Raw genomic sequence first — 55,918 nt, forward strand, 5'->3', positions numbered from 1 at the left:
AAAAACTCAGAAGTAGAAGCTTTCTATTCTGAGTTTTTTTGTGAACTGTTTTAAACTTTTCGTGTGTTGATTGCTACATATGAGTTTATACAATTCAATAGAATAAGAGAACTTTGAGTAAACGCTTAATTGTCATTTATGATTTTCAAAAAAAATAAAAAAACCAAACTTTTATTACTAATTGGGATAGTGGGGCAACTTACTTATTCTCAAACAAAAATTACCGTTGATCCTTCTTGTCAACGTTTTCTTGGCGAGGTTTCTGCGCTAGACAGAACAAAATATTTTAGTGTACACGACAATGGTTTTGATGCAGAACAAACTCAGTTTAGAAACGATTATGGTGTAACCGGAGGAAGGCAGTTTTGGGGAGCTTTTGCCAGGGCTAAACAGTTAACAGGAAAGGTAGGTGTGTACCCAGGAGGTAAATGGGGAAACGATAATGTTAGGGCAGTTAGAAAAGGAGTGGTAGGAACTCATCATCCTAAAGATGCTTTTGTAGATGGTATGGATGTGGTAAAAGCAGCAGATTGGGCGGTAGAATATTACAAAGATTATGTAAACAATGGGGAGCTAGAAGAGTTTATTGAGGTAATGAACGAGCCTTTTGTACACGCTAAAGATTTTTACGAGGGTAGTTGGAGTAACGATGAGAACAATAGAATAAAAAAACAAATGGCATTGTTTTACAACGAAGTGGGTAAAAGAATTCATAATACACCTGCTTTAAAAAACACAAAAGTTATTGGGTATTCTAGTGCTTGGCCATCTATGGAATTAAACGATTTTGGGCATTGGGAAGAAAATCTTAAAATGTTTATGGACACGGCAGGTGACAATATGTTTGCCTTTTCTACACATTTGTACGATGGTGTAAATGTAACAGGTCAAGATAATAGGAGGTCTGGTAGTAACTCTGAAGCTATTTTAGACTTAATAGAAAATTATAGTTACATTAAATGGAACACTATCAAGCCTCATGCTATTACGGAATATGGTGCCATAGAAAAAGGATATGGAGATAATTTTAGTTTGATAGCAAGTGCGCAGACATTACGCTCCATCAATCATATTCTATTCAATCTTTTTGAGAGAGAAGATAGGTTGGTAAATTCTATCCCTTTTATTACAGGTAAGGCAACTTGGCATATTACAGCGGCTAATAATTATCAACCTTATCAAGCAACTTTGTGGATTCCATCTAACATAGGAGAACCAAACCCTACAGGGTGGGTGTATTCTCCTAGAATTAAATTTTACGATTTATGGAAAGGGGTTAAAGGAGATAGAGTACTGGTAGAAAGCGACAATCCAGATATACAAACACATGCCTTTTTAGATGGAAATAAATTATATGTAGCAATTAACAACTTATCAGATTCTTTAGAAGAAGTAAGTATACCAACAACTTTTAAAGGCAAAACCATTCAAACGATTCGTAAAAGGTTTTTAAAGGTTTATAAAAACAAAGAGTTAGACTATAAAGAAGAGGTTTTAGCAACGGCTCCCTCTTCATTAGCATTGATAGGTGGAGAAACCGTTGTAATGATGTATACTTTACAAGGAGATTTAAATTATACCAACGCTATTAGAACAAAGAAATATTATACAACCGATTATTTACAGAAAATAGAAGCGAATAAAGAGATTAGTTACACATTTAACAATCTAGAGAATTTAGGAGATGGTAGAGCGGTGTTGAGAATGAGTATTTCTAGGAAGCATGATAAATCTAAAACCCCCGTTGTTAAAATAAATGGAAAGCAAGTAACAGTGCCGTCTAATTGGAAAGGCTACGACCAAACCAACAGAGATGACTTTTTTGGAATGATTGAAATTCCTTTTTCTACTTCTTTGTTAAAAGAAAACAATACGGTTACTATTAAATATGCAGATACAGGAGGAAGAGTAAGTTCGGTAATTTTAGATGTGCAAACTTTTGACATACCAACAGAGCCTGTTTCGTTAAAAGTAACTTCTGTTTCTTGTCCGGGTGCTGCCAATGGAAAAATAGAAATAACATCCAGTCTTTTAGAGCATGTCAACCTAAAGCTAGAAAATGATGTTGTAAACAAAGAATATAATTTTGCTAAAAACCTAACCGTAGACAATTTGTCTGCGGGTTTTTATTTGGTATCAATTAGTACCGATGATGAGGGTACTGTCTTGGGAAGTTATAATATAAATATTAGTGAGCCAGAAAATTTAAAAGTAGTGAGTGTTGTAGATGTAAAAAAGAAACAATTAGACTTACAACTTTCGGGAGGAGAAATGTATCAAATTCAATTGAACGGAGAAAATTTTACAACCCAACAAAGCAATCTTAGTTTTCCTTTAAATTCACAAAATAATGATTTAAGTGTGGTTACAAATAAGGATTGTCAAGGAAAATATACAGAGACAATTTCATTAGACACAAGTATGTTTTTAACAGCAACTGTTGTGAATGATGTTATAGAGGTTCAACTTTTAAATACAGCAGATTTAGAGAAAGTAGAAATAAGCCTTTACAATACCTTAGGAACTCAGTTGCTATATAAAACAGATATAGTAAAAAATGGAAAACTATTACTAACCAGTTCTCATTTGTCTGCGGGAATCTACTTGTTAAAAATCAAGAAAAAAGAAGAGACTTGGATGACAAAGTTTGTTAAAAGCTAGAGACTATTCTACTAAAGTGCCTGCTTTGGCCAATCTTTTTCTAAACGATCTTGCCAAATTCTGACCTCGTAATTTGGCTTCTTCGGCTTTATTGCCTTCAAACAAATCATCTACTGTTTTTAGAAACAAAGGAATCCATAAATCAAAGTGTTCATTTTTAATGGGGATTTTTAAATGTTTTTCAAAAGGATCTCCAAAATAAGTCCTATTACCTAAGAGTAAGGTTTCCCAAAAACGACTTAAAGTATCTAAATGCAAAAACCATAAGTTTCCAATTTCATCATTAAAAACAGGCCCTAATACTTCATGGGCTCTTATCCTTTTATAAAATTCATCTACAAAGTAGACAACATCTTCTTTTGTTGTAATTGTTTTTTTCATGGGTTAAAAGTAGTTTTTTAACAAACGAAAGAATATGAGAAAAATCAGATGAAACGAAAATAAAAGAAGAAATAAGTGTTGAATGGTTCTATAGTATGAAGCCTGTAAAAAATGAAATTGTTTATTTTATAATAAAAAAATGCGATGGATTTTTCTTTATGGCTATTTGTAATAATTATTACAGGAGTTATTGTTTACAATCTCTTTTTTACTGAAAAAGCAATTATCAAGCGAAAGTTGAAAAAAGCATCTACTAAACCCCTTTCTCAGTTTAAGAACGAGGACGTAGCAAAGATTGTAGGAAAAATTCATTTGGTAGATGCCCCTTTAATAGCACCACTTTCTAAAAGGGAGTGTGGTTACTATTTTGTGCATGTAGAAAAAAAAGTGTCTTCGGGAAAAAATTCAACATGGAAAACACTAATAAAGGAATACGACTTTAATACTTATTTGATAAACGATGGTGGGTATTATGCGTTAATTAATACGGGAAATATTAAAACGCATATAGTGGACGATAAAAATTATACCTCAGGACTTTGGGAAGGTTCAACTCAGAATTTAGAGACTTTTTTAAGTGCAAGAGGATACGAAAGTCAAGGTTTTTTAGGCTTTCATAAGACAATAAGGTATGCAGAAGGAATTTTAGAGAAAGAAGAACAGGTAGCTGTATATGGAAAAGGAGTATGGAAGAACGCAAAAGCTTTAGGTTTACCAGAAAAATATGGAAAAGTGTTAGAAATAACACCTCCAGAAAACGAAACTGTATTTTTAAGTGACGACCCTAGCACTACATTAAAAAAACATAGCAGATAATTGAATAATTTTTTTTAGGTAGGGAGATATGCAAGAAGGATGTTTTATAGGTACAAACAACAACTTAATAAAACATATATGAAAAACTTTAGAATTGTATCTTATCTACTATTGGCTCTTTTATTGCTAACTATTTCCTGCGGAAGCGATGGGAACAATACAGTATCAATAACAGAAGAAGAGGAGACAGACAACGACACGAATGATGATGGTGCTACTGCGACCACTTGTAATACATCTGGGGAAGTTACTCAGTCTAGTAATTCAGAGATAGAAGCCATGAGGCAAGCAATGCTAACCTTTAGGAATTCGTTATCATCTACTTTGCTATCACAAGCGGCAACGTGTTTAGATAATGAACGTGTTTATTTATGGCACAATACTCCTAATGGTGGAGGAACCCAAAGGGACGGAATTATTTATGGAGATTTATCGGATACTCAATTAGATTATTTTAAAGACTTATTACAATTGTTTTTAAGCGATGATGGTTATAAAAAAGTAGATGAGATTACTTTTTTAGCGGAAGGCTTATTAAACACACGAAATGCTGCTGTATGGAGCCCAGATTATTATTCTATAGATCTTTTTGGAGATCCAGATACTAGTGGTTCATGGGGATTTCAGTTAGATGGACATCATTTAGCCATCAATTTTTTAGTGCATGGTGATGAGGTGTCTATAGTACCTGCCTTTTTAGGAGGAGAACCAGCGGTTTCGTCATATAATGGAACTGATTTTGATATTTTTAAGGACGAAAGAGATTTAGGTTTGGTACTTTACAATGCTTTAACATCCGATGAGATTACAGATGCAGTGGTGTCTAATAGTCACGCTATGCAGGTAGGTCCGGCTTCTACACCAGGTAGTGTAGATCCTTATAGGGGAGATTATGATTATTCTGTTTTTGAAGGTGTAGGGATAAAGTATTCTGAAATGTCTGCAGCAACACAAGCAAATCTTGTATTACTAATGAAAGAGTATGTGTACAATATGACCACCAGTTTTGCTGATAAGTGGTGGGCGGATATAACAGCCAATTTAGAGGATACTTATTTTGTGTGGATTGATGAGGTAGAGAATCCAACTTCTACTTCGCCTTTTTATTATAGAATTTACAATCCGTATTTGTGGGTAGAATATAATTCTGAAAATGCCCTAGGAGGAGGTGGTGCAGATTATAATCATGTTCATACAATTACTCGTATTCCTAATAATCCAGTTACAGACAATGCAGGTGATTATGGAATTTTTGCTCAAATTATAAATGCAGGTAAAGTAAGAACTTTATACGAGCATTATACAAAAGCAAGTCACCATAGAGCAAGTAAGCTATTGTTCGATTATAAAGTAGCTATGAATCATAATACAGAGCATGTGCATGACCATGGTCATCATCACCATCATACACATTAAACTGTAGGTAATATATAAGACCATAGTTATATGCTAATATAGCTATGGTTTACATTAAACAAACTGTTTTAAGAAATAGGTTGTTCTTGTTGTTCTGTTTCTTTTTCTATTAAAAAAGATCCACCTTCATTTAGTCTTTCCTTAACTGTTTTAAAGTAATCTAAAGCTTTTAAGAGTCTTGCACCAAACCAAGAGAACATTTCTCCGTCAACAAAAACAGCACTAGATCTATTGGTATATTCACTTATTTCAAATGCGTGTTTGTCTTTAAAAGGGAAAGGTTCAGAAGAGAAGAATAACACTTCTGGGTCTCCTTCGTGTCTTATTCTTTTTGGGTTGATTTCTAAATAACCGTCTTCTTTACTATAGATGTTTTGGTAGTTATTTAGTTCTAAAATATGATTGATGTATGTACTATCACCAGCAGCCATCCATGGGTTGTGCCAAATAAAATAAGCTACTTTTTGATGCTTTGTATTCTTTATAAAAGCGTTAAACTCTATAAGTTTTAAGTCTATTTTACGATTTAACAAACCTGCTTCATTTCTACGATACAAAAGCCTACCAAGGTTATCTATCATACGTTTAGAATCGTCAATAGTTTTAATTTCTGTAACAAATACCTGAGTAAATTTGCGTAGTTCTTCTACTATTTCTGGGGTGTTTTCTTCTTTGTTACAAAAAACAATATCTGGTTCTAAAGCTTTTATTTTATCAATATTAACTTTTTTTGTACCTCCTACAATTTCTTTGGTATGTTTAAAGTGAGCGGGGTGCACACAGAATTTAGTAATACCTACTACATATTTCTCTACGTCTAAATGATATAGAGTTTCTGTTATAGAGGGTACTAAAGAAACAATTTTTGTTCTTTTATGCTGAAAGGAAAGGATGTGTCCTAAATCGTCAATAAATGTCATTACAAGAGGTTTTTGTGAGCCAAAATACCTGCCATTTGTTTTTGTAAAGTTGTCGCTTCTTTTTCTGCTGCTTGTGCAAAGTCTAGTTGATTACTTGCATAAATAATCCCTCTAGACGAATTGATTAATAAACCAATATTATTGCTTAATCCGTGTTCACATACACCTTCTAGGCTTCCTCCTTGTGCACCTACACCAGGTACTAATAAAAAGCTGCTAGGGGCAATTTCACGAATTCCTTTAAAGTATTCAGCTTTTGTAGCTCCAACTACAAACATTAAATTTTGAGCGTTTTTCCAAGTTAGTGCTGTTTTTAACACTTCTTTGTATAAAGGCTCTCCATTTGCTAAATCTTTTCCTTGAAAATCCAATCCACCTTTGTTAGACGTTAATCCTAACATAATAGTAAATTTATCTTCAAAAGCTAGGAAGGGTTCTACAGAATCACTTCCCATATACGGGGCAACAGTTACAGAATCGAAATTTAAATCTTCAAAAAAAGCTTTGGCATACATGGTAGATGTGTTTCCTATATCTCCACGTTTAGCATCTGCTATGGTAAAAATTTCGGGGTAATTTTCGTTAATATATCTGATTGTTTTATCTAAAGATTGCCATCCTTTAATACCATAAGCTTCGTAAAAAGCTGTATTAGGTTTATAGGCAACCGTTACATGATGGGTTGCATCAATAATTGCTTTATTAAATTCAAAAATAGGGTCTTCTGTTTCTAGTAAGTGAGGTGGGATTTTGTTTAAGTCAACATCCAAACCAACACACAAAAAAGATTGTTTTCTTTTTATCTCCGAAACTAATTGCTCTAAATTCATAATAAATCACTTGCATTAATGCTTTGCAAAAATACACAATCTAATGGAACTACAAATGGTTCTAAAGTATGTAATTTTTAGAAGCATCTAATTTAATAAAGATAAATAGCAATACGGTAAAGCCCCATAGCGATGAACCACCATAACTAAAAAACGGAAGAGGGATTCCAATAGTTGGGAAAATACCTATCACCATTCCTATATTAATTAAAACATGGAAAAAGAAAATACATGCAACACCATAACCAAATACTCTACTAAAAGTAGATTTTTGTTTCTCTGCCAAAGAGAGTACTCTTAAGATTAGAAATAAGAATAATAAGATAACAAATAAGCAACCTAAAAAACCCCATTCTTCTCCAATGGTACTAAAAATATAGTCAGTGTCTTGTTCTGGTACAAATTTCCCCTTGGTTCTATCTCCTTGCAGGTAACCTTTTCCCGAAAGTCCACCAGAAATAATGGTTTTTACTGCCTGATAGGTGTTGTATCCTATATCGCTAGTGTCTTCTGTTAAACCAAGCAGAACATTAAATCTATCTCTGTGTCTTTGTTTAAAAACATAGTTAAATAAAAAGTGAACACTATATATATAACCAAGAGCAATGCTAAATATACTAAGGATTTTTATCCATAGGAATCGTAAAGATTTTTTGGCAATAAAAACAATGTAGAGTACGGTAAGGGTCGTAAGTAGGGTTATTGCTAGTATCATTTTAAGATATCCAAAAACCAAAGTAGTTAGAAATAATAAAATAGAAACTCCACCAATAATCATAATTCTAGGATGCAACCCTTCGCGGTGAAATAATAATATCAACGAAACATAAACCAATGCAGAACCAGGATCTGGTTGTAGCGTTATTAAAATTACAGGAACTAAAATAATGGCAAAAGCTTTGGCTTTATCTTTAAACAAAGAAAAATTAAATTGCTTGTCGTTTAGTAGTCTACCAAGGGCTAAGAGTGTACCTGTTTTGGCAAATTCTGTGGGCTGTATACTAAAACCTCCTATGCTGTACCAAGAAGTAGCACCATTTATGTTTTTACCTATAGCAAATAGTCCTAACAGCGATAGCATGGTGGCCAGGTAAATAAAAGCAGCAAACTTTTCGTAGAAATAACTATCAATAAAGAGTAAGAAAACACAGATAACAATACCCAAACCAATCCATAGAATTTGTTTTCCGTAGCGCATACTAAAATCAAATATTTGTTGATGCTCTTCGGTATGAGATGCTGCGTATATATTCATCCATCCAAAAATAACGAGAGCGAAATAGAGTACGACCAATGTTAGGTCTACTTGTGCCAATATGTTTAATCTTTGACTTCTCACTTTTTAGCTTTTAGTTTTGCGTATTTTTGGTATTCTTTTTCTAAAGATTTATTGAGGATTCTTTTTTCCCACCAACCTAGAGTTTTGGTACCTAAAAGATATTTTTCAATCATTAAACTTGCAATTGGAGCAGCAATAGTAGAACCATAACCTCCATTCTCAACAAAAATTGCCATGGCTATTTTAGGGTTTTCTTTTGGAGCAAAGGCTACAAAAATAGAATGATCGGGCAATGCTGTTTTTTTTCCTTTACTGATGATGTAGTTTTGTACAGTTCCAGTTTTTCCACAAATTTCAATTTCTTTCAATCGAACGTGTTTGGCGGTTCCTTTTTTGTATACGTCGTGCATTCCTTCTATAACAGGAGGAAAGTATTTAGGTTCTACAGTGGTTTTCTTTACTTTTCTATATTGTTCTATTTGATGAGGTTCTCCACCAATCTCTTTAATAATATGTGGTGTGTAAAAATAACCTCGGTTGGCAATAGCAGCTGTTAAGTTGGCTAATTGAATAGGAGTTGTTTCTACTTCTCCCTGACCAATAGCATTGGATATAATAGTTGATGCTTGCCAACTGTGGGTTGGGTAATACTTGTCGTAGTAACTTGCTGTAGGAATACGTCCTTTTCTACCTGTAGGCAAGTCATAACCTAAAAATTGTCCCAAACCAAAGCTTCGTAAGTGTCTAGCCCAGCTATCTACTCCTTCTTGAGGTGTTTTCTTTTCGTCTACAATACGTTTAAATACATTGGAAAAATAACTGTTACAAGATTTTGCGATGGCTCTTTGTAATTGAATAGGATGTCCGTAAATACCACAGTGACAGCCCATAAATTCATGAGCTCTTCTACCGTATCTGTATCCACCATAGCAATAGAAGCGAGTGTATTCGTTTATGACTCCTTCTTGCATTCCTACCAGTCCTTGTACTAATTTAAATGGAGAACCTGGAGCATAAGAAGCCATTAATCCTCTATCAAACATTGGCAAGTTAATAGTGTCGTTAAATAACTTTACCGAATTTTTAGATTTTTGTCTCCCCACCATCATATTTGGATCGTAAGATGGAGCTGTAATTAAAGCTAAAATTTCGCCTGTTTCTGGTTCAATAGCCACAATTCCACCTCGCTTTCCTTTCATTAACAACTCTCCATATTGTTGCAGTTCTAAATCTAAAGTAAGTTTTAAGTCTTTACCGGGTTCTGGTAACGTATCGTAAATTCCTTCTTTATAAGGACCTAAAATTTTGTTTAAACGATTTCGTTGTTTGTAGGCCACCCCTTTTTTACCACGTAGTTCTTTTTCGTATTGTTTTTCAATTCCGGTAGTACCAATTAATTCTCCTTGTTCGTAATAACTACTCTTTCTGGCTCTTTCTTCATTTACCTCATTAATATACCCTAAAACATTAGCTGCAGATTGGTGAGGGTAGGTTCTCATGTTTTTTTTCTGAACACTAAACCCTTTAAACTTGTGAATTTTCTCTTGTAAAAAAGCGTAATCTTCTTTGGCTAGTTGACTTAAAAAAACAGAAGGCAGCCAAGGAGAGTATGTATAAGCTCTATTGTATTTTTTTATTAAATAATCTTTGTCAATTTTTAACAACCTACAAAACTCTAATGTATCAAAAGGTTTTACCTCGTTAGGAACAATTTTAACATCGTAGGTGTTTTCGTTGGCTACTAAAAGTTTCCCTTTTCTGTCAAAAACAAAACCTCTAGCAGGATAGGTATATACTTTTTTAATACTAGATCCTGTAAGTTTAGTCTCTGTTTTATCGTGTACAATAACTTGTAAATAGTAAAGTCTAGCTATAAAAATAACGCTCGTTATAATAACAAGAAAAGGAAAAAGCTGACTTTTTTTCATTATTGGTTGGGACTAAAAATAGATAAAACTACAACGCTTACAAAAGTAGTAAAAATACTGCTCACAAAAGCTTTCCATATAACAGTCCAGTAAGAAGAAATATTAAAATATTCTAATCCAAAAAGGGCCAAATGAAATAACAATGCTATAGAAAAAACTAAGAGTATTTTAGTATTGGTTCCATAGGTGTTGTATTCAAATTGTTTGCTAAAGAATTCTTTTTTATTTAAAATTCTTTTAAAAATAGAAAGTCTAACAAAGCCAATTAATGTAAAAGCAGCTGCGTAAATTCCGCCAGAGTTAGAAAAGAAGTCTAATGTTAGCCCAAAAAAGAAAGAAGTTATAAGTAACAATGCTTTTTCTGCTCTAATAGGAAACCACAAAACAAATAGAATACACCACTGTGGGTTTACAAAATCAAAAATTCGCATTTTATTTCCTATCAATACTTGGGTTAGTATCAAGAGAATTACTCGTAAAGTAACTTTTACAGAATTATTCATGCGATTGGTTTTCTAATGTAATAATTTCGTTTCTGTGCTTGTTCGCAATAATTTGAACTTGATTGATTTTTCTTAAATCATTAAAAAGAGCAATGTTTATTTTATGATATCTTTCATTGTGATACTCAATATCTTTAACCGATCCAATAAGGATATCTTTAGGGAAAATTGCAGAACGTCCCCCTGTAACAATGGTATCTCCAATACTTACGTTTGCTTGTCTTGGAATATCGTTTAACTGAACAATGTTTATGGTTTTTCCATCCCAAGAAATGGTCCCAAAATAATTGCTGTTTTTAAACTTAGCATTGGTTTTAAAATTCCTGTTTAGCACAGAAATTGCGACACTGTAGTTATTAGATGTTTTGGATGTAATTCCTACAATTCCTTTGCTATTTACCACAGCCATATCTGTTAATACACTATCTTTTTTACCAACGTTAAGCGTAAGAAAGTTGTTGTTTAAATGGTAGTCGTTGTTAATGATAGAAGCTGCTTTGTAGCTAAATTTTAAGACCTTATTAGGGAGTGTATCAGAAACACTCATTTTTAGAGTCTCTAATTCATTTCGTAAGTTTTGATTTTCTTCATTTAAGATTTTATTTTCGGATCTTAAATGAAAAAAACTCTCTAAGGAAATAAAATTGTCATAAACACTTCCTGTTACAAATCCAGAAGAACTGATAAACTTACTTCTTTGGTAAGAATGTAGCTGTATGGTCAGAAACATTGCAATTAGTTCTAATACAAGAAACAATAAAAAGTTCTTGTACCTTTCAATTAAATAGAGAATAAATTGCATTGAATCTTAAATGTATTAGCTTAATAATACAGACTTGTATTTTTCTAATTCTTTTAAGGCAGTACCAGTACCTCTTACTACTGCTCTTAATGGATCTTCTGCTATATAAACAGGTAAATCTGTTTTTCTAGACAAACGTTTGTCTAATCCTCTTAGCATAGAACCACCACCGGCTAAGTAAATACCTGTAGTATAAATATCTGCAGCTAATTCTGGAGGCGTAGAAGATAAACATTCCATTACAGCATCTTCTATTCTTAAAATAGATTTGTCCAATGCTTTGGCAATCTCTCTATAAGAAACTTGAACCTGTTTTGGTTTTCCACTTAATAAGTCACGACCTTGTACTAACATATCGTCTGGTGGAGTTTCTAAATCTTCTGTAGCAGCACCAATCTGAATTTTAATTCTTTCTGCAGTAGTTTCACCAACATGTAAGTTGTGTTGGGTTCTCATATAGTACATGATGTCGTTTGTGAATAAATCTCCGGCAACTTTAACCGATTTGTCACAAACAATTCCTGCCAATGCAATAACTGCAATTTCAGTTGTACCACCACCTATATCAATAATCATGTTACCACGAGGCTCCATAATGTCTATACCTACACCAATGGCCGCAGCCATTGGTTCGTAGATAAGATATATTTCTTTTGCGTTCATGTGAATGGCAGAGTCTCTTACGGCTCTTTTTTCTACTTCTGTAATTCCAGAAGGAATACAGATTACCATTCTTAATGAAGGAGCAAATACTTTCTTTTTAAAATTAGGAATACTTTTAACAAACTGCTTAATCATTTCCTCCGATGCTTGGAAATCGGCAATAACCCCGTCTTTTAACGGACGAATGGTTTTAATGTTTTCATGTGTTTTTCCTTGCATTAAGCTAGCCTCCTGACCGGTTGCAATAATTTTACCAGTAGTTCTATCTCTTGCAACAATGGAAGGTGAATCAATTACCACTTTTCCTTCGTGGATAATTAATGTATTTGCAGTTCCCAAGTCTACCGCAATATCTTCACTCCAAAAGTCAAAAAATCCCATGTTTTCAGTTTGTTTTTTTTAGTTGTATACTGTCCTAATACAAAAGTACTAAAATTAGTGCTTAAAGTGTCTAGTTCCTGTAAATACCATTCCAATTCCATTATCGTTACAGTAATCTATAGATAACTGGTCTTTAATAGAACCTCCAGGTTGAATTACAGCTTCAATTCCGGCTTTATGAGCAATTTCTACACAGTCAGGGAAAGGGAAAAATGCATCACTTGCCATTACCGCTCCTTGTAAGTCAAATTTAAAGTGATTTGCTTTTGCAATTGCTTGTTCTAAAGCATCTACTCTAGAAGTTTGACCTGTACCACCAGCACATAAAGTTTTGTTTTTAACTAAAATGATGGTGTTAGATTTAGTGTGCTTACAAATTTTAGAAGCAAATAATAAATCATCAATTTGAGCATCTGTAACTACTTTTTCTGTTACGTTTTTCAAATCTTCTTTTTTATCAGTAATCAAGTTCGCATCTTGGAACAATACTCCGTTTAAAGCAGTACGGTAAGATACTTTTGGTAATTCAATATCTTTTAATATTAAAATAACTCTGTTTTTCTTTCCTTTTAATACTTCTAACGCATCAGCATCATAAGCAGGAGCAATTACAACTTCACAGAATAATTTGTGAATTTCTTCGGCAGTAGCTACATCAATAGTTTTGTTAGCAATTAATACACCTCCAAAAGCAGAAGTAGGATCACCAGCTAAAGCATCAACATAAGCATCTTTTAAGTTGTCTCTTTGAGCAAAACCACAAGCATTGTTGTGCTTTAAGATAGCAAATGTAGGAGCTTCTCCCTTAAATTCGTTGATTAAGTTTACAGCAGCATCTACATCTAATAAGTTGTTAAAAGATAATTCTTTACCGTGTAATTTATCAAACATAGCATCTAAATCTCCGTAAAAAGCACCTTTTTGATGAGGGTTTTCTCCGTAACGTAAAGGAGTTGCTTTGTCAAAAGATTGACGGAAGTTAGTTTCCTCTTCGTTCATGTAGTTGTAAATAGCAGAATCGTAGTGGCTAGATACAGCAAATGCTTTTGCAGAAAAACGCTTTCTATCTTCTATAGAAGTAGCTCCGTTGTCTGCAGAAATAATTGTTAAAAACTCATCGTATTGCTCCATAGAAGAAACACAGATAACGTCTTTAAAGTTTTTAGCAGCAGCTCTAATTAAAGAAATACCACCAATATCAATTTTTTCAATAATATCTTGTTCAGGAGCTCCACTAGCTACTGTTTTCTCAAAAGGATATAAATCCACAATAACAATGTCCATTTCTGGAATTTCAAACTCAGCTAATTGAGCTTTATCCCCTTCATTATCTCTACGGCTTAAAATACCTCCAAATACTTTTGGGTGTAAAGTTTTAACACGACCTCCTAAGATAGATGGGTAAGAAGTAATATCTTCAACAGCAACACAATCTATTCCTAAGTCTCGAATAAACTTCTCAGTTCCTCCTGTAGTATAAATAGTAATTCCTAACTCATCAAACTTTCTTACAATTGGTTCTAAACCATCCTTGTGAAAAACAGAAATTAAAGCTGATTTAGCTTGTTTTGTAGCACTCATTATTTTGAATTTCAATTAAAAACGCAAAATTAGTAAAAAAGTATAGGATAGCTAAAATTTCTTTACATAAGAACAACATAAAAAGTACTTTTTCTGAATTCTATTAACCTACATTTACTATATGTGGGTTTATTACGGATTATTTGCTGCTTTTTTTTTGAGTTTGTACAATTTGTGCAAAAAATGGAGTGTTAGGGACAATGCTGTTTTGCCAGTTTTGATTGTAGCAAATGGTTTGAGTGCTTTTTTATTACTTCCTGTTTATTTGCTTTCTAGATTTTCTCCAGAAACGGTACTGAATACGGATTTTTTTATTCCAAAATTGGAATTGATGGATCATGTTTGGATTCTTATAAAAGCGTTGTTAATGACTTGTTCTTGGATTTTAGCTTATTCAGCCCTAAAACATTTACCCATTTCCATTGTAAGTCCCATTAGAGCATCGAGCCCTTTTTTTACCTTAATAGGAGCTATCTTTTTGTTTGGAGAAAATCCAATGCCCATACAGTGGGGAGGTTTTCTATTAATTTTACTCTCTATGGTTGCCTATTCTTACATTGGTAGAAAAGAAGGAATAAGTTTTAAAACCAATAAATGGTTCTTTGCGGTAGTTTTGGCTACTTTTTTTGGAGCCTGTAGTGGCTTATACGATAAGTTTTTATTGCAAATGCAAGATTACACAGCCATTACATTGCTATGGTGGTTTTTTGTGTACATTACCATTTTTATGTCTGTTTCTTTTGTGTTGATAAAACGATTTACCAATTTGTCCAAAGCAAAGTTCCAATGGAGGTGGTCCATTTTTGGAATTGCTTCTTTGTTACTTTTTGCTGATTACTTCTATTTTACCGGATTAAGAGATCCCGAAGCCTTAGTCATGTTAATGTCTGCAGTTAAAAGAAGTCAGTTACTATTTACAGTTGTTATAGGGGGAATTCTTTTTAAAGAACGAAATTTAGGATTAAAGTTATTGCCTTTGTTTGGTGTGTTGATAGGTGTTTTTTTGATTTTGTTTAGTTAGAATTTCATGACTAGTTAATCTATATAACTTTCTTTTACGATTTTTTTTAGGTTTTCAAAATCAATATCTTTTTCTAGAAACTCCATAGTTGAAATACCTTCTTTGAATAGGTAACTTGTCATTTTACGGAATAAAAAGTAGTTGAAAGCAGGAGTGTTATTAACTTCTTTTTTACGGAACATATCTAAACCACTTTTTTCGTCTAAAGAACTCTCATTAGCTATATAGTCGCAATATCCCTCATTTTTCCATTCAGGTAATAGGAGTACTTTTATCAAACCAATTTTATTTCTTAATAGAGAATGAATGGTTTCGTGAGTAATTACAGAACTTAAGCTTCTGACATTGTATTGATGATCGTCACGATATATTAAATCTTGAGAAATGGAAGTCTTTGATAAAAAAATGTTTTGAGTAAATGGATAATTGACTCCAAAAGCCTTTCTTCCGAATAAGGTAAAGAAAGTAAATTCATTGAAATCATTGCACAAGAAAATCTTTTGATGGGAAGTTGGGATATATAATTCAGAATTTTTTAATAATTCTATAGATGCATCTAGTATGGATTTAAGCTCCATAGAATCAATAGTTTTTGAATTGTGATAGTAGACAGTGAAGCTTTTATAAGTGAATTCTTTTTTGAAAAGAATTTTGGGGTAGATTGATATTGCTATATAGACTAGGCAAATTATTTTAATACCAAGTTTTAGTGTTTTAAAGGGTGTGTTTTTTTTCATTTTTTTCTTTTCAAAATATGAAGAATTTATTTTCTCCTAAATGAGAAATAACAGTTTTATTTTTTGATAAAATAGATTAGAGATTTATAATGCTTAACTCTTTGTCTTATTGTACTTTTGCAGCCGAAAATTTTTGGTTATGTGGATTTATTTAGGATTGTTGGCAGCGTTGTTTTTAAGCTTTAACGCTTTGTGTAGAAAGATGAGTGTAAGTGGGAATGCCGTGTTTCCTGTGCTTTTAGTATCTAATGCAACGAGTTTGCTCTTGTTGTTGCCAATTTTTATTGGTTCTGTATTTTTTGTTGATGAATTACAGAGCATAGGCTTGAGTATTTCTTCTATCAGCTTTGAGGATCATTTTTATATTGGAATTAAAGCCGTATTAATGACCATTTCTTGGGTGTTAAATTTCTATGCCTTAAAATATTTACCCATTACCATTGTAACACCAATTAGAGGTTCTGGACCTTTTTTTACATTTATAGGAGCCATTTTTATTTACAACGAAAGCCCAGTTTTATTACAGTGGATCGGTTTTTTTCTAATTGTGGTTTCCATGATTTTCTACTCAAGAATTGGAAAGAAAGAAGGAATTAATTTTAAAAAGAATAAATGGATATTGGCTATTATAGGGGCTACCTTTTTTGGTTCTTGTAGTGGTTTGTACGATAAATTCTTGTTTCAGTATAAAACCTATCCTGTACTAACAGTACAATGGTGGTTCTTTTTTTATGTAACGTTATTTATGTTCTTGTTGGTTTGGTTTTTTTACAGACCCAACAAAGCAAAAATGGGTAAGTTTCAGTTCCATTGGTCTATACCTGCCAGTGGAATACTAATTTTTTTAGCAGATTATTTCTATTTTAAAGCATTAAGCGAGCCAGAAGCATTGGTCATGATTTTAGCCGCTGTAAAAAGAAGTCAGATTCTATTTACTGTAATAATAGGAGGCTTTATTTTTAAAGAACAAAATAAGCGAATGAAAATGATTCCTCTCCTGGGGGTTTTAATAGGAGTGTTTTTAATTCTATTTAGTACCAAATTCTAGAAAAGTAAGGACTAAGTATAAATAGTACTACTACAGGCATAGATGCTACTGTTATCATTTTAAGATTAGAACTAACTTTGAAATGATAATAATGTGTTAAGTATTCTATCTATGTGTGTATCATGTAATAAAAGAAGTTATTTCTTAGTTTTTTTGTTTTTTACCTTACTAATTCAGGCCCAAAAACCTAACGGAGCAACTTCTAACAGTAAAGATGGTTGGGAGTTAATGCCTAGTTTTTCTGATGAATTTAATGGAACTAGCATAGATTGGTCAAAGTGGAGTAAAGCGAATAACCTACCAAATACTAGTGCTTGGAAATGGAATAATAATTCCAATGTGGTATTGCAAGATTATAAAGGAGCAAAAGCAGCAGTACTTACCGCAAGACAAAACGAAAACAATAAATCTGTTGCTGGAACATATTTTAATAGTGGTTGTTTGCAATCCGTTCAAGAACTGCCTATAGGCTTTGTAGGTTATGTAGAGGCTAAAATACACGGAGCAGAAATTAATGCAACTGCAGCCTCTGGTATTGATAAATTTAGAGGTGTATGTCCTGCTTTTTGGTTGTACAGTAGTTTTTATGATAACAAATCTATTGGTGAAGCTGTATATACAGAGATTGATGTAGTAGAGTTACAGCAATTTGATTATGATGGAAATGCACCAGCGGGGACTCCAAGACAAGACTTAATAGACGATGCCGAGTCTAATTTACATTTGGTGAGAAAGGCAAATTTTGGAAGAGATTGGTATAGACCTAAAGCTCCAAAAGCTAGAAACGAACAATTAAATAAATACCACCTAGGTTTCGATCCATCTAAAGCGTATCATACTTACGGATGTGAAATAACTCCTACCAAACTGTATTTTTATGTAGACGGTGTTAGAGTAGGGAAGGTGTTAAATAACACGTATTGGAGTACCAATCCAATGAAAGTAATTGCTTCTTTAGGAATGCGAGTTCCTTTTGTAACGTTTAGAGACAATCGTTTTTCTCCTGTAAATCCAGAGACAGACGAAAGGGCTCGTAAAAACTTACCAGAAATACCTGTTTCTATGTACGTAGATTATATAAGAGTATGGAAGAGAGTAGAAGGTACTAATCCTGTAGAAGAAAAAGAGGAGGAAGATGAAAAAGACGATGAAGAAAAGGTTGAAGTAGAAGAGGAAAAAGAGGTAGCTGTAACAGCCTTAAAAGTGTCGCTAACACAAAATCCGGCAGAAGAATTTACAGATGTAATAGCTCCTATGCATTCCCAAATAAGAGTGGTAAGATTAAGCGATGGAAAGATTATGCTAAAAGATAAAAAGATTGAAAGCTTAGAGAATAAATTACGAATAGATACTTCTTTATATGCTACAGGGGTCTATAACGTATCTGTTATAACCGACGAAAAAACAGAGCACATCAAGCTAATTAGAATCTAAACTATTGTTTTAATTCACTTTTCATTTTTTGGAGTTTTCCAATGTCTCCAAAAGAATATTCTTTGGAGTAATCAATATGATATTCTAAGATTTCTATAGCCTTTTTTAGGAATTGTTCTTTGCTACTTTTGTTTTCTTGGACCAAACTATCGTAGTACATTATTTTAGAGAGTAAGTTCAGTTTGTCCATTGCAATTTGTTCTTCACTCGATTCAAAAAAATCTAAGATATCGTCAATACTATTGTCTAAAAAGAACCTAACATTTTGACCCAACATTTCATAAGACTTATCAATCTTAAGTTTAGCCTCTTCTATATTTCCGCTTTGAATTCCTGCAATAATTTCTTTTAAAGCATCAATCAGCGTGTGAATCATTCTTAATATGTAATCTTTTCTATACATAAGCTTGTGTTGGGAATGAAAACACTACCAAATTATAAAATTTAATGCAGAAAAAGACTGCTATTTAACAGGAGAGAATTTGGTTTAAAGAGTCACTAAAATAACGGAAATTAAACCTAATATAATTCCAACTATTTTAATTGGTGTTAATTGTTCGCCAAGGAAAATTACACCCAGTCCTATGGTAATAAGCAAGGCTAAATTTCTAATAGGTACAACGGTACTTAGTTTTCCGTGTTTCATAGCCAAGAAAAAACATACCTGTGCCAAACCTCCTAAAAACCCACCCAAAGCAATGTACTTAAAGTGTTTGCCGTCGTATTTTGTTTTTTCTACCAAAGATAACACCCCTAATACAATCATGTGGCTTAAAATAAAAATGGTAGCACCAAGACCTGTAGAGAAAAATGGAGTTCCTTGTTTGTAAAAGAATACAGCCACTCCAAAAAAGAGCATGGCTAAAAGTGCGTATAGTATAGACATCTAATCAACTTATATAGGTAACATCATTTTAGCAATCATAAAGTAGATAAATATTCCAAAAATATCATTGCTAGTGGTAATAAAGGGGCCAGTTGCTAATGCAGGATCAATTCCTCGCTTGTCTAGAATAATAGGTACAAAAGTTCCTATTAACGCTGCTATAATAATTACAATAACTAAAGAAATAGAAATTGTTAAGGTTGTTAGTATTTGAAAATCTTGAATGAATCCGTAGGCAATTACTAGACAGCCTAAAACAATACCGTTAATTAAGCTTAATCCAATTTCTTTAAACAAACGATCCCATAAACTTCCTTTAATGTTGTCGTTGGCCAAACCTTGTACTATAATAGCAGAGGACTGTACACCAACGTTACCAGCCATAGCGGCAATTAACGGTGTAAAGAAGAATAATATAGGGAATTTGCTTAATGTTTCTTCAAAACCCCCCATAATGGCTGCAGCTCCTAAACCACCAAACAAACCTAAAATTAACCAAGGTAAACGTGCCTTTGTCAGTTCAATAATAGAGTCACTCGCTTCTACATCATCGGTAATACCTGCTGCAATTTGGTAATCTTCTTTGGCTTCGTCTATAATAATATCTACAACATCATCAATGGTAATTTGCCCCACCAAACGATTCATTTCGTCGACTACAGCTACTACCACCAAATCGTATTTTTGCATAATCTTAGCTACGTCTTCTGCTTTGTCGTCTACTTTTACAGAAGTAATAGAAGGAGAGTACACATCGTTTACCAAGCTTTTAGTAGAGGTAGTTAACAAGCTTTTTAAAGACAAACGTCCTTTTAAAACATCGTTTTCGTCTACCACATATACGGTGTATACTTTTTCTACATCTGTAGCTTGCAAACGCATTTCTTTAATGCTACGCATGTTGGTCCAGTGTTGTTTAACTTTTACCAACTCTTTTCCCATTAAACCTCCAGCAGTATCTTCGTCGTAGCGTAAAAGATCTACAATATCTTTTGCGTGTTCTACGTCTTCTATTTTAGAGATTACCTCTTTTTTCTGAGCTTCGGGAAGTTCTGCTATTACATCGGCAGCATCATCAGAGTCCAGCTCATCTAGTTCCTTTGCAATTTCATCAGATGATAAACCGCTTAATATTTCTTCACGATCATCCTCATCCAATTCAGCAATTGCATCAGATGTTTTTTCGGAGTCTAATATTTTAATAATGGAAATGGCAAGTTCAAAATCAACTTCTTCAATAAACTCGGCTAAATCGGCATAGTGTACCTCTTCAAAAACCTCTTTTATTTTATTTGATTCTTGCTTTTCTACAAGTTCAGAAACGTAAGAGAAAAAATCTTTATTGATTTGAAATTCCATCTTGTTCTATTAAAGCAGTTAGTTCAATAAATCCCTCTACAGAAACCTGTTCAGGACGCTTGTCAAAGATAGCTTTTGTTCTTAAATCATCCGATAGATTTAAACTTTTTAAACTATTTCTTAATGTTTTTCTTCTTTGACTAAAACCAGTTTTTACCACATGTTTAAATAACTTGTCTGGTACGCTTAAGTTTAACTCCTTTTTACGTTTCATTACCATTACACCAGAATCTACTTTTGGTGGTGGGTTAAATACCGTAGGAGGAACTGTAAATAGATATTCTGTTTCGTAATAGGCCTGAGTCAACACAGAAATAATTCCGTATGTTTTACTTCCAGGGCCTGCACAAATTCTCTGTGCTACTTCTTTTTGAAACATTCCTCCAAATTCAGGAATGAGTTCTCTGTTTTCAATAGCCTTAAAAACAATTTGGCTAGAAATGTTGTAAGGAAAGTTTCCTATAATGGCAAACTGTTCTCCTTTGAATAATTCTTTAAGATTGGTTTTTAGAAAGTCGGTTCCATAAATTCTTGGAGCAAGATGTAAATAATGAGCCTGTAGGTATTCTACCGACTCACTATCTATTTCTACAACGTGGGTTGTGTAATCTTTTTCTAAAAGGTATTTGGTCATTACTCCCATACCAGGACCAATTTCTAAGACATCTTTGTAACCTTCTTCAGATAAAATGTAAGCAATATCTCTAGCAATACTTTCATCGGTTAAAAAATGTTGACCCAAATGTTTTTTTGCTCTTACAGACATATTGTTTTATTTAAAGATTTATAGATTAAAAGATTCAAGAACTATTCTTTTGTTTTTTTATAATATTTCCAAAAAGCAAAAGCAACAATAGCTACTAGAATATAGGGAATTAGCATTAAAGTAACGATACCGTCGTTTAAGCCTTTTGCTAACCCAGAATCACCATTTTCTACCACAGCTTTACACATAGCACATTGTGCATTTCCAATTTGGAAGGATAGGAGTATAGTGATATATAGAATGTGTTTTTTCATGGATATTGGCTTTAGGCTTTATGCCTTTTTAGGTTTATAAAGTTTTAAGGTTAATTCTTAATTGTGGTTTTCAGAATTTAGATTTTTGCCTACTGCCTACTGCCTACTGCCTACTGCCTACTGCCTACTGCCTACTGCCTACTGCCTACTGCCTACTAATAATACGGGCTAATCATTACATACACTACTACTCCTGTTACAGCAACATATAGCCATAAAGGGAATGCAAACTTAGCAATCTTTCTATGCTTTTCGTCTTCTCTATTTAGTCCTCTTACAAATGTAGTTAATACCAAAGGGATAACACCAATAGACAATACGATGTGCGAGATTAATATAAAGTAATAGATTATTTTAATAAAACCTTCTCCTCCAAAAGCGGTAGAATTACTAGTCATATGGTACAATACATACATTACTAAAAATAATGCAGAGCATGCCAGTGCTAGTTTAATAAATAGTTCGTGAGCCTTAATGTTTCCTTTTTTAATAGATAAAATTGCAACAACTAATAACAAAGCTGTAATTCCGTTAATAGTTGCATAAACAGGAGGTAAGAAAACAGGAAGTTTAATATCTAATTTTATTCCAAATAGCAATGTTACTGCAGCCGGAATTGCAATAGATAGGATTGTAATTAATTGTTTGTAGTCTCTAGTTGTTTTTTGTTCGTTACTCATTTTCTAATAATAATTTAATATCCTCAATTAACAGAGCTACTTCTTTCTTATCTGTACCTTGGTAGAAAATTTTAGGATTCCCATAGGTATCCTTTCTAGAGCGTAAAAATCCTTTTTTGTCTACCAAAGCAAAAAAACCTTGGTGTTCAAAACCACCTGCTACTTCTGGGTTGATACCGGCAAAGATATTTAGTCCTTTATTAGCAAGATGATGAATTTTGTCTAAATCTCCTGTTAAGAAATGCCAGTTTAGGCTAGTCACTCCGTAATTTTCGGCATATTCTTTTAGTTTTATAGGAGTATCTACACTAGGATTGATAGTGAAGGAAGCAATTCCAAAATCATTTCGTTGTCCAAATTCTTTTTCAATACTTAACATATTTCTATTCATAATAGGACAGATGGATGGGCAAGTAGTAAAGAAAAACTCCGCTACATATACTTTTCCATTGTAATCCGTATTAGAAATAGTTTGATTGTTCTGATCGGTAAAAATAAAATCAGGCATTTTTCTAGTTTCACCACTTATCTCAAAGTAAGTTAAACCACTTGGGTTTATAGACTCTTCTTTGGCAGCTTGGGTAACTCTATTCCTGGGTTCTGTATGATGTTTAAAGTTTCTAACAACAAAAACACCAAATAGCAATACAATAAATGCAATTCCAACAAAAGAATATTTATTTTTCATCTTTACCTAATCTTTCTTTTCTAGAAGTAGTAGAAACTTCTTGTTCGTAAAAAACATTTTTAGCGTCTGTAAATAACTTGTTTTTTAGGTCATTTACAGAAAGCATACTATATGCAAAAACTTCTTCTCCAATTTTATCATCGTCTGTTCTACCTCTTTGTTGTAGTTTCTTATCAATTATAAATGCATGGTCACTTGCTAAATTAGAGTCTAAAGATGTTTTTGTTTTTAAAGAATTGTAAATAGTAGTTGTTTGTAGGCTATCTAAACAAACAAATTTCCATTTAAATAATTTATCATCTCCAGTTTGGTTTAACCTTTTCTGTATTGTTTTTATATCAGGATTGTTTGCTCCAACATAAAAAGAAATTAATTGGAACTTTTTATACTTTGATAGTTTTTTAAAAACAACTTCGTTGATATTGTACAGTTGAGTGTTTTTTGCCTCTGGATATTTTCCTAAAAAGTGAATTACATTAATGTGTTCTTTAAAAGTGATCGCGTCATTGTTTAAAGATGCAACATCTACAATGTCAGTTTTAAAAACCTCACAAGGTTTAAAGTTTACTTCGCCCAAAGAAAGAAATATAAAGAAGGCTAGAGGGCCAATGAATAGTAAGGAAAGAATAACTTTTTTCTTCATGATCTAAGGTCTAAAATTATTTTGGGTACTAAAAAAGGTGGATAAATCCACCTTTTGTATGATTAAATTCTAAAAAGAATTAGTATTTCCAGTTCACCCAAGGAGCTAAAGTTGTATGTAAATAGTCACCTTCAATTAATAATAACGTTACTAAGTAAGGAATTAATATAATTAATGGTACTATAATAGATCCTACAAAGTTTTTACGCTCGTGGTTCATGTGCATAAAGTACCACATAATTCCAGCTGCTTTCACAATTGTTAAAATAATGAAAACCCAGTTTAAGATAGAAGTTCCTAAAAAGTTAGAATAATGCATCCAGTGAGGTTTAACAATACCGAAAGCTACTTCTACAATAGTTACTAATGATAAGAATCCGAAAACTTGCCAGATTAACTTAGTGTTTGATTCGTGTTGTCCCATAATATAATTATGTTGTTTGTGTCTTTAATAATTGTTGATTAAACTAAGTAGAAGAATGTAAATACGAATACCCACACTAAATCTACAAAGTGCCAGTACAATCCAACTTTTTCTACCATTTCGTAGTGTCCTCTCTTTTCGTAAGTTCCCATTAATACGTTAACAAAAATGATAATGTTTAAAACAATACCAGAAGTTACGTGGAAACCGTGGAAACCTGTAATAAAGAAGAAGAAGTCTGCAAATTGGCTAGAACCATATTCGTTTACCTCTAAGTTAGCTCCTCTTACTACTCTTGTTGATTTTTCTAAGTATTTTAAAGCTACAGCTTTGTTTAAAATAACTTCTTTTTGCTTAGTTTCTGCATTAATTTTTTCTAAACGAATTCCAATTTCTGGAGTGTTTTTAAAAGCTTCAATTAATCCAGCAGTTGTATATTCGTATGTAGTCTCACCTTTTTCGAACCATACTCCGTTCTTACGTGTGTGCTCTACAATAGGGTTGTTTGGTGTTGCAAAGTCTTCTAAAGCAATTTGTTTACCTTCTGCGTTTACAAATTGAACAATTTTACCATCTTGTAATTGTACAGCTCCAAATTCTCCATTGATAAAGTTTTTCCATTCCCAAGCCTGAGAACCAACGAAAACAATACCTCCAATAATTGTTAAGAACATATAAGTAATTACTTTGTTCTTTTTCATTTGGTGTCCAGCATCAACAGCTAATACCATTGTTACAGAAGAGAAAATTAAGATAAATGTCATCAATGCCACATAGTACATTGGATAACTTCCTCCGTGCATAAATGGAAAGTGAGTAAATACTTCATCGGCGATTGGCCATACATCAATGAATTTAAAACGAGTCAATCCATAAGCGGCTAAGAAACCTGCAAAAGTTAATGCATCAGAAACGATGAAGAACCACATCATCATTTTTCCATAACTAGCACCTAAGGGTCTTGTAGAACCACCTTCCCATACATTCGATACTTGATCAGCAGTTGTTGCTTTCATAAGAGTTATTTATTGTTTGTTTGTTCTGTTTTGTTTGAATGGCAAATTTATAAATTTACATTAAGTATTAAAATAAAAGAACAAAAATAGTATTATCCATAGCAAGTCTAAAAAATGCCAGAAAATACTACCTAGTTCAAGCCCTAATGTGTTTCCATTTTTATATTTTCCTAAAAGTTGTTTCACTAACATTACAGTTAGCACGATTATAGCGACAAATATGTGTAATAGGTGTGTAAAAACAATCACCATTAACATAGATGAAGAGATCAAACTTTTAGGTCCTGTAAAAAATAATCCAGACTGTTTTAGTTCACCAAATCCTAGAAATTGAGAAACTATAAATCCAATTCCTAATCCCAGCGAAATTAGTAATAATAAAGTAGTTAGCGTAGTGTTTTCTTTTTTTCCAAAGAAAACAGCCAATTGAACTGTTATACTACTAATTACAATTAATACAGTACTTGTAATTAAAGAAGCTGGCAAATCAAAAGTAACCCAGTCTTCTCTGTTGCTACTAATAACATAAGCACTTACCAAACCTGCAAACATCATGGTCATACTTACCAAAGAAACCCATAACATAGGTTTTGCAGCTTTTTTTCTAGCTACTTTTAATTCTTGATCTACAGTTATTGCTTTTTCCATTTTAATGAAGGAATTTATCGATGATGTAAATAATTTGAATTACGGTGATGTAAAATACACTTGCCAGCATTAATTTTTTGGCCGTATTTTTACTTAGGTCTTTGTATAAAAGAACAGCATAGTACAAAATAATGGCACCGCAAATAAAAATAAGTACCGCTGTTAATGGAAATATATACAATTCACCAGTTTTCTTAAACACAGGAATAATAGACGAGAAAATAAGCATAAAGGTGTACAGTATTATTTGTACCACTGCTTTTTTATCTCTTCTTCCCATTGGTAATAAATTGTATCCTGCTTTTTGATACTCATCATGTCCCAACCAACCAATGGCCCAAAAGTGTGGGAATTGCCAAAAGAATTGAATCATGAATAAAATACCTGCTTCTATACCAAAACTATTGGTAGCTGCTACCCAACCTAACATAAAAGGGATTGCACCAGGAAATGCTCCTACAAAAACAGCCAAAGGTGTAACTCCTTTTAACGGAGTGTAGGCACAGGTGTATAAAAATATAGAGATGGCACCAAAAAGTGCGCTCTTTTCATTTATATAATATAAGATACCCAATCCTGATATGGTAAAGGTAATTGCAATAATTAAAGCAGTAGTTACAGAGTACCTTCCTGTTGGTAAGGGCCTGTTCTGCGTACGCTTCATTAGTTTGTCTATATCTTTTTCTATAATTTGGTTAAAAGCATTAGATGCTCCAACCATAAGGTAACCACCTATAGCCAATAGAGAAACAATCTTATAATCAATAGAGTCAACAGCTATTAAATATCCTGCAACTGCAGAAAACACGACACTTAAAGAAAGTCCTAGTTTAGTCAATTGTTTAAAATCGCTAATAAAACTGTTCTTAGGTTGTTCTATAGAAGTATCTACTTTAGACATGTATTCGTTGATTCGAAAATTTTGGCAAAGATAGGGATTCTTTTTACTTAGAAATTGAACTTATTCATTTAATTCTCTGGGTAGTATTTAAAGTGGATTTTTTAAAATGAAAAAAAATAGAAAAAAAAGGCGAATTATTTTTTTGAGAACAGAAATAACTCTTATATTTGCACTCGCGTTTGCAAAACGTGAAAGTTCTTAAAAACATTGTACAAAACATACCAAAATATTTAGTGTAAACTAGATGCAGAAGTGGTGGAATTGGTAGACACGCTGGACTTAAAATCCAGTGGACAGTAATGTCCGTATGGGTTCAAGTCCCATCTTCTGTACAAAGATATTAGAAAGCCTATAGTTTACACACGCAGAAGTGGTGGAATTGGTAGACACGCTGGACTTAAAATCCAGTGGACAGTAATGTCCGTATGGGTTCAAGTCCCATCTTCTGTACTAAAGCCTTATCAATTAATTTTGATAAGGCTTTTTTTATGCAGTTTTGTTTCATAAAAAAACACCCTATAAGAAATAGGATGTTTTGTAAGTGGTGTAAAGGATACTACTATTTTAGGTAGTTTCTAATTCCGTAACTGGCAAGTACACCTTCTCCTGTAGCAGCAGCAACTTGTGCAATGGCTCCCTCTCTACAATCTCCGGCAGCAAAAATTCCTTTAACAGAGGTTTCGGCTAAGTTTTCTGTGGTAATAAAACCTTGTTCGTTTAAGTTTACCAAGCCTTTAAAACTTTTGGTGTTTGGAATTAAGCCAATAAAAATAAAAGCTCCGTCTGCTTTAATTTCTTTTGTAGCTCCTGTTGTGTTGTCTTTTACCAAAACTCCCTGAAATAAATCGCGTTCATCTTTGGTGAATTCTAAAGGTGTATTGTTAGCGTAGACTTCAATATTTTCTATGGTTTCTAATTTCTCTATATAGGTTTTAGATGCTTTAAACTCTGGAGATCGGTTTATAATTTTTACTTTTTTACAAAAGCCTGCTAAAAAAATACCTTCTTCTAAGGCAGAATTCCCACCACCAATAACAATAACTTCTTTATCGCGGTAAAAAGCACCGTCGCAAGTAGCGCAAAAGTGAACACCAGATCCTATAAGTTCGTTTTCGTTAGGAATTCCTAATTTTCTATAAGTAGAGCCTGTAGATAACACCACTGTTTTAGATTTATAGTCTCCTAGGGCTGTTTTTAATTCAAACAAATCTCCTTGTTTTTTAATAGCAGTAACCTCTTCTCCTGTATTAATGGTGGCACCATAGGTAACTGCTTGGTGTTCCATACGTTCCATTAACTTGGGACCCGATATTTCTGTAAATCCAGGATAGTTTTCTATTTTTTCGGTTAAGAAAGCATTCCCTCCAATGTTTTTCTTTTCTAAAATTAAAGTATCAAACCTATCTCTTTGAGCATAAATAGCTGTTGTTAAACCAGCTGCACCACCACCTATAATAATACTGTCGTAAACTTTTTGTTCTTTGGTGGTATCTATGTCTAATAGCTCTTTTAATTTGGCATTGTCTGGGTTTGTATGTGGCTCTCCATTTAGAAGAATGGTAGGAATTATTCTTTTTCCTTTATTTATTTCTTCTACTTTGTCTGTAGCCCACTGGTGCGTGTCTACATCTATAAACTGGAAATTAATGCCATTGTCGTTTAAATAACTCTTGGCTCTTCTACAATCCGGACACCAGTCGGCACCAAACAAGGTAAGCTGACCTTTGTCTGTAATTCCCAATACAGAAGCCAGTTTTGCATTGTCGGGATTGGTATAAGATTTACCATTTATAATTAAGGTTGGTATAATTCTTTTTCCATTATTTATTTTTTCTACTTTTTCGGTAGCGTCTTTATCTAAGTCAACATCAACAAAGTGGTACGTAATATTGTTGCTGTCAAAGTACGATTTTGCCCTTCTACAATCTGGGCACCAATCAGCACCGTATAAAATAATATCAATCATGTAAAGTATTTTTTCTTTATAGTCGACACGGATTGGTTTTGTTTACAGCTTAAAGTTTATCTAAGCTTCTCCATATCCTTTTCTAAAGTTTCTAATTTCTTTAAAACTCTTCCGTAGACTAAGGTAACGTCTAATTGAAATATTTTTTTGGCAAACACAATTAAAAGCAAAACGACTACAGCTAGAATTATATAGTTAAAGCTAGGGACGTTTAAGAAAGTATCTGTATTAGGGAATTTACGAAGGAATTTTTCGGTAACAATTTTTCCGTATTTAGAATACCACACACCAGGAAAAAAAATAATAAAAAATAAAGGGTAGAAAAAACGATAGATTTTAACGTACTTAATAGTGCTCTCTCTAACCCATTCGTTTACTGTTTTTATATAATCGTAACTATTCATTCCTTTGTCTAATTTTTTTAGAATGTCTGCTTGTTTTTTACTGTAGTATGCAAACCAAAGTAGAAGTGCAAAGATCAATCCTCCTGCAACAAGGGTTTCCATAAAATAAGAGCCAATTAAAACTACAATTGCAGCAACTATAATTCCTATGATGTTAATTTTTCCTATCTGAAAGAATTTATCTACGGCACCCTTAGATTTTTGATTGTATAGGTTGTTTATTTTAGGTGCTACTAAGTCGTTTTCTTTTACAAAACCTTCTTTCCAAATATCTTCTATTGATTTATTATTCATCTTTTTGGTTTTATTGTTGGTTTATGATTTTTTTTAGTTTGTCTTTAATTCTGGTAATTCTAACGCCTACACTGTTGGTGTTTGTTCCAGTAATTTCTGCAATTTCTTTGTATGATTTTTCTTCTAAATACAGCATGATAATTCCTCTGTCTATTTCGGATAATTGGCGAATTGCGTTGTAGAGTTGGTTTAAAGATTCGTCTTCAAAAGCAAAACTTTCTTCACTGGCTTCTATGGGAATGTAATCCGAAGCAAAATTCTGATGGTTGTTTTTCTTTTTCTTTAACAAAGTCATACAGACATTTAAGGTAAGTCTGTACACCCACGTAGACCACTTAGATTGTTTGTTAAAGTTGTCTTTGCTTCTCCATATTTGCAAGCATACTTCCTGATAGTAATCCTCAAAGTCTTCTTGAGAATGGGTGTATGCCCTACATATCTTAATAATTATAGGAGCTATGGGGAGTATGTGGGTTGTGTAAAAATCGCTACTCATTTACATAGTGTTTTACTATTTAGTGGCCGAGAAGTAAATTTATTACATTAGAAAATAAAAAAAGCATTGAAATTTTATAAGAAAATTTCAATGCTTTTTATTTAAGTGTAGTAAAATTTTATTTTTTGTTATTCAACAAGTTGCTTGATTTTACACTGTTTATCAAACTAACGAATACATATGAGAATCCGATTATTAGCAAAAGAGCAAACATAATTTTAATTTGAGTTTTAATGGTCCATTCCAATGCTACTTTTATTCTGTGTAAAGTACCTATTTCGGTTTTACGAGTTTCTTTTAATGAGAAATTTACGGTGCAAAATTCATTTTCATCATCAAAATCTCCTAAGCTAACACCTAGGTCTTGCAGTTGTTGTTCTATTTCTAATATTCGGTTTTCTAAATTCATATACTCTTCTATTTTCCCTCCTTTAGATTTAAGGGAAATAAGTGAAGTACGAATCTTTTCTAGTGATTGTTTTTTTGCATTCAGTTCTTTGTACTCGTTGGTTTTGTCTTTTTTGGTAATAAGCTTAGAACTAACTTTTCCAATTTTTGTTAAGTGTTGATAAAGAGAATCAAAGTTTTCTGGAGGAACACCAATGACTAAGTTTAAACTTCGGTATCCATTGTTTCCACTTTTTTGTTCAAATTGAATTAAGGCACTAAAGTCTTTAATTTTTTTACGTGTATTTTTTTCTTCACTCTCAAAGGCAGTTGACAGTGTTTTTATATCAGCAATTTTTTCGTATTTCTGATCAACTTTAACTGTAGCATTGTTATTCTTTACAATGTGTTTTTTAGATGCGTAATTTCTATTAGATAGGGGGATGTTGGAGAGACTTTCAAAAGAGTCAATCATTGGTGTTTCAATCTCTTCAATTTTTAAACTGTATCCGTAGGCAAGTCTAAAAATGAATAAAATAATAAAAGAGATACTTAGCCAAAGTGATATTTTTTTTGTTTTCCTTTTTAATTCCGTGTTCATAGATTGTTTTTGGAACTAAAACGCATGAAGGTGACAATTATTGTAGATGTTTATAGAGATAAAAAATCCCATCATAAGATGGGAGTGTAGTATGTTTTTTAAGAAGCTTCTTCGTATTGTCTGGTGTTTTCAAACGATTTTTTATATTTCCATTCAAACCATTTGTTTCCCAGTGTTTTTCTCATAATGTTCTCAATAGGAATCATTACCGTAAAATTGTAAAAAGTCTGTGCTAAGTATTTAGGGTTTCTAGCAATACTTCTTAAGCTCATAGAAAAACCAGGAGTAATGTATTTCATGTAATGCCAATAACCTTCGGGAATATATAAAGCATCTCCATGTTCTAAGTTGGCAATAAAACCTTTTGCTTTTTTTAGGGCTGGGAATTTTTCAAAATCTGGATTAGAAAAATCTATATCTCTGTTAGAAATTAAAGAGTTGGGTAGCTTGTATAAATAAGGTGTTTGTTCTTGGTCAAACAAGATACATTGTTTTTTTCCTTCAAAATGAAAGTGAAAAATGTTCGCTAAATCTATATCATAGTGCATAAAAGTATAAGAATCCTCTCCACCAAAAAATAAAGTAGGCAGGGTTTTCATAAAACGAATTCCTAATTCAGGAAAAGAAAAATCGTTTTGAAGAGATGGGATTTCTTTTAAAACGTTCCATAAAAATATTCTATACTTGGTTGGTCCTTGTTTTAAAAGAGCAACGTAGTCTTTCATTTTCATGTGCTTGTCTGCACCGTTAAACTTTTTCTTTGCATCTAGAGGTTTGTCTCCGTGTAAAGGGACTTCAATATCGCCCGCAATATCGGCAATGTAGTCAAAGCTCCATTTTTCAAAAGCTGGCCATTCTTTTGCAAATCCCTTTATAATTAAAGGTTTTTGCTTTTTGTAGTAGTCATTGTAAAATTCGTCTTTGCTTATGTTTTCTACTACTTCAACAGACTTGAGTTGTAAATTCATAACGGTTGAATATTTACTTTTTTAGCGTTCTTTGATTGTAAAATTACAAGTTTTTAGGAGACTAAAAATAATTTGGAGTTATTATTGTTGGAACAAGAATTTTTTTGGGGGAGGAGCAATTAAGTTCATGGTGCTAGAATTATGCTGAATGCTTAACTTCCAGGCATGTAGAAATAAGCAGTCGTCTGTGTACGTAAGTGGGTTGTTTTTAAAATAGTTGGAATCTTTGTATCCATAATCTCCTACTATAGGATAGCCCATGGTTGCTAAGTGTAAACGTATCTGATTGGTTCTTCCTGTATGCGGTGTTACTTCTAACAGAGTTTCGTTTGTTGCATGTCTTCTTTCTAGTACTTTAAACTCTGTGTAAGCTTCCTGTCCTTCTTCGCTAGAGGCTCTTCCTCCACCTGCTGTTTTTTCGGTTCCTATTTTGGTGGTGCTATCAAACCAGTCTTTTGCTACAATTCCTTCTACCATTGCCAAATATTTTTTAGTCGTAGATTTCTCTTCAAATTGTGTACCAATAGTATTTACAATTTCTTTGTTTCTTCCTAGAATTACAATTCCTGTAGTATTGGCATCTAGCCTGTGTATAATTTTAAGATCCTCTTTTGGAAAAGCAAGCTCTAAAATTTTAGTCAATGAGTTTTTGTTAAACCTTCCGCTAGGGTGCATAGGAAGTGGGGCTGGTTTGTTAATAACAATAATAGCATTGTCTGCATATAGCAAGTCTATAGCTACAGAAACATTGGGCTCTGCTTTGGGGTCCGAGGTATGTTCTGTTATGTAACCTCCTTTTAAAATGTCGTTTTCCTTAGCAGGTTTGCCATTTATTAGCAAAGTTTCATTTTTAATTTTATTTAACCATAAGTCTTTGGTAGATCTAGGGACTACTTCTAAAAAAAAGTCAATAACGGTATAACCCTCGTATTTTTTCTTAACGGGGAGTCTGTATTTGGTTGCATATGGAATACTTCCAGGCAGTGGACTGCAAACGGATTTAATTGAGGTTTTAAAATTCTGAAATTCCATGAGTTAACTTATAAAATACTTTTTTGTCCTTTTTTTATTTCGTTTGCTGATAAATATCATATTCACTGCTGACTTTACAACATAATTTTACCAATGTTAAAGAAAGACAAAGTGAAGTTGGCAACGTGTAAAGCAAAAGTAGTACAAAACATTGTTAGCGTAGTAAAACTCAAAAAAATATATAAAGTTGAATAAGATATCTAAAAAGGTTTTACCAGAGAAAAACACCAAATGGCGATCTATTGCAGTGTTGTTTATAGCCATTGTATTTGGTATTGGACTGTTTATGGCCAAAGAGTCGGAAGTGATTTCTTATATGTCCGACGATCCTAAAGCTTGTATTAATTGCCATGTAATGGTTCCAGAATACAACGGCTGGATGCATAGTTCCCATAGAGAGTGGGCCAGTTGTAACGATTGTCATGTACCGCACGAAAGTGTTGTAAAGAAGTACTATTTCAAAGCAATGGATGGTCTTAGGCATGCTTCCATCTTTACGCTAAGAGCAGAACCAGAAGTAATGCATATGCGAAAAGCTTCGCAAGAAGTTGTTCAGAATAATTGTGTTCGTTGCCATCAAAATCAGGTAACGCAAACAAAATTAGACGGAGCATTTAAACATCATAAAGAAAATAGAACAGAAAGACAGTGTTGGACATGCCATAAAGAAGTGCCTCATGGAAGAGTACATGGTATTTCTACGGTGAAATATAACATTGCTCCAATACCTACAGATGTTCAAGAAACGGTTGTGCCAGATTGGTTGGAACAAAAAATAAAAGAAGAAAACTAACAAAGAAAATATCTAGATAAAATTAGAGACAGATGAAAAACAAACTATTATTCGCGGTATCTATTGCTACTGTTTTTTTACTAGGGTTATTGGCTTCTAGTATTATAAATAGAAAGAACGAGGCCAAGTATAAGTACTTGCCTCAGGTAGAAATTAACGAAAATGAACCTAGAAACGAAGTGTGGGGAGATAATTTCCCAAAGGAGTATCAATCGTACTTAAAAACAGCAGATACTAGTTTTGCATCTTACCAAGGTGGTTCTAAAATGAGAGATATGTTAGAAGAAGATCCTCGTTTGGTAGTGCTATGGGCAGGTTATGGTTTCTCTAAAGATTACAATCAAGGGGGAGGGCACATGAATGCAGTAACAGATATACATAATACTTTACGTACAGGAGGTCCTAAAGGAAAAGGAGACGGACCAATGCCAGCTACTTGTTGGACCTGTAAGAGTCCAGATGTACCAAGGTTGATGAACGAAAAAGGAGTGGCTGAATTCTACAAAGGAAAATGGGCAGACAAAGGACACGAGATTAAAAACCCTATAGGATGTGCAGATTGTCATGAGCCTAAAACTATGAAATTAACCATAACTAGGCCTGCATTGGTAGAGGCTTTTGAGGCAATGGGGAAAGACATTAAAAAGGCTTCTCACCAAGAAATGAGATCTTTAGTGTGTGCACAGTGTCACGTAGAATATTATTTTGATAAAAAAATACCAGGTAAAGAGGGAGTTCCTTACTTAAAGTTTCCATGGAAGAACGGAATGAGTGTAGAGGCTATGGAAAAATACTACGACAATTTAGACTTTAAAGATTGGGTACATAAGCTAAGTAAGGCTCCAATGCTAAAAGCACAGCACCCAGGTTACGAAACATATTTAACTGGAGTGCATGCAGATAGAGGAGTTTCTTGTGCAGACTGTCATATGCCTTACAAGAGCGAAGGAGGACAGAAGTATACAGATCACCACATTCAGTCGCCTTTAAACAATGTTGCAAATTCATGTCAGGTATGTCACAGAGAAGACAAAGACAAGTTGATTGAAAACGTGTACGAGAGACAGCAAAAAGCAACTGAAAACAGAATTAAATTAGAAGATTTCTTAGTGAAGTTTCATGTAGAGGCTAAAAAAGCCTGGGATTTAGGAGCAACAGAAGCTCAGATGAAAGATATTTTACAAGACATTCGTCATGCGCAATGGAGGTGGGATTATGCGGCTGCATCTCATGGTGCTTCGTTCCACTCGCCAGTAGAAACTGCAAGAGTTATTGGTAGCGGATTAGATATTGTGCAAAAAGGTAGGGTAAAACTAGCCAGACTGTTGGCAGATTTAGGATATAACAAAGAAGTTCCAGTACCAGATATTACATCAAAAGAAAAAGCACAAGAGTATATTGGTTTGGACATGAAGAAACTGAATAAAGAAAAAGCTTATTTCAAGAAAAATCTGTTACCTAAATGGATGGAAGAAGCTAAAAAGAGAGAAGCGAAAATAGTAGTAAAAACGCTTCAGTAATAGTTGTTGTTGTTTTAAAAACATGCCTGATGTGAGTTGTTAACATGTTGGGCATGTTTTGTATGTATTCAAAATAGAAATTTATGAAAAAACTATATAAATTTTTTTCATCCCCCATATTGGCTATTTTGTTATTGCTGATTTTTTCAGTTGCCATGGCTTGGGCTACGTTTGTAGAAAATGATTACGGTACCAAGGCTGCTTGGGTGTATATTTACGAGACTTGGTGGTTCGAGGTCGTAATGGTGGGCTTGGCACTTTCTTTTGTAGCCAACATTTTTAAGTATCAATTATTTAGAAAAGAAAAGTGGGCGGTTTTAATCTTTCACGTGGCTTTTATCATTATTGTTATTGGAGCTGGAATTACAAGATATACTTCTTATGGAGGGATGTTAAGAATTAGAGAAGGACAGGCTGAAAGCACTGTTATTTCTGGCGATAATTATTTGCAAATTCAGTTAAGAGCTGGGCAAGATTCTATTCGTATAATAGAGAAATTAGGATTGTCTAACGTAAAGAAAAGTCGTTATTCACTAGAGACTACTTTGGATAATTCTGCTATTAAAATAGGGAATTTACGTTATGTGGTAGATGCTGTTCCAGTGTTGATAGAAGATGAACAGAGTGATGAGCAAATTCTAGAATTGGTAATTTCTTATGGAATAGGAAAGGAAACTATTTTTATAAAATCTGGAAACTATAAAACCGTTGGAAGTGATAAACTAATCATTGGGTTTAATTGCAAGGAGCTTACTAATATAGCCATTACCTCTAAAGAAGGTAGTTTAGAAGTGGTTGGAGATAAAAAAATAGAGTATTACAAAATGATGACTCAAGAAGCGGGTAGCTTAGAGTCTCATAAAAAACATCCATTTTTTGTAAAGACCTTGTATAAAATGGGGAGTTTGGCCATTGTTCCTAATCAGTTTGTAGAGCATGGAAAAATAGAGGTGGAGTCTGTAAATCCAGCAGGTATTTCTCAAAACAAAAAAGAGTTAGACGATGTAGTGTTGGCAGATGTACAAGTAGGCGATCGATTAGAGACCGTTCCCTTGTTGTATAGAGAGGGTTTTTTGGCAGCAAAGAGCAATGTACAATTGGCGGGTATCCAAATTGATTTGTCTTATGGTTCTAAAGCTTTAGAATTACCGTTTAAAGTACAGCTAAACGATTTTCAGTTAGAAAAATACCCAGGTTCTACGAGTCCGTCTTCGTATGCCAGTGAGGTAACGGTAATAGATGGAGCGGAAACCATGCCTTTTAGGATTTATATGAACAATGTGTTGGATTATAAAGGCTTTCGTTTTTTTCAGGCGAGTTACGATACCGATGAAAAAGGAACGGTGCTATCTGTTAATCACGATGCAATAGGAACCAATGTTACGTATGTAGGATATTTCTTGATGACGGTTGGAATGTTTTTTACACTTTTTGGAAGACAAACTCGTTTTAGGGTGATTGTAAACAAGCTTAAAAAACTAAAAACAGCAGTGGTGCTGTTGGCTTTGTTGTGGGGGAATGGGCTGTTTGCAAATCCGAATTCCGATGCTGAAATCATTTCAAAATCATTACACCAATTAAAGATTCCGGCCCCGGTGGCAGAAGAATTTGGTGCTTTGTTGGTGCAAGATTTAGATGGTAGAATTAAACCCGTAAACACCTTGGCTTTGGAGTTTTTAAGAAAGATTTCGGGAAAGCCCTATTATAAATACGAGTATCAAGGAACAGTTTATAAATGCAATGCGGTTCAGGTGTTTTTAATGTTTCATATGTATCCTGAATTGTGGCAAGGAATTCCAGTGATAAAGGCAAACGGAAAAAAGTTAAGTCCTGTTTTAGCGGAGTTAAAAGATAAAAAACGCTTAGCGTTTAAAGATTTACTAAAGGAGGCAGGAGCGTATAAATTATCGGAGGCGATTGTGGCATCCAATCAGAAGAAGCCTGCGGAACGAAACGAAACGGACAAAGAAATTATTAAAGTAGACGAACGCTTTAATATTCTATACAATGTCCTGTTGGGGAATTACCTAAAGATTTTCCCAAACCGTTTGGATAAAAATCACACTTGGTACAGTCATAAACATCACTTTGAGGATTACGATGCAGAAGATGCTGCTTTTTGCAAAGGAGTAGTATCCGATTTATTTTCTAAAGCCAAACAACAAGATTGGGCAGGGGTATTGCAGTTGATCTCTTATGTAGATTTGTATCAGACAGAGATTTCTAAAGATATTATTCCATCAAAAGAGAAAGTGCAAGCTGAAATATGGTACAATAAATTCAACTTGAACTTCTGGTTGTTTCAAGCTTATTTTACCTTGGGACTGGTGTTGTTGGTGTTAGCGATTGTCCGAATTTTCAATCAGAAAAAGTGGCTGGAGCATGTGTGGTTTGTAGTTTTTTTACTAACCGTAGTTTCTTTCTTGGTATTTGCTTTTAACATTGGCTTACGATGGTATATTTCTGGGCATGCACCTTGGAGTAACGGATACGAAATGTTGGTGTTTGTAGCTTGGGGATTGTTGTTAAGCGGCTTGCTAGTGCATAAGAAATCTGACTTTGCTTTGCCGTTGGCTACCTTGTTTACAGGGGTGTTATTGTTGGTAAGCTACTTGGATTGGATCAATCCAGAAATTACCAATTTAATGCCAGTGCTAAAGTCTTATTGGTTAAAAATACACGTAGCCACTATTGTGAGTAGCTATGCACCTTTAGGTTTGTCTTGTGTGTTGGGAATGATGGCTTTAATCCTGATGAATTTTCAGAAAGGGAAGAATGCAAAAATCATCAAAGTAAAAATTAAGGAGCTGAGTTATATCAATGAATTGTCTATGACGGTTGGTTTGTTTTTACTCTCTGTAGGAACCTTTTTAGGAGGAGTTTGGGCAAATGAGTCGTGGGGAAGATACTGGGCTTGGGATCCTAAAGAAACGTGGGCTTTGATTAGTATTATTGTTTATACAGTAGTGTTACACCTACGCTTTATTCCAGCTTTTAATAATAAGTATGTGCTGAATTTGGTAAGTATGTTTGCTTTTTGGTCTATCATAATGACTTCTTTTGGGGTGAACTACTACCTAACAGGTTTGCACAGTTATGCAACAGGAGATCCTGTACCTATCCCTAATTTTGTATATGTTTTAATAGTGTTGATGTTTGTATTGGCAATTTTGCCAAAGTTGATAAGCAAACAACAAAGAAAAGCAGAGCGATAGCTCTGCTTTTTTATAATGTATACTTTTTGTGTATGTGGAGTAACAGTTGAATGGTTGGGTTAAGTGTATTTTTCTGAGTTAATTACGAATTACGAGTTCAGAATTTCGATTTTTACCTACTACCTACTACCTACTACCTACTACCTACTACCTACTACCTACTACCTACTACCTACTACCTACTACCTACTACCTACTGCCTACTGCCTATTGCTTACTATCCCTGCTGATCAGCACCTATTTTCTTTAAGTATTTGGTTAAGATGACTACGCTGGTTCCGTTTATTTTTCCTTCAATTTGTGTAGCATTGTCGTGTACCAAAGAAATGTTACGGATTACCGTTCCTCTTTTAATGGTAAAACTACCAGCCCCTTTTAAATCTTTGTCTTTGGTCATGGTTACGCTATCACCAGCTTCTAATGTAGCACCATTACAATCTCTGTGAATAATTTTTTCATCTTCGCTTAAATGATCTCCTGTAGCTTCTGCAAAACGTAAGTCAGCATCTTCTAAGTACATCATGTCTAGTAAGTCTTGTGGCCATCCATCACCACGCAAACGTTGCAGCATTCTCCAAGCGGTAATCTGCACGGCTTTGTGCTCGCTCCACATAGAATCGTTTAAACACCTCCAGTGGTTGGCATCCATGTTTTCAGGATTTTCAATCTGATCCTTACAAGTACCGCATACCAAAATATTGGTTTCCAAAGTATCGTTTAAACTAGGTTTTAGTCTAATGTCACTTAAATCGTGCGTAGCACCACACAATTCACATTTATTTCCGCTTCGTTGGATTAATTCTTCAGTTATATTCATTTTTTAGAAGGCTTTAGGCTGTATGCTCTAAGCTATGTGCTGTTTTGTAATGAGATTTTGTTGTTGTGTAAGCCTAATGCGTAAAGCCTATTGCTTACAGCTGTAGCGAAAGCTACATTCGTTGTCTCACCGCTTCGTATAAAAATGCACCACAAGCAACAGACACATTTAACGAACCAATTCTACCTAACAAAGGTAATTTTGCTTTGGCACTTGCTAATTTTAATACCGATGGATTGATACCTCTATCCTCGGATCCCATAACAATGGCAGTTGGTTGTTTAAAGTCAACATCAAAAATGGTGTCTTCTGTTTTTTCGGTAGCACAAACTATTTGAATGTCTGCGGCTTGCAACATAAAAATAGCATCTTTAATGTGGTCTACTTTACAAATAGGTACATTAAAAGCAGCACCTGCAGAGGTTTTTACTGTTTCTCCGTTAATAGGAGCATTTCCGCTTTTTGGAATAATAATTCCGTGCGCACCTGTACATTCTGCTGTACGAATAATAGCACCAAAATTACGAACGTCCGAAATTTGATCTAGTAAAATAAACAAAGGCGTGTCTCCTTTTTCTATAGTACTGGTAATTAAACCGTCTAAATCGTAAAAAGAAATAGGAGCAATTAAAGCACCCGCTCCTTGGTGGTTGCTATGTCTAGACATTCTATCTAGCTTTTCCACAGGAACAATACTAGAAGTAATGTTGTTCGTTTTTATAAGTTGCTTTAGCTCGTTCATTAAAGCTCCGCTCACGTCTTTTTGTAAAAAGACTTTGTCTATGGAACTTCCTGCATGAATAGCTTCTATAATAGCACGAATTCCAAATATCTTAGAGGTTTGTTTTTCTTCCATGCTGCAAAGGTAGTGTTTTGGTATAGAGTAGCAAGTATCAGGTATTGAGTATCGATGGAATTCTATATGAGTCCACTAATTATTTGTAGTATTCTGATTTCTTGTATTTAACCAATTTAAATACATGTTAGGGTTAAAATCATTTGCTATTCCACTATCTATACGTTCTTGAAGAGCTTTTGTTAGGGCTTTGATTTTTTCTTTTTCTGAGTTTGGTGAATTCATTTACTGAAGATAGGAGATGTGATTTTTACTTTTTGTCCTTTGCCATTGAATATGCTTTTATAAGCTTTTGCTGTTCCTCCATTAATTCTGTAATAGATAATGAGTCTCTTTCACTAACTATTCTATTGATTGGGAAAATTTGATTTGCAAAAGTACTATACTTTTTGTTTTCAAAATTATTGAGACCATAGTTATTAGCTGATCCAACAACCTGCCATGCATATTTCTGATTTTTTTTCAATAAGAATACTATTGGTCTTATAAAATTTAAGATTGCTTCTCCGTATTTTATACATTCTTCTTTTGTAGGAATATGGCCTTTGTGAATTGCGTTGTTTCTAAGCTCAGTCATTTTATTTGATAAAAGGGGTGGTTTTTCTTTAAATTCTTGAATATATGTGATTAAAAAAGCTCCAACTTGTCTTTCGGATCTTGATGATAGTAGTTTCCATGTTTTTTCAAAACAATCGTCATGAATATTATTTGAAAAATATATTACCCGTATAAAAAATTCCATGAATCTTTCATAGCTAGAAGCAAAACATGTTAATGATTCGATGTAAAAGCCTTCCGATAGGGAATAAAGTGCATTTTCAAATAATAGTTGAAAGTGATTGTTATAGATGTCTAATGAAAACTTATGTCCTTCAGGACATGTGATTTGATATGTTTGATTATTTTGAGGGGGTATTTTAAAAGGAAATTTCCAGTTGTTTTTACAGTAAGGACAGCTTGTGTGGTAGATCAAGGAGGTGGATTTTTTTGAGTTAGTTGATTTCTTTTCTTATTTCATTTTTTACTGTAGCAGTAACTTCATGAACTATTGTTTCGGTAATTTTTATATCACCATCATTGTCTATGTTTTTGACTTTGTGTCATTCTAACCTCTATAGAAAAAGTGTTGTCTAAATCAATTTCAATCATATGTAATCTTCTTTTTTAGCAATTACCTATGAATATATGAATTATTTTTAACTATACTTTTTGTTGATTTTAGCTTTCAAATCAGTTGCTTTAATCACTCGTTCGTTTTTAGAATCTTCTAATGCTTGGTCAATTTCAGCTTCGTATTCTTCCATACTCATGGGGGCTTTACTTCCAGACTTTAACTCTTCTATATACTTGTCAAAGTTAAAATCTCTAACCAAAGGACTGTCTAAGCCTTCTTGAAGAGCATCTTTTAAAGCTTTAATTTTTTCTTGTTCGGAGTTTGAACTGTATGTTTTATTAGGTGCTTTTTAATTAATAGAGATTAATTTTTAAACCATCTTCAAAGTCGTTGTTTTCAATTTCAAGTTTCTTTAAAATACATGAAAATAATAAACCTCTACTTATTCTTGTAATTTCATAAAGTTTTGAATCATTTAAAGCACGTTTTTTTAGATGAGGAGAGTAATGAGTATAATAGTTTCTTGAGTCAGTTACTTTATAACAAAATTTATCTAAGCTTTCTATATTTTCAATAATAAATTTATTCTTATTATCATTTACGAGTTCCTTTAAACGACTAACAAGATGAGGTTCATTTCCTATTAACTTACTTTTTAACCATTTAATGTCGTTTTCCTCCAGTTCAACTTGTTCAAGAATGGATGATTTAATAGCTTCAAATTGTTCAGACGGTACTCTTTCGTTGTTATAATATTTTCTATGGAAACTTTCCAAAGCTTTTATTGTTTCCAAAAACTTATCTGTAGAAAACCAGTGTTTTGTTTTAAAGTGACTAAGCATTAATGAAATAACATCTTCTATCTCATTGTAAAAGGTAAACCATTTTTCAATTATTGTAGGTAGATTTATATTAATATTCGAGTATTTTACTACGTGATTTCCTGGGTGTCTTAGTTTGTGTTTTTTATTGTAGAAAGATGTTTTGTAAAAAAGGTGTATATATTTTTCTTTCTCAAATAGTCTCTTTCCGGTTGTGTAATTTGCGTCTTTTAAAGTAATGCTTATGGGGTAGCTTTGTTCAAAGGCAAAAAGTGTAATTAAATCTATAAAATTAGTTATATCCTTAATAATCTCAAGATAATTAGTCTTCTTAGTGTATGAAAGCATTACATACGCTTCTTCTCTAAGAGAGACAGAGTTGTAGTTTTTTTGAAAATGGACTGGAGCATCAAAACTAATAACCCCGCTACAATTTTCATTTATAACAAAAGGTATTTCATTAATTTTATCATAGTGTATAGAGTATGAAGTGCTATCACTGTTTTTAAATTCATGAGTCTGCCCAGTTATATCGAACCACTGGAATAAGTTAAATACTTTGAATATTACCCTTTCAAAATTAATCTCATTTTCACTTTCAAAGTGATGTCCTTTTATTATTCTAATTGGTTCATATTTCCCAATAACAATGCCATTGGATGTTTTGATACCACTGAACCAGTTATCTATTAAAGTTATTTCACCTAAGTCTGTTAGACCTATTATTATTTCCTTACTTGATTGGTCTGTAATATCTCTATTAAATGTCCCGAACAATTCAAGTTGACCTCCTGATTCTGGGTCAAAAGTTAATGTACCAAATATCCAATCATTATTTTCAGGAAGCTTCCATTTTCCTTTGCATTCAAATCCTTTATTCATTCGCAATTGCACCTTTTTAGTTTTTTATCAGACATAAATTTAATTTTTTTAAAAGCTATAAAACTATTTTTCTGATAAAAGTTAGCTTTTGTTGAAAAGTTTCAAAAGAAGCATCGAGCACTTTTTACGTTAAATTAAAAATAAGATTCTGTAGTCTAGTTGTCTAACTTCTAAATTCTAGTATCTAAATCAAAAAAGTGTCACAAAATTTACATGAAACAAGCCTGTGTTTAAGTCAAAGTCAGATTCGTTACTTTTACCCACAGCATAGCTAATTTTTAAGAGTCCACCACGGGTTGCAAAAGTATAACCCACCCCTAAGCTTAACAATCTGTTTTCTTGTGCTAGGTTTTTAAAGTAACCATAGTCGCTAAAACCGTATAAATAACTAGCGGTGTTGGTAAAAAAGCGGTACTCTAAATTGGCATAGCTATAGAGGTGTGCAAAAATGCTTTGTTCTAAGAAACCACGTAGGGTGGTAGCACCACCTGTTCTAAAAAGTTCGTTGGTGGTTTTGTTGTTAGACAATAAATAGGCACTGCGGTTTTGTAAAAATAGATGGTTGTTTGCGCTAAGCTCTATGTTGTAAATTGCGTTGGTTTGTAGGGTTTGCTGTTGGGTGTTGCTGCCTTCTTGCTCGCGGCTACCAAAAGCATAGTCAATGCCAAATTGAACTTTAGGTAATTTTAAGTTGTTAACTTCTTTAAATAAGTAGGTAAAACCCACAAAGCTTTTTTGGTATCCTAACAGCGGACTTGTTTCTGCCAAAACGGTAGAGCTTTCTGTTTGGTAGTAGGAACTCAGGGTGTGTTTGTAATGAGGCTGATAACTAAGACTAAGTCTGTTTTTGGTATTTACAAAAGTGCTGTCTTGTTTAAATATGTTGAGTTGGTAACCAAAATTTATAGGAGTTTTAAATATGTATGGACTTTCTAAATTTAAATGAAAAGTCTCTTGTTCTTGTCCGTTGTTTTTCCATTGAAAAGCAAAAGACTCTCCTTTGTGCAATGCGTTTACCAAAGAAATATCTACATGTCCGTTAAATTGTAATTTTCCATTGTCCTCTGTGGTAAATCCAAGCAAAGCATCTAGCTTGTTGGCTTTAATTCGGGTTAGGTACAAATATAAATGGGTAGAGTCTTTGGTGAATAATACACCGGGAGCTTTGGTGTTTTTTACAAAGTTGAGTTGGTTAATCTTTTCTTCGGTATTTTTTAGGAGGTCTTTGCTAAACGGTTTTTTAGATTTTATATAGTAACGAAGAAAACTTTTAGAAAAACGTTGGTATCCTTTAATTACAATTCTGTCTATGTTTCGTTGCTCAGATTTTTTAATAGATAGTTTACATAGCAGTGTATCGTTTTTAACAATGAGGTTGGTCAATTGTATTTCGGAAAAATTTTCTCCACGTTCGTCAAAATACTGTTTTACATTTTCTATCCATGGACTAACCTCTTTAGGCCTTAAGACCAAGCTTGTTTTTTTACTTTTTATATATTTTTGAATGTTTTTAGGAAGGCCTTGTATTAAAATGGTATTGGTTGGTTTTCCTAGAGCAATGGTATATTGGGCTATACTGTCGTTTGCTGTTTTAGTTGCTTTAAAATAAAAATAGCCTTCTTTATATAACAGTTCTTTTAAGTCTTTTGCATTGGTTATACCCACCAAAGAAAAGGAAGTGTGAGTTGTGTCTTTTAAAATAAACCGAGTATTTTTCTGTTGTCCTTGGCCATGGTGCGCAAAGAAACACAGGAGCAGAAAAAAAAGAAATGGAAAACGGTTGTTAAAGAATTTCAATGGGAAAATATTGTTGCTAGGTGGTAAAGTTACATAAAAAAGCATCTTATTTCGTTAGCATTTTAACTCCAGATTCTTGTATGCTGAATCAAAAAAAACACAATTGTATTTTTTTTTAACTCATTGATATTTGATTAATTAGAAATTATTTGTACTTTTGCCAGCCCTTGGACATATTTCAAGGGTTATTAAAACGTTTATATATAATTATTTATGCCAACTATTCAACAATTAGTTAGAAAAGGAAGAGCCCAAGTTACTAAGAAGAGTAAATCGGCTGCTTTGAAGGCATGTCCACAACGTCGTGGAGTATGTACACGTGTTTATACTACAACACCTAAGAAACCAAACTCGGCAATGAGAAAAGTTGCACGTGTTAGGTTAACTAACGGTAACGAGATAAACGCATACATCCCAGGAGAAGGACATAACTTACAAGAGCACTCGATAGTATTAGTAAGGGGAGGAAGAGTAAAAGATTTACCAGGAGTTAAGTATCACGTAGTACGTGGTGCCCTAGATACCGCAGGTGTTGAAGGAAGAACTCAACGTAGATCTAAGTACGGAGCTAAGAGACCAAAGAAATAATCTGTTAAACTTAAATTCATAAGAAATCATGAGAAAAAGGAGAGCGAAAAAAAGAGTTCTTTTACCAGATCCAAAGTTTAACGATCAGTTGGTAACACGTTTTGTAAATAACTTAATGTTAGACGGTAAGAAGTCTGTTGCATTTAAAGTATTTTACGATGCGTTAGAAATAGTAGATTCTAAAAAAGGAGAAGACGAAGAGAAATCTTCATTAGAAATATGGAAAGATGCGTTATCTAACGTAATGCCTCAAGTTGAGGTTCGTAGCCGTCGTGTAGGAGGTGCTACATTCCAAATCCCTATGCAGATTAGACCAGACCGTAAGGTTTCTATGGCAATGAAGTGGTTGATTTCTTATTCAAGAAATCGTAATGAAAAAACAATGGCTCAGAAATTAGCTGCAGAAGTATTAGCTGCTGCAAAAGAAGAAGGAGCTGCTGTTAAGAAGAGAGTTGATGTACATAAGATGGCAGAAGCTAACAAAGCATTTTCACACTTTAGATTCTAATAAGACAACAAAATGGCAAGAGATTTAAAACTTACAAGAAACATTGGTATTGCTGCTCACATTGATGCAGGTAAAACAACTACCACTGAACGTATTCTTTACTACACAGGAGTTTCTCACAAAATTGGAGAAGTACATGATGGTGCTGCTACAATGGACTGGATGGAACAAGAGCAAGAAAGAGGTATTACAATTACTTCTGCTGCTACAACTTGTACATGGCAGTTTCCTGTTGAGAATGGTCAGCCAACTGCAGATGCAAAAGGTTACCACTTTAACATTATTGATACTCCAGGTCACGTTGACTTTACTGTAGAAGTAAACCGTTCTTTACGTGTCTTAGATGGATTAGTATTCTTATTTAGTGCAGTTGATGGTGTAGAGCCTCAGTCTGAAACTAACTGGAGATTAGCTGATAACTATAAAGTACCACGTATCGGTTTCGTAAACAAAATGGACCGTCAGGGATCTAACTTTGCGAACGTATGTACGCAGGTTAAAGAAATGTTAGGTTCTAACGCTGTTGAAATCGTTTTACCAATTGGTGAAGAGTCAGATTTTAAAGGTGTGGTAGATTTAGTAAAGAACCGTGCTATTATTTGGCATGACGAAACTAAAGGAGCTACTTTTGATGTAATTGATATTCCTGAAGATTTAGTAGACGAAGCTGCTGAGGCTCGTGCTAGATTGATTGAAGAAGTTGCATCTTACGATGAGAACTTATTAGAGAAATTCATGGAAGATGAAGACTCTATTACAGAAGAAGAAGTGCACGCTGCATTAAGAGCTGCTGTAATGGATATGGCAATCATTCCAATGATTTGTGGATCTTCATTTAAAAACAAAGGAGTACAGTTCTTATTAGATGCTGTATGTCGTTACTTACCTTCTCCATTAGATAGAGATAACATTGTAGGGACAAACCCAGATACTGATGAGGAAACTTCTAGAAAACCAGATGCAAAAGATTCTTTCGCTGCATTGGCATTTAAAATTGCTACCGATCCTTTCGTAGGACGTTTGGCTTTCTTCCGTGCTTATTCTGGTCGTTTAGATGCTGGTTCTTATATCTTAAATAACCGTTCAGGTAAAAAAGAGCGTATTTCTCGTATTTACCAAATGCACGCTAACGAGCAAAAAGCTATCGATTTTATCGAGGCTGGAGATATTGGAGCTGCTGTAGGATTTAAAGATATTAAGACTGGAGATACAATGTCTTCTTTAGATGCACCAATCGTATTGGAATCTATGGACTTCCCAGATCCAGTAATTGGTATTTCTATTGAGCCTAAAACAAAGGCTGATGTAGATAAAATGGGTATCGCTTTAGGTAAATTAGCCGAAGAGGATCCAACATTTACAGTAAAAACTGACGAAGCTTCTGGACAAACAGTAATCTCAGGAATGGGAGAATTGCACTTAGAAGTATTAGTTGACCGTATGAAACGTGAGTTTAAGGTTGAAGTAAACCAAGGTGAACCTCAGGTAGAGTACAAAGAAGCAGTAACTAGATCTACAGAACACAGAGAAACTTATAAAAAGCAATCTGGAGGACGTGGTAAGTTTGGAGATATTCAATTTGAAATGGGTCCTGTTGATGAGGATTTCGAAGGAACTGGATTACAGTTTGTTGATGAAATCAAAGGAGGACGTATTCCAAAAGAATTTATTCCTGCTGTAGAAAAAGGATTCAAAGACTCTATGAGTAATGGACCTTTAGCTGGATTCGTAATGGATTCATTAAAAGTAAGATTGTTTGATGGTTCTTTCCACCCGGTGGATTCTGATGCATTGTCATTTGAATTAGCTGCTAAAATGGGATACAAAGCTTGTGCAAAAGCTGCAGGAGCGGTAATCTTAGAACCAATCATGTTATTAGAAGTATTAACTCCAGAAGAAAACATGGGAGATATCGTAGGTGACTTAAACAGACGTAGAGGTCAGGTTAACGATATGAGTGATAGAGGTGGAGCTAAAGTTGTTAAAGCTGAGGTGCCATTATCAGAAATGTTCGGATATGTTACAACATTACGTACATTATCTTCAGGTAGAGCAACATCTACTATGTCATTCTCTCACTATGCTCAAACACCATCAAACGTGTCTGAGGAGGTAATTGCTGCTTCTAAAGCGTAAATAAATAAGAATTATGAGTCAAAAAATTAGAATAAAATTAAAGTCTTATGATTACAACTTAGTAGATAAGTCTGCTGAGAAAATCGTTAAGACGGTAAAGTCAACAGGAGCTGTGGTAAACGGTCCTATTCCTTTACCAACAAACAAAAAGATTTTTACTGTATTACGTTCTCCACACGTAAACAAAAAATCTAGAGAGCAATTCCAATTATCTTCATACAAAAGATTATTAGATATCTATAGTTCTTCTTCTAAGACTATCGATGCTTTAATGAAGTTAGAATTACCTTCTGGAGTAGAAGTAGAAATTAAAGTGTGATAGAATTCCTGAACTTGTTTCAGAAACTGCTGAATTCATTTTCAGCATCACATTAGATGATACAAAACCCTATTGGCTTATTGCTGATAGGGTTTTTTGTTATTTTTGAGTATGATTAAATATAGCTATAAAAAAGATGAGTAAAGTTATTGTTAAAACAAATTGGCTTGATTTGGTTCTTGAAAGGTTAAGGACTGCTCAGTTTTGTTTGGATGGTTTAGTATTTGCTAATTTGATCTATGAAAAAGAAGATACTTTCAGGTTGAGCTTCGATAATAGGTACTATAATATAAAATGTTTAGATGGTGTAGGTTTAGAGTTCGATGTTTATGATGAGAGAAATGAAAAACAAATAGTTTTAGCAAATCCTAACAAAGAGAAATCTTTTGGTTTTAATGCAATTGCGAGTTTTTTTGAGTGTAAAGAATTTAATATTGAGATAAAATTTGATGGTAAGCGTAGTTCTTATTGTGTAAATGGAAAAAAGATTGGAGTTACCGATAAAAAGTTTTTAGATTTTTTTAAGTCTACAATAAGGCGAGTTTCAGTATTTGATGAAGCGTATTTGGAAACTTTACTTGTTGCTATCTCAATTGAAGTTATACAAGAGTATTATTGTAAGTTGTATCAAGGAATTGATTAGCCCCTTTATAAATTCATTTTATTTTAGATTTCCAGTTTGATTTTCAGTTATTTGCGAAATTAGGTGACGAGTTAAGTTTGTTACTAGATTAGATTAATCGCATTTACAAGTGTTTTCGACTTATGCAAAACCTTGGTATGTCTTTTGTTATTTTTTGTGGGCTATTTTTTTGAATTCTATAAAAGCTTTGATTGAAAGCTTTACAAATTTTAATAAGCTATAATTTTTTTTCAAATTCCTGTAAATCTTCTCGCTGTATATTAGCAAGTTAAATAAATATTGCTATCTTTGCAGTCCCTTTTTAGGGGGTGATTTGAGGATGTAAGCAAGGAAAATATTGCGGGAACGTAGATTCTACAAGGGAGTAGACTGTGTTGTTCGCGATTTTTTTGGGCTCATTACAAAGCATCGTTTAGGAAGGAAAAAAACAATTCAATTAATAATTAATTTTAAATAATGTCTGGGTTAATAGGAAAGAAAATCGGAATGACTAGCATTTTTGACGAGAACGGGAAGAATATTCCTTGTACTGTGATTCAAGCTGGTCCATGTGTAGTTACCCAAGTCAGAACCGAAGAGGTGGATGGTTATGAAGCTGTTCAATTAGGTTTCGATGACAAGTCTGACAAGAATACTACCAAAGCATTGCAAGGACACTTTGCAAAAGCTGGTACTACTTCTAAGAAGAAGGTTGTTGAATTTCAAGGTTTTGAGGAGGAATTAAATTTAGGAGACACTGTAGGTGTTGACTTGTTTAAAGAAGGAGAATTTGTAGATGTTTCAGGTACTTCTAAAGGTAAAGGATTTCAAGGTGTTGTAAAACGTCATGGTTTTGCGGGTGTAGGTCAAGCTACTCACGGTCAACATAACCGTTTAAGAGCTCCGGGATCTATTGGTGCTGCATCTTACCCTGCACGTGTATTCAAAGGAATGCGTATGGCAGGAAGAATGGGAGGAGACCAAGTTAAAGTTCAAAACTTAAGAGTGTTAAAAGTTGTTGCTGACAAGAACTTAATCGTAGTAAAAGGATGTGTTCCTGGAGCTAAGAACTCTTACTTAACTATCGTGAAATAATGAAAGTAGCAGTTTTAGATTATACAGGAAAAGACACTGGGCGTGAGATTGAGTTATCTGATGCAGTGTTCGCTATAGAGCCAAATGATCATGCAATTTACTTAGATGTAAAACAGCACTTGGCAAACAAAAGACAAGGTACTCACAAAGCTAAAGAAAGAGCTGAGATTGCTGGGTCTACAAGAAAGATTAAGAAACAAAAAGGTACAGGTACTGCACGTGCAGGATCTATCAAGTCTCCAGTTTTTAGAGGAGGAGGTAGAGTTTTTGGACCTAGAAACAGAGATTACTCTTTCAAATTGAATAAAAACTTAAAGAGATTGGCTAGAAAGTCAGCTTTTAGTTTACAAGCAAAAGATGCTAACATTATTGTTTTAGAAGACTTCAACTTTGAAGCTCCAAAAACAAAAGAGTTTGTTGGTGTTTTAAAAGCTTTAGAGTTAGATAACAAAAAGTCACTTTTTGTGTTAGGAGAGGCAAATAACAATGTTTACTTGTCTTCAAGAAATTTAAAAGGATCTGAGGTTGTAACTTCTTCTGAAGTTAATACTTACAAAGTATTAAACGCTAATAAAGTAGTTTTATTAGAAGGAGCAATTGCAGGTATTGAAGCTAATTTAAGTAAATAGGGAGGTCAGTTATGAGTATTTTAGTAAAACCTATTATCACAGAAAAAGCAACTAAAGATAGCGAGTTATTAAACCGTTATACTTTTGTTGTAGACAAGAGAGCTAACAAGATTGAAATTAAAGAAGCTGTAGAGGCTGCTTACGGAGTTTCAGTTGAGCAAGTAAGAACAATGATATATCCAGTAAAAAGATCAACAAAGTATACTAAGAAAGGTATGGTTGAATCTAAAATATCTGCATATAAAAAAGCTATCGTAGAGGTGGCTGAAGGAGAGAATATTGACTTATACAGCAATATTTAATTAATTAAATAATTTTAAGTTTTAACATGTCAGTTAGAAAATTAAAACCAATCACACCAGGTCAGCGTTTTAGAGTAGTAAATGGGTTCGACGCTATTACTACTGATAAGCCGGAAAAGTCATTATTGGCACCGATAAAAAGGTCTGGAGGTCGAAACAACAGTGGTAGAATGACAATGCGCTACGTAGGTGGTGGTCATAAAAAGAGATACCGTCTTATCGATTTTAATAGAGATAAGTTTGGTGTTGAAGCTACTGTAAAAACAATTGAGTACGATCCAAATCGTACAGCATTTATTGCATTAGTAGAATATGCTGATGGAGAAAAAAGATATGTAATTGCTCAGGCTGGTTTACAGGTTGGACAAACTATCGTTAGCGGTCAAGAGGCTGTTACTCCAGATGTAGGTAATGCAATGCCTTTGGCAAACATTCCTTTAGGTACAACAATTTGTTGTATCGAATTAAGACCAGGTCAAGGAGCTGTTATGGCTCGTTCTGCAGGATCTTTTGCACAGTTAATGGCAAAAGAAGGAAAGTATGCTACTGTTAAATTACCGTCGGGTGAAACAAGATTAATCTTGTTAACTTGTTTAGCAACTATTGGAGTTGTATCTAATTCAGATCACCAATTACTAGTTTCTGGTAAAGCTGGTAGATCTAGATGGTTAGGTAGAAGACCAAGAACTAACGCTGTAAGAATGAACCCAGTTGATCACCCAATGGGAGGTGGTGAAGGACGTTCTTCAGGAGGTCACCCAAGATCTAGAAATGGTATACCTGCTAAAGGATACAAGACAAGATCTAAGACAAAAGCGAGTAATAAGTATATTTTAGAACGTAGAAAAAAATAAGACGACATGGCACGTTCATTAAAAAAAGGACCTTACATTTTTCATAAGCTAGAGAAAAGAGTTATAGCGAATGCTGAATCAGGAAGTAAAGATGTGATCAAAACTTGGTCTAGAGCTTCTATGATTACTCCAGATTTCGTTGGTCAAACTATTGGAGTTCACAACGGAAGAACTTTTGTACCAGTATATGTTACAGAAAACATGGTAGGTCATAAATTAGGAGAGTTTTCACCAACACGTACCTTTAGAGGTCACGGTGCAGACAAGAAAAATAAAGGAAAAAAATAGTAGGATATGGGAGTTCGTAAACATAATATGGCAAAACAGATCAAGGAAGCAAAGAAAGGTGTTGCTTTCGCTAAATTGACTGGTTGTCCTACATCACCAAGGAAAATGAGATTGGTGGCTGATTTAGTAAGAGGAGTAGAGGTTGAAAAAGCTTTACAAATCTTGAAATTTAGCTCTAAGGAAGCATCTATCAACGTTGAAAAGTTATTGTTGTCTGCAATTGCAAACTGGCAAGCTAAAAACGAAGATGCAAGCATAGAAGAAGCTAATTTATATGTGAAAACCATTACTGTAGACTCTGCAGCAATGTTAAAGAGATTAAGACCAGCACCACAAGGTCGTGCGCATAGAATTCGTAAGCGTTCTAATCACGTTACTATTGTGTTGGGAAGTAAAAACGTTGAAGAAAGCAAATAATCATAAGTAGAAATGGGACAAAAGACTAATCCAATAGGAAATCGTTTAGGAATCATCAGAGGATGGGACTCAAACTGGTACGGAGGTAATGACTACGGAGATAAAATTGCTGAAGACGATAAGATAAGAAAGTACCTTAACGCAAGATTATACAAAGCTAGTGTTTCTAGAATAATCATTGAGCGTACTCTTAAACTTGTAACCGTTACTATCACTACTGCTAGACCTGGTATTATTATCGGAAAAGGTGGACAAGAGGTAGACAAGTTAAAAGAAGAGCTTAAGAAGTTAACAGGGAACGAGGTACAGATCAATATTTTTGAAATTAAACGTCCTGAGTTAGATGCTAAGTTGGTTGCAGCAAGTATTGCTCGTCAAATTGAGAATAGAATCTCATACAGAAGAGCTATCAAAATGGCTATTGCAGGATCAATGCGTATGAACGCAGAGGGAATCAAAATTCAGATTTCTGGACGTTTAAACGGTGCTGAAATGGCACGTTCAGAGCACTACAAAGAAGGTAGAATTCCTCTATCTACTTTTAGAGCCGATATTGATTATGCTTTGGTTGAAGCTCATACTACTTACGGGAGACTGGGAGTTAAAGTATGGATTATGAAAGGCGAGGTATATGGAAAGCGTGAGTTATCTCCGTTAGTAGGTATGTCTAAGAAATCTGGAGGTAAAGGAGGAAACTCTGGAGCTAAAAGAGGACCTCGTAAAAGAAAATAATTTTTCACAAAAATTAGAATTTAGAAATGTTACAGCCTAAAAGAGTAAAGTATCGTAAGGTACAGAAAGGTAAAGGTAATTTAAAGGGGAATGCCAATAGAGGTAACCAATTAGCCTTCGGGATGTTTGGTATCAAATCTATGGAGCAAGCTTTAATTACTTCAAGACAAATAGAAGCAGCGCGTATTGCAGCAACTCGTTATATGAAAAGGGAAGGACAATTATGGATTAAAATATTCCCGGACAAGCCTATTACTAAAAAGCCTTTAGAGGTACGTATGGGTAAGGGTAAGGGAGCCCCAGAATATTTCGTAGCTGTAGTAAAGCCTGGTAGAATCTTATTTGAAATCGGTGGTGTACCATTTGATGTAGCTAAAGAAGCATTGCGTTTAGCAGGTCAAAAGATGCCAGTGAAAACTAAGTTCGTTGTTGCGAGAGATTATGATAACGCTTAATATCTAAAGAGACATGAAACAAGCAGAAATTAAAGAATTATCAGTAGCTGACTTACAAGAGAAGTTAGCAACTCTTAAGAAGAGCTATTCAGATCTTAAAATGGCTCATGCAATCTCTCCGTTAGAGAATCCGTTAGAGTTAAGATCTCTAAGAAAGACGGTAGCGAGAGTAGCGACTGAGTTAAATAACAGAGAACAATAATAGAATTTTACAAGATGGAAAATAGAAATCTTAGAAAAGAAAGAATTGGTGTTGTATCTAGCAACAAAATGGACAAGTCTATTGTTGTATCTGAAGTTAAGAAGGTAAAACACCCAATGTACGGAAAGTTCGTATTGAACACTAAGAAGTACGTTGCACACGATGAAACAAACGACTGCAACATTGGAGATACGGTAAGAATCATGGAAACAAGACCTTTAAGTAAATCTAAGCGTTGGAGATTAGTAGAAATCCTAGAAAGAGCGAAATAATATGTTACAAACAGAATCAAGATTAAACGTAGCAGATAACACTGGAGCTAAAGAGGTTTTAGTGATCCGTGTTTTAGGAGGAACAGGAAAGCGTTATGCTTCTTTAGGAGACAAAATTGTTGTGACTGTAAAGTCATCAACTCCTAATGGAAACGCTAAAAAAGGTCAGGTATTCAAAGCCGTAGTTGTTCGTACTTCTAAGGAAGTAAGAAGAAAGGACGGATCTTACATTCGTTTTGACGATAACGCTTGTGTTTTATTAAATGCAACTGGTGAGATGTCTGGAACTCGTGTATTTGGACCTGTAGCAAGAGAACTTCGTGATAAGCAATTCATGAAAATTGTATCATTAGCACCTGAGGTGCTTTAAAATTTGTAAATCAAATGGCAAAGTTTAAAATTAAATCAGGAGATACAGTAAGAGTTATTGCTGGAGATCAAAAAGGTAAAGAGGGAAAGGTAGTTAAGATTTTAACTAACGATAATAAAGCAATTGTAGAAGGTGTTAACTTAGTTAAGAAACACACAAAGCCTAGTGCTCAAAACCCTCAAGGTGGAATTATTGAAAAAGAGGCTGCTTTACCAATTTCAAACTTAGCAATTGTAGTAGATGGAGACACTACTAGAGTTGGATTCAGATTTGAAGATGGAAAGAAAGTTCGTTTTTCTAAAAAAACAGATAAAGCAATTTAATCATGAGTTATATTCCAAGACTTAAGCAAGAGTACAACGATAGAGTTAAGGCAGCCTTAACTGAAGAGTACGGATATAGCAATGTAATGCAAGTTCCTAAATTAGAGAAAATAGTTATCTCTAAAGGTGTAGGTGCTGCAATTGCAGATAAGAAATTAGTAGATTACGCTGTAGAAGAGTTAACTACTATTTCTGGACAAAAGGCAGTAGCTACATTGTCTAAAAAGGATGTTGCAAACTTTAAATTACGTAAAGGTGTACCAATTGGTGCTAAAGTTACTTTACGTGGAATTAAAATGTACGAATTCTTAGACAGATTAATCACAGCTTCTTTACCTCGTGTAAGAGATTTTGGTGGAATTAAAGCTACTGGATTTGATGGACGTGGAAACTATAACTTAGGTATTACTGAGCAAATTATTTTCCCAGAAATCAATATTGACCAAGTGAAAAAAATCGGTGGTATGGATATTACATTTGTAACATCTGCAGATACTGATAAAGAAGCAAAGTCTTTATTAACAGAATTAGGTTTACCATTTAAAAAGAACTAATCATGGCTAAAGAATCAATGAAAGCTCGTGAGAGAAAAAGAGCTAAAACTGTTGCTAAGTATGCTGAAAAGCGTAAAGCATTAAAAGAAGCTGGAGATTACGAAGCTTTGCAAAAATTGCCAAAGAACGCTTCTCCTATTCGTAAGCACAACCGTTGTAAGTTAACAGGAAGACCAAAAGGTTATATGAGACAATTTGGTATCTCTCGTGTTACTTTCCGTGAAATGGCTAACCAAGGATTAATTCCAGGTGTTACAAAAGCAAGTTGGTAAAATTTTTAAGAATTAAATTTTAGATGCTAACCTGAAAGTAGATATTAGATTTTAGTAATCAGGATTCATATATCTGATTACTAAAATTTAAGTACTAATATCTAACTCGGCGATAATCTAAACCAATACAAATATTATGTATACAGATCCAATAGCAGATTTCTTAACAAGAATAAGAAATGCTTATTTAGCAGGACACAGAGTAGTGGAGGCTCCTGCATCAAAAGTTAAAAAAGCAATCACAGAGATTCTTTTTGACCAAGGGTATATTTTAAGTTATAAATTTGAAGAGAACGAAGTTCAAGGTTCTATCAAAATAGCTTTAAAGTACAACGCTGATACTAACGAATC

At 33.8% G+C, this 55,918-nt stretch carries 64 protein-coding genes and 2 tRNA genes (1 of these 66 only partly in view); 31 read left to right on the forward strand and 35 right to left on the reverse strand.

Annotation, left to right across the window (positions count from 1 at the left end):
• Window positions 1-138: 138 nt before the first annotated feature.
• On the forward strand, window positions 139-2,661 hold the full coding sequence (locus ACXHHC_RS13555) for a T9SS type A sorting domain-containing protein (RefSeq protein ID WP_458226912.1): 2,523 nt from the start codon (window positions 139-141) through the stop codon (window positions 2,659-2,661).
• Between the two features lie 3 nt (window positions 2,662-2,664).
• Here ACXHHC_RS13555 and ACXHHC_RS13560 read toward each other — a convergent pair whose 3' ends face one another.
• Window positions 2,665-3,042 (reverse strand): group III truncated hemoglobin, encoded by a 378-nt coding sequence (locus ACXHHC_RS13560; protein ID WP_458226913.1) that lies wholly within the window; start codon window positions 3,040-3,042, stop codon window positions 2,665-2,667.
• Window positions 3,043-3,186: 144 nt separating this feature from the next.
• Between ACXHHC_RS13560 and ACXHHC_RS13565 the strand changes: the two genes are divergently transcribed.
• Complete coding sequence (locus ACXHHC_RS13565; protein WP_458226914.1) at window positions 3,187-3,858, forward strand: hypothetical protein; 672 nt, start codon at window positions 3,187-3,189, stop codon at window positions 3,856-3,858.
• A 78-nt stretch (window positions 3,859-3,936) separates the two neighbouring features.
• A complete protein-coding gene (locus ACXHHC_RS13570; protein ID WP_458226915.1) occupies window positions 3,937-5,274 on the forward strand; it encodes a DUF3500 domain-containing protein in 1,338 nt (445 codons plus the stop codon).
• A gap of 68 nt (window positions 5,275-5,342) precedes the next feature.
• Here ACXHHC_RS13570 and ACXHHC_RS13575 read toward each other — a convergent pair whose 3' ends face one another.
• The 8 genes from ACXHHC_RS13575 to purH all read right to left on the reverse strand — a co-directional run bounded on the left by ACXHHC_RS13575 (window position 5,343) and on the right by purH (window position 14,161).
• The gene (locus tag ACXHHC_RS13575) at window positions 5,343-6,194 is read right to left on the reverse strand and encodes an ABC transporter substrate-binding protein (protein WP_458226916.1); all 852 of its coding nucleotides are present in this window, start codon (window positions 6,192-6,194) and stop codon (window positions 5,343-5,345) included.
• Window positions 6,194-7,024, reverse strand: coding sequence for an orotidine-5'-phosphate decarboxylase (pyrF, locus tag ACXHHC_RS13580; protein WP_458226917.1), 831 nt, complete (start codon window positions 7,022-7,024; stop codon window positions 6,194-6,196). Before pyrF ends, ACXHHC_RS13575 begins: the two co-directional genes overlap by 1 nt.
• 61 nt (window positions 7,025-7,085) lie before the next feature.
• Window positions 7,086-8,363 (reverse strand): rod shape-determining protein RodA, encoded by a 1,278-nt coding sequence (gene rodA, locus ACXHHC_RS13585; RefSeq protein ID WP_458226918.1) that lies wholly within the window; start codon window positions 8,361-8,363, stop codon window positions 7,086-7,088.
• On the reverse strand, window positions 8,360-10,231 hold the full coding sequence (mrdA, locus tag ACXHHC_RS13590; RefSeq protein ID WP_458226919.1) for a penicillin-binding protein 2: 1,872 nt from the start codon (window positions 10,229-10,231) through the stop codon (window positions 8,360-8,362). Before mrdA ends, rodA begins: the two co-directional genes overlap by 4 nt.
• A complete protein-coding gene (mreD, locus tag ACXHHC_RS13595; RefSeq protein ID WP_458226920.1) occupies window positions 10,231-10,734 on the reverse strand; it encodes a rod shape-determining protein MreD in 504 nt (167 codons plus the stop codon). Before mreD ends, mrdA begins: the two co-directional genes overlap by 1 nt.
• The gene (gene mreC, locus ACXHHC_RS13600; RefSeq protein WP_458226921.1) at window positions 10,727-11,536 is read right to left on the reverse strand and encodes a rod shape-determining protein MreC; all 810 of its coding nucleotides are present in this window, start codon (window positions 11,534-11,536) and stop codon (window positions 10,727-10,729) included. The genes mreD and mreC overlap by 8 nt, the downstream gene beginning before the upstream one ends.
• Before the next feature lie 15 nt (window positions 11,537-11,551).
• Window positions 11,552-12,580 carry a rod shape-determining protein gene (locus ACXHHC_RS13605; protein WP_458226922.1) on the reverse strand — a complete coding sequence of 343 codons (1,029 nt, stop codon included), beginning with the start codon at window positions 12,578-12,580 and terminating at the stop codon, window positions 11,552-11,554.
• A gap of 54 nt (window positions 12,581-12,634) precedes the next feature.
• Window positions 12,635-14,161, reverse strand: coding sequence for a bifunctional phosphoribosylaminoimidazolecarboxamide formyltransferase/IMP cyclohydrolase (gene purH, locus ACXHHC_RS13610; RefSeq protein WP_458226923.1), 1,527 nt, complete (start codon window positions 14,159-14,161; stop codon window positions 12,635-12,637).
• Window positions 14,162-14,282: 121 nt separating this feature from the next.
• Between purH and ACXHHC_RS13615 the strand changes: the two genes are divergently transcribed.
• Complete coding sequence (locus ACXHHC_RS13615; protein ID WP_458226924.1) at window positions 14,283-15,182, forward strand: EamA family transporter; 900 nt, start codon at window positions 14,283-14,285, stop codon at window positions 15,180-15,182.
• A 14-nt stretch (window positions 15,183-15,196) separates the two neighbouring features.
• Here the strand turns inward: ACXHHC_RS13615 and ACXHHC_RS13620 are convergent, their stop codons facing one another.
• Entirely contained in the window at window positions 15,197-15,760 is a 564-nt protein-coding gene (locus ACXHHC_RS13620) for a hypothetical protein (protein ID WP_458226925.1), read from the reverse strand.
• Between the two features lie 298 nt (window positions 15,761-16,058).
• Here ACXHHC_RS13620 and ACXHHC_RS13625 point away from each other — a divergent pair, with 298 nt between their 5' ends.
• On the forward strand, window positions 16,059-16,967 hold the full coding sequence (locus ACXHHC_RS13625) for an EamA family transporter (protein WP_458226926.1): 909 nt from the start codon (window positions 16,059-16,061) through the stop codon (window positions 16,965-16,967).
• Between the two features lie 111 nt (window positions 16,968-17,078).
• Complete coding sequence (locus ACXHHC_RS13630; RefSeq protein WP_458226927.1) at window positions 17,079-18,401, forward strand: family 16 glycosylhydrolase; 1,323 nt, start codon at window positions 17,079-17,081, stop codon at window positions 18,399-18,401.
• A gap of 1 nt (window position 18,402) precedes the next feature.
• Here the strand turns inward: ACXHHC_RS13630 and ACXHHC_RS13635 are convergent, their stop codons facing one another.
• The 12 genes from ACXHHC_RS13635 to cyoE form a co-directional block, all read right to left on the reverse strand.
• On the reverse strand, window positions 18,403-18,804 hold the full coding sequence (locus ACXHHC_RS13635) for a hypothetical protein (RefSeq protein ID WP_458226928.1): 402 nt from the start codon (window positions 18,802-18,804) through the stop codon (window positions 18,403-18,405).
• Window positions 18,805-18,888: 84 nt separating this feature from the next.
• A complete protein-coding gene (locus ACXHHC_RS13640) occupies window positions 18,889-19,287 on the reverse strand; it encodes an EamA family transporter (protein WP_458226929.1) in 399 nt (132 codons plus the stop codon).
• Window positions 19,288-19,296: 9 nt separating this feature from the next.
• Window positions 19,297-20,646, reverse strand: coding sequence for a magnesium transporter (mgtE, locus tag ACXHHC_RS13645; protein WP_458226930.1), 1,350 nt, complete (start codon window positions 20,644-20,646; stop codon window positions 19,297-19,299).
• Complete coding sequence (gene rsmA, locus ACXHHC_RS13650; RefSeq protein ID WP_458226931.1) at window positions 20,627-21,412, reverse strand: 16S rRNA (adenine(1518)-N(6)/adenine(1519)-N(6))-dimethyltransferase RsmA; 786 nt, start codon at window positions 21,410-21,412, stop codon at window positions 20,627-20,629. Before rsmA ends, mgtE begins: the two co-directional genes overlap by 20 nt.
• A 41-nt stretch (window positions 21,413-21,453) precedes the next feature.
• Window positions 21,454-21,666, reverse strand: a complete 213-nt coding sequence (locus tag ACXHHC_RS13655; protein WP_458226932.1) for a hypothetical protein — start codon at window positions 21,664-21,666, stop codon at window positions 21,454-21,456.
• Window positions 21,667-21,821: 155 nt separating this feature from the next.
• Entirely contained in the window at window positions 21,822-22,346 is a 525-nt protein-coding gene (locus ACXHHC_RS13660) for a DUF420 domain-containing protein (protein WP_458226933.1), read from the reverse strand.
• Window positions 22,339-23,034 carry an SCO family protein gene (locus ACXHHC_RS13665; RefSeq protein WP_458226934.1) on the reverse strand — a complete coding sequence of 232 codons (696 nt, stop codon included), beginning with the start codon at window positions 23,032-23,034 and terminating at the stop codon, window positions 22,339-22,341. Before ACXHHC_RS13665 ends, ACXHHC_RS13660 begins: the two co-directional genes overlap by 8 nt.
• Window positions 23,024-23,677: a hypothetical protein gene (locus tag ACXHHC_RS13670; RefSeq protein ID WP_458226935.1), complete on the reverse strand. Its 654-nt coding sequence runs from the start codon at window positions 23,675-23,677 to the stop codon at window positions 23,024-23,026. Before ACXHHC_RS13670 ends, ACXHHC_RS13665 begins: the two co-directional genes overlap by 11 nt.
• 79 nt (window positions 23,678-23,756) lie before the next feature.
• Window positions 23,757-24,101, reverse strand: coding sequence for a cytochrome C oxidase subunit IV family protein (locus ACXHHC_RS13675; RefSeq protein WP_458226936.1), 345 nt, complete (start codon window positions 24,099-24,101; stop codon window positions 23,757-23,759).
• Between the two features lie 38 nt (window positions 24,102-24,139).
• The gene (locus ACXHHC_RS13680; protein WP_458226937.1) at window positions 24,140-25,117 is read right to left on the reverse strand and encodes a cytochrome c oxidase subunit 3; all 978 of its coding nucleotides are present in this window, start codon (window positions 25,115-25,117) and stop codon (window positions 24,140-24,142) included.
• Between the two features lie 60 nt (window positions 25,118-25,177).
• Window positions 25,178-25,765, reverse strand: a complete 588-nt coding sequence (locus tag ACXHHC_RS13685; protein ID WP_458226938.1) for a cytochrome c oxidase subunit 3 — start codon at window positions 25,763-25,765, stop codon at window positions 25,178-25,180.
• A gap of 1 nt (window position 25,766) precedes the next feature.
• The gene (gene cyoE, locus ACXHHC_RS13690; RefSeq protein WP_458226939.1) at window positions 25,767-26,666 is read right to left on the reverse strand and encodes a heme o synthase; all 900 of its coding nucleotides are present in this window, start codon (window positions 26,664-26,666) and stop codon (window positions 25,767-25,769) included.
• 246 nt (window positions 26,667-26,912) lie between these two features.
• Between cyoE and ACXHHC_RS13695 the strand changes: the two genes are divergently transcribed.
• Both ACXHHC_RS13695 and ACXHHC_RS13700 read left to right on the forward strand, forming a co-directional pair.
• Window positions 26,913-26,998, forward strand: a tRNA-Leu gene (locus ACXHHC_RS13695).
• A 32-nt stretch (window positions 26,999-27,030) separates the two neighbouring features.
• A tRNA-Leu gene (locus tag ACXHHC_RS13700) sits at window positions 27,031-27,116 on the forward strand.
• Window positions 27,117-27,225: 109 nt separating this feature from the next.
• Here the strand turns inward: ACXHHC_RS13700 and ACXHHC_RS13705 are convergent.
• The 6 genes from ACXHHC_RS13705 to ACXHHC_RS13730 all read right to left on the reverse strand — a co-directional run bounded on the left by ACXHHC_RS13705 (window position 27,226) and on the right by ACXHHC_RS13730 (window position 32,814).
• On the reverse strand, window positions 27,226-28,632 hold the full coding sequence (locus ACXHHC_RS13705) for an FAD-dependent oxidoreductase (protein WP_458226940.1): 1,407 nt from the start codon (window positions 28,630-28,632) through the stop codon (window positions 27,226-27,228).
• Between the two features lie 56 nt (window positions 28,633-28,688).
• Window positions 28,689-29,330 (reverse strand): hypothetical protein, encoded by a 642-nt coding sequence (locus ACXHHC_RS13710; RefSeq protein ID WP_458226941.1) that lies wholly within the window; start codon window positions 29,328-29,330, stop codon window positions 28,689-28,691.
• A gap of 10 nt (window positions 29,331-29,340) precedes the next feature.
• Window positions 29,341-29,826, reverse strand: a complete 486-nt coding sequence (locus ACXHHC_RS13715; RefSeq protein WP_458226942.1) for an RNA polymerase sigma factor — start codon at window positions 29,824-29,826, stop codon at window positions 29,341-29,343.
• Window positions 29,827-29,944: 118 nt separating this feature from the next.
• Entirely contained in the window at window positions 29,945-30,814 is an 870-nt protein-coding gene (locus tag ACXHHC_RS13720) for a DUF4349 domain-containing protein (protein WP_458226943.1), read from the reverse strand.
• 98 nt (window positions 30,815-30,912) lie between these two features.
• Window positions 30,913-31,782: a cupin-like domain-containing protein gene (locus tag ACXHHC_RS13725; RefSeq protein ID WP_458226944.1), complete on the reverse strand. Its 870-nt coding sequence runs from the start codon at window positions 31,780-31,782 to the stop codon at window positions 30,913-30,915.
• Between the two features lie 81 nt (window positions 31,783-31,863).
• On the reverse strand, window positions 31,864-32,814 hold the full coding sequence (locus tag ACXHHC_RS13730; protein ID WP_458226945.1) for an RluA family pseudouridine synthase: 951 nt from the start codon (window positions 32,812-32,814) through the stop codon (window positions 31,864-31,866).
• Window positions 32,815-33,001: 187 nt separating this feature from the next.
• On the opposite strand from ACXHHC_RS13730, the gene nrfH reads away from it, so the two are divergent.
• The 3 genes from nrfH to ccsA all read left to right on the forward strand — a co-directional run bounded on the left by nrfH (window position 33,002) and on the right by ccsA (window position 38,342).
• Window positions 33,002-33,607, forward strand: a complete 606-nt coding sequence (gene nrfH / locus ACXHHC_RS13735; protein ID WP_458226946.1) for a cytochrome c nitrite reductase small subunit — start codon at window positions 33,002-33,004, stop codon at window positions 33,605-33,607.
• Window positions 33,608-33,639: 32 nt separating this feature from the next.
• Entirely contained in the window at window positions 33,640-35,127 is a 1,488-nt protein-coding gene (gene nrfA / locus ACXHHC_RS13740; protein ID WP_458226947.1) for an ammonia-forming cytochrome c nitrite reductase, read from the forward strand.
• Window positions 35,128-35,210: 83 nt separating this feature from the next.
• Entirely contained in the window at window positions 35,211-38,342 is a 3,132-nt protein-coding gene (gene ccsA, locus ACXHHC_RS13745) for a cytochrome c biogenesis protein CcsA (protein ID WP_458226948.1), read from the forward strand.
• Between the two features lie 217 nt (window positions 38,343-38,559).
• Here ccsA and ACXHHC_RS13750 read toward each other — a convergent pair whose 3' ends face one another.
• The 7 genes from ACXHHC_RS13750 to ACXHHC_RS13780 form a co-directional block, all read right to left on the reverse strand.
• A complete protein-coding gene (locus ACXHHC_RS13750; protein ID WP_458226949.1) occupies window positions 38,560-39,159 on the reverse strand; it encodes a PhnA domain-containing protein in 600 nt (199 codons plus the stop codon).
• Between the two features lie 112 nt (window positions 39,160-39,271).
• Window positions 39,272-40,015, reverse strand: coding sequence for a 23S rRNA (guanosine(2251)-2'-O)-methyltransferase RlmB (gene rlmB / locus ACXHHC_RS13755; RefSeq protein ID WP_458226950.1), 744 nt, complete (start codon window positions 40,013-40,015; stop codon window positions 39,272-39,274).
• Window positions 40,016-40,090: 75 nt separating this feature from the next.
• The gene (locus tag ACXHHC_RS13760; RefSeq protein WP_458226951.1) at window positions 40,091-40,240 is read right to left on the reverse strand and encodes a hypothetical protein; all 150 of its coding nucleotides are present in this window, start codon (window positions 40,238-40,240) and stop codon (window positions 40,091-40,093) included.
• A 25-nt stretch (window positions 40,241-40,265) separates the two neighbouring features.
• Entirely contained in the window at window positions 40,266-40,757 is a 492-nt protein-coding gene (locus ACXHHC_RS13765) for a hypothetical protein (RefSeq protein WP_458226952.1), read from the reverse strand.
• A 454-nt stretch (window positions 40,758-41,211) separates the two neighbouring features.
• Window positions 41,212-41,433 carry a hypothetical protein gene (locus ACXHHC_RS13770; RefSeq protein ID WP_458229257.1) on the reverse strand — a complete coding sequence of 74 codons (222 nt, stop codon included), beginning with the start codon at window positions 41,431-41,433 and terminating at the stop codon, window positions 41,212-41,214.
• A gap of 49 nt (window positions 41,434-41,482) precedes the next feature.
• Complete coding sequence (locus ACXHHC_RS13775; RefSeq protein WP_458226953.1) at window positions 41,483-42,832, reverse strand: ApeA N-terminal domain 1-containing protein; 1,350 nt, start codon at window positions 42,830-42,832, stop codon at window positions 41,483-41,485.
• 189 nt (window positions 42,833-43,021) lie between these two features.
• Window positions 43,022-44,500, reverse strand: a complete 1,479-nt coding sequence (locus ACXHHC_RS13780; RefSeq protein ID WP_458226954.1) for a hypothetical protein — start codon at window positions 44,498-44,500, stop codon at window positions 43,022-43,024.
• Window positions 44,501-44,842: 342 nt separating this feature from the next.
• Here ACXHHC_RS13780 and rpsL point away from each other — a divergent pair, with 342 nt between their 5' ends.
• The 20 genes from rpsL to rpsH form a co-directional block, all read left to right on the forward strand.
• Window positions 44,843-45,217: a 30S ribosomal protein S12 gene (rpsL, locus tag ACXHHC_RS13785; RefSeq protein ID WP_010137091.1), complete on the forward strand. Its 375-nt coding sequence runs from the start codon at window positions 44,843-44,845 to the stop codon at window positions 45,215-45,217.
• A 28-nt stretch (window positions 45,218-45,245) separates the two neighbouring features.
• The gene (gene rpsG, locus ACXHHC_RS13790) at window positions 45,246-45,725 is read left to right on the forward strand and encodes a 30S ribosomal protein S7 (RefSeq protein ID WP_458226955.1); all 480 of its coding nucleotides are present in this window, start codon (window positions 45,246-45,248) and stop codon (window positions 45,723-45,725) included.
• A gap of 12 nt (window positions 45,726-45,737) precedes the next feature.
• Window positions 45,738-47,861 (forward strand): elongation factor G, encoded by a 2,124-nt coding sequence (gene fusA / locus ACXHHC_RS13795; protein ID WP_458226956.1) that lies wholly within the window; start codon window positions 45,738-45,740, stop codon window positions 47,859-47,861.
• A gap of 13 nt (window positions 47,862-47,874) precedes the next feature.
• Window positions 47,875-48,180 (forward strand): 30S ribosomal protein S10, encoded by a 306-nt coding sequence (rpsJ, locus tag ACXHHC_RS13800; RefSeq protein ID WP_010137088.1) that lies wholly within the window; start codon window positions 47,875-47,877, stop codon window positions 48,178-48,180.
• 136 nt (window positions 48,181-48,316) lie between these two features.
• Window positions 48,317-48,823, forward strand: coding sequence for a hypothetical protein (locus ACXHHC_RS13805; RefSeq protein ID WP_458226957.1), 507 nt, complete (start codon window positions 48,317-48,319; stop codon window positions 48,821-48,823).
• A 456-nt stretch (window positions 48,824-49,279) separates the two neighbouring features.
• On the forward strand, window positions 49,280-49,897 hold the full coding sequence (rplC, locus tag ACXHHC_RS13810) for a 50S ribosomal protein L3 (RefSeq protein WP_458226958.1): 618 nt from the start codon (window positions 49,280-49,282) through the stop codon (window positions 49,895-49,897).
• Window positions 49,897-50,526: a 50S ribosomal protein L4 gene (gene rplD, locus ACXHHC_RS13815; RefSeq protein ID WP_458226959.1), complete on the forward strand. Its 630-nt coding sequence runs from the start codon at window positions 49,897-49,899 to the stop codon at window positions 50,524-50,526. The genes rplC and rplD overlap by 1 nt, the downstream gene beginning before the upstream one ends.
• An 11-nt stretch (window positions 50,527-50,537) precedes the next feature.
• Window positions 50,538-50,828 (forward strand): 50S ribosomal protein L23, encoded by a 291-nt coding sequence (gene rplW, locus ACXHHC_RS13820; RefSeq protein WP_458226960.1) that lies wholly within the window; start codon window positions 50,538-50,540, stop codon window positions 50,826-50,828.
• Between the two features lie 26 nt (window positions 50,829-50,854).
• Window positions 50,855-51,682, forward strand: coding sequence for a 50S ribosomal protein L2 (gene rplB / locus ACXHHC_RS13825; RefSeq protein WP_458226961.1), 828 nt, complete (start codon window positions 50,855-50,857; stop codon window positions 51,680-51,682).
• Window positions 51,683-51,688: 6 nt separating this feature from the next.
• Complete coding sequence (gene rpsS / locus ACXHHC_RS13830) at window positions 51,689-51,970, forward strand: 30S ribosomal protein S19 (protein ID WP_458226962.1); 282 nt, start codon at window positions 51,689-51,691, stop codon at window positions 51,968-51,970.
• 6 nt (window positions 51,971-51,976) lie between these two features.
• Window positions 51,977-52,387 carry a 50S ribosomal protein L22 gene (gene rplV / locus ACXHHC_RS13835; protein ID WP_458226963.1) on the forward strand — a complete coding sequence of 137 codons (411 nt, stop codon included), beginning with the start codon at window positions 51,977-51,979 and terminating at the stop codon, window positions 52,385-52,387.
• 12 nt (window positions 52,388-52,399) lie between these two features.
• Window positions 52,400-53,119 carry a 30S ribosomal protein S3 gene (rpsC, locus tag ACXHHC_RS13840; protein ID WP_458226964.1) on the forward strand — a complete coding sequence of 240 codons (720 nt, stop codon included), beginning with the start codon at window positions 52,400-52,402 and terminating at the stop codon, window positions 53,117-53,119.
• A gap of 26 nt (window positions 53,120-53,145) precedes the next feature.
• Window positions 53,146-53,574, forward strand: a complete 429-nt coding sequence (gene rplP, locus ACXHHC_RS13845) for a 50S ribosomal protein L16 (protein WP_458226965.1) — start codon at window positions 53,146-53,148, stop codon at window positions 53,572-53,574.
• Between the two features lie 13 nt (window positions 53,575-53,587).
• Window positions 53,588-53,776: a 50S ribosomal protein L29 gene (gene rpmC / locus ACXHHC_RS13850; RefSeq protein WP_458226966.1), complete on the forward strand. Its 189-nt coding sequence runs from the start codon at window positions 53,588-53,590 to the stop codon at window positions 53,774-53,776.
• 14 nt (window positions 53,777-53,790) lie between these two features.
• The gene (gene rpsQ, locus ACXHHC_RS13855; protein ID WP_010137075.1) at window positions 53,791-54,048 is read left to right on the forward strand and encodes a 30S ribosomal protein S17; all 258 of its coding nucleotides are present in this window, start codon (window positions 53,791-53,793) and stop codon (window positions 54,046-54,048) included.
• A 1-nt stretch (window position 54,049) separates the two neighbouring features.
• Window positions 54,050-54,418, forward strand: a complete 369-nt coding sequence (gene rplN / locus ACXHHC_RS13860; protein WP_458226967.1) for a 50S ribosomal protein L14 — start codon at window positions 54,050-54,052, stop codon at window positions 54,416-54,418.
• Window positions 54,419-54,432: 14 nt separating this feature from the next.
• Window positions 54,433-54,741 (forward strand): 50S ribosomal protein L24, encoded by a 309-nt coding sequence (gene rplX, locus ACXHHC_RS13865; protein ID WP_458226968.1) that lies wholly within the window; start codon window positions 54,433-54,435, stop codon window positions 54,739-54,741.
• A 2-nt stretch (window positions 54,742-54,743) separates the two neighbouring features.
• Window positions 54,744-55,295: a 50S ribosomal protein L5 gene (rplE, locus tag ACXHHC_RS13870; RefSeq protein ID WP_458226969.1), complete on the forward strand. Its 552-nt coding sequence runs from the start codon at window positions 54,744-54,746 to the stop codon at window positions 55,293-55,295.
• 2 nt (window positions 55,296-55,297) lie between these two features.
• Window positions 55,298-55,567: a 30S ribosomal protein S14 gene (gene rpsN, locus ACXHHC_RS13875; protein WP_458226970.1), complete on the forward strand. Its 270-nt coding sequence runs from the start codon at window positions 55,298-55,300 to the stop codon at window positions 55,565-55,567.
• Between the two features lie 136 nt (window positions 55,568-55,703).
• Window positions 55,704-55,918, forward strand: the 5' portion of a protein-coding gene (gene rpsH, locus ACXHHC_RS13880; RefSeq protein ID WP_458226971.1) for a 30S ribosomal protein S8. Its footprint extends 184 nt past the window's final position; 215 of the gene's 399 nt are visible here — the first part of the coding sequence; its start codon is at window positions 55,704-55,706; its stop codon lies off the right edge, out of view.

It is taken from the genome of Wenyingzhuangia sp. IMCC45574 (genome assembly GCF_054182685.1).

Excerpts from the sequence above, each read along its gene's own strand:
- ACXHHC_RS13555 (WP_458226912.1), top strand. The coding sequence starts at position 139 with ATGATTTTCAAAAAAAATAAAAAAACCAAACTTTTATTACTAATTGGG.
- ACXHHC_RS13560 (WP_458226913.1), bottom strand. The coding sequence starts at position 3,042 with ATGAAAAAAACAATTACAACAAAAGAAGATGTTGTCTACTTTGTAGAT.
- ACXHHC_RS13565 (WP_458226914.1), top strand. The coding sequence starts at position 3,187 with ATGGATTTTTCTTTATGGCTATTTGTAATAATTATTACAGGAGTTATT.
- ACXHHC_RS13570 (WP_458226915.1), top strand. The coding sequence starts at position 3,937 with ATGAAAAACTTTAGAATTGTATCTTATCTACTATTGGCTCTTTTATTG.
- ACXHHC_RS13575 (WP_458226916.1), bottom strand. The coding sequence starts at position 6,194 with ATGACATTTATTGACGATTTAGGACACATCCTTTCCTTTCAGCATAAA.
- pyrF (WP_458226917.1), bottom strand. The coding sequence starts at position 7,024 with ATGAATTTAGAGCAATTAGTTTCGGAGATAAAAAGAAAACAATCTTTT.
- mrdA (WP_458226919.1), bottom strand. The coding sequence starts at position 10,231 with ATGAAAAAAAGTCAGCTTTTTCCTTTTCTTGTTATTATAACGAGCGTT.
- mreD (WP_458226920.1), bottom strand. The coding sequence starts at position 10,734 with ATGAATAATTCTGTAAAAGTTACTTTACGAGTAATTCTCTTGATACTA.
- mreC (WP_458226921.1), bottom strand. The coding sequence starts at position 11,536 with ATGCAATTTATTCTCTATTTAATTGAAAGGTACAAGAACTTTTTATTG.
- ACXHHC_RS13605 (WP_458226922.1), bottom strand. The coding sequence starts at position 12,580 with ATGGGATTTTTTGACTTTTGGAGTGAAGATATTGCGGTAGACTTGGGA.
- purH (WP_458226923.1), bottom strand. The coding sequence starts at position 14,161 with ATGAGTGCTACAAAACAAGCTAAATCAGCTTTAATTTCTGTTTTTCAC.
- ACXHHC_RS13615 (WP_458226924.1), top strand. The coding sequence starts at position 14,283 with ATGTGGGTTTATTACGGATTATTTGCTGCTTTTTTTTTGAGTTTGTAC.
- ACXHHC_RS13620 (WP_458226925.1), bottom strand. The coding sequence starts at position 15,760 with ATGGAGCTTAAATCCATACTAGATGCATCTATAGAATTATTAAAAAAT.
- ACXHHC_RS13625 (WP_458226926.1), top strand. The coding sequence starts at position 16,059 with ATGTGGATTTATTTAGGATTGTTGGCAGCGTTGTTTTTAAGCTTTAAC.
- ACXHHC_RS13630 (WP_458226927.1), top strand. The coding sequence starts at position 17,079 with ATGTGTGTATCATGTAATAAAAGAAGTTATTTCTTAGTTTTTTTGTTT.
- ACXHHC_RS13635 (WP_458226928.1), bottom strand. The coding sequence starts at position 18,804 with ATGTATAGAAAAGATTACATATTAAGAATGATTCACACGCTGATTGAT.
- ACXHHC_RS13640 (WP_458226929.1), bottom strand. The coding sequence starts at position 19,287 with ATGTCTATACTATACGCACTTTTAGCCATGCTCTTTTTTGGAGTGGCT.
- mgtE (WP_458226930.1), bottom strand. The coding sequence starts at position 20,646 with ATGGAATTTCAAATCAATAAAGATTTTTTCTCTTACGTTTCTGAACTT.
- rsmA (WP_458226931.1), bottom strand. The coding sequence starts at position 21,412 with ATGTCTGTAAGAGCAAAAAAACATTTGGGTCAACATTTTTTAACCGAT.
- ACXHHC_RS13655 (WP_458226932.1), bottom strand. The coding sequence starts at position 21,666 with ATGAAAAAACACATTCTATATATCACTATACTCCTATCCTTCCAAATT.
- ACXHHC_RS13660 (WP_458226933.1), bottom strand. The coding sequence starts at position 22,346 with ATGAGTAACGAACAAAAAACAACTAGAGACTACAAACAATTAATTACA.
- ACXHHC_RS13665 (WP_458226934.1), bottom strand. The coding sequence starts at position 23,034 with ATGAAAAATAAATATTCTTTTGTTGGAATTGCATTTATTGTATTGCTA.
- ACXHHC_RS13670 (WP_458226935.1), bottom strand. The coding sequence starts at position 23,677 with ATGAAGAAAAAAGTTATTCTTTCCTTACTATTCATTGGCCCTCTAGCC.
- ACXHHC_RS13675 (WP_458226936.1), bottom strand. The coding sequence starts at position 24,101 with ATGGGACAACACGAATCAAACACTAAGTTAATCTGGCAAGTTTTCGGA.
- ACXHHC_RS13680 (WP_458226937.1), bottom strand. The coding sequence starts at position 25,117 with ATGAAAGCAACAACTGCTGATCAAGTATCGAATGTATGGGAAGGTGGT.
- ACXHHC_RS13685 (WP_458226938.1), bottom strand. The coding sequence starts at position 25,765 with ATGGAAAAAGCAATAACTGTAGATCAAGAATTAAAAGTAGCTAGAAAA.
- cyoE (WP_458226939.1), bottom strand. The coding sequence starts at position 26,666 with ATGTCTAAAGTAGATACTTCTATAGAACAACCTAAGAACAGTTTTATT.
- ACXHHC_RS13705 (WP_458226940.1), bottom strand. The coding sequence starts at position 28,632 with ATGATTGATATTATTTTATACGGTGCTGATTGGTGCCCAGATTGTAGA.
- ACXHHC_RS13710 (WP_458226941.1), bottom strand. The coding sequence starts at position 29,330 with ATGAATAATAAATCAATAGAAGATATTTGGAAAGAAGGTTTTGTAAAA.
- ACXHHC_RS13715 (WP_458226942.1), bottom strand. The coding sequence starts at position 29,826 with ATGAGTAGCGATTTTTACACAACCCACATACTCCCCATAGCTCCTATA.
- ACXHHC_RS13720 (WP_458226943.1), bottom strand. The coding sequence starts at position 30,814 with ATGAACACGGAATTAAAAAGGAAAACAAAAAAAATATCACTTTGGCTA.
- ACXHHC_RS13725 (WP_458226944.1), bottom strand. The coding sequence starts at position 31,782 with ATGAATTTACAACTCAAGTCTGTTGAAGTAGTAGAAAACATAAGCAAA.
- ACXHHC_RS13730 (WP_458226945.1), bottom strand. The coding sequence starts at position 32,814 with ATGGAATTTCAGAATTTTAAAACCTCAATTAAATCCGTTTGCAGTCCA.
- nrfA (WP_458226947.1), top strand. The coding sequence starts at position 33,640 with ATGAAAAACAAACTATTATTCGCGGTATCTATTGCTACTGTTTTTTTA.
- ccsA (WP_458226948.1), top strand. The coding sequence starts at position 35,211 with ATGAAAAAACTATATAAATTTTTTTCATCCCCCATATTGGCTATTTTG.
- ACXHHC_RS13750 (WP_458226949.1), bottom strand. The coding sequence starts at position 39,159 with ATGAATATAACTGAAGAATTAATCCAACGAAGCGGAAATAAATGTGAA.
- rlmB (WP_458226950.1), bottom strand. The coding sequence starts at position 40,015 with ATGGAAGAAAAACAAACCTCTAAGATATTTGGAATTCGTGCTATTATA.
- ACXHHC_RS13760 (WP_458226951.1), bottom strand. The coding sequence starts at position 40,240 with ATGAATTCACCAAACTCAGAAAAAGAAAAAATCAAAGCCCTAACAAAA.
- ACXHHC_RS13765 (WP_458226952.1), bottom strand. The coding sequence starts at position 40,757 with ATGGAATTTTTTATACGGGTAATATATTTTTCAAATAATATTCATGAC.
- ACXHHC_RS13775 (WP_458226953.1), bottom strand. The coding sequence starts at position 42,832 with ATGAATAAAGGATTTGAATGCAAAGGAAAATGGAAGCTTCCTGAAAAT.
- rpsL (WP_010137091.1), top strand. The coding sequence starts at position 44,843 with ATGCCAACTATTCAACAATTAGTTAGAAAAGGAAGAGCCCAAGTTACT.
- rpsG (WP_458226955.1), top strand. The coding sequence starts at position 45,246 with ATGAGAAAAAGGAGAGCGAAAAAAAGAGTTCTTTTACCAGATCCAAAG.
- fusA (WP_458226956.1), top strand. The coding sequence starts at position 45,738 with ATGGCAAGAGATTTAAAACTTACAAGAAACATTGGTATTGCTGCTCAC.
- rpsJ (WP_010137088.1), top strand. The coding sequence starts at position 47,875 with ATGAGTCAAAAAATTAGAATAAAATTAAAGTCTTATGATTACAACTTA.
- ACXHHC_RS13805 (WP_458226957.1), top strand. The coding sequence starts at position 48,317 with ATGAGTAAAGTTATTGTTAAAACAAATTGGCTTGATTTGGTTCTTGAA.
- rplC (WP_458226958.1), top strand. The coding sequence starts at position 49,280 with ATGTCTGGGTTAATAGGAAAGAAAATCGGAATGACTAGCATTTTTGAC.
- rplD (WP_458226959.1), top strand. The coding sequence starts at position 49,897 with ATGAAAGTAGCAGTTTTAGATTATACAGGAAAAGACACTGGGCGTGAG.
- rplW (WP_458226960.1), top strand. The coding sequence starts at position 50,538 with ATGAGTATTTTAGTAAAACCTATTATCACAGAAAAAGCAACTAAAGAT.
- rplB (WP_458226961.1), top strand. The coding sequence starts at position 50,855 with ATGTCAGTTAGAAAATTAAAACCAATCACACCAGGTCAGCGTTTTAGA.
- rpsS (WP_458226962.1), top strand. The coding sequence starts at position 51,689 with ATGGCACGTTCATTAAAAAAAGGACCTTACATTTTTCATAAGCTAGAG.
- rplV (WP_458226963.1), top strand. The coding sequence starts at position 51,977 with ATGGGAGTTCGTAAACATAATATGGCAAAACAGATCAAGGAAGCAAAG.
- rpsC (WP_458226964.1), top strand. The coding sequence starts at position 52,400 with ATGGGACAAAAGACTAATCCAATAGGAAATCGTTTAGGAATCATCAGA.
- rplP (WP_458226965.1), top strand. The coding sequence starts at position 53,146 with ATGTTACAGCCTAAAAGAGTAAAGTATCGTAAGGTACAGAAAGGTAAA.
- rpmC (WP_458226966.1), top strand. The coding sequence starts at position 53,588 with ATGAAACAAGCAGAAATTAAAGAATTATCAGTAGCTGACTTACAAGAG.
- rpsQ (WP_010137075.1), top strand. The coding sequence starts at position 53,791 with ATGGAAAATAGAAATCTTAGAAAAGAAAGAATTGGTGTTGTATCTAGC.
- rplN (WP_458226967.1), top strand. The coding sequence starts at position 54,050 with ATGTTACAAACAGAATCAAGATTAAACGTAGCAGATAACACTGGAGCT.
- rplX (WP_458226968.1), top strand. The coding sequence starts at position 54,433 with ATGGCAAAGTTTAAAATTAAATCAGGAGATACAGTAAGAGTTATTGCT.
- rplE (WP_458226969.1), top strand. The coding sequence starts at position 54,744 with ATGAGTTATATTCCAAGACTTAAGCAAGAGTACAACGATAGAGTTAAG.
- rpsN (WP_458226970.1), top strand. The coding sequence starts at position 55,298 with ATGGCTAAAGAATCAATGAAAGCTCGTGAGAGAAAAAGAGCTAAAACT.